Below are 57,671 nucleotides of genomic sequence, written 5' to 3'. Positions count from 1 at the left end.
TTTGCCCAGCACACACTCCGGCAGGTTGTCCGGGTCACCACCGGCGGTGATTCCGCCCGGATCACCCTCTCCAACCGCTTCGGCCGCACCGATCTCCGCATCGCCTCGGCTACGATCGCCCGCACGGATTCCGGGGCTCGCGTACATCAGGACACGCTGCGCCCCCTTCGCTTCCACGGCAACGACACCGCCACCATCGCCCCGGGCACCGACCTGACCAGCGACCCCGCCGAGCTGCATCTAGCTCCTCTCGAATTCGCCACGGTCACTTTGTATCTGGACGAACCCACCGGGCCCGCTACCTTCCACGCCCAGGGCTATGCGACGTCGTACCGCGCGGCGGGCAACCACGCCTCCGACGCCGACGCGACCGCCTTCACCGAGACAACACACTCCTGGTACTACCTGTCGAGCGTGCGGATGAGCGGCGACGCCGCCGCGGAGGCGATCGTCGCGTTCGGTGACTCGATCACCGACGGTTTCGGCTCCGACAACGACGGCAACAACCGCTACCCCGACGCCCTGGCCGACCGCCTCGCCGCCGCCGGCACCCCCCGCCCCGTCCTCAACGCGGGCATCGGCGGCAACACCATCATCAGCGATTCACCCTGGTACGGCGAGAGCGCATTGCGCCGCTTCGATCGCGACGTCCTCACCCAGGACGGTGCCCGCACGGTCGTCATGCTCGGCGGACTGAACGATATCGGCTTCTCGGAAGTCGATCTGCCGACCTACAAGCCCAATCCGGTCGTCACCGTCGAACAGCTGATCGCGGGCTACCGCGACATGATCGCCCGCGCCCACCGAGCCGGGCTGCGCGTGATCGGCGGAACCCTCCTGCCGATGAAGGGAGCCGAGTACTACACCCCCACCTCCGCCGCGAAACTGCGCGCGCTGAACGAATGGATCCGTACCAGCGGCGAATTCGACGCCGTCGCCGACTTCAACACCGCCGTCGCCGACCCGGCCGACCCGGAACGCCTCGACCCCGCCTTCGACTCCGGCGACCACAAGCACCCGAACGCCGCAGGCTACCGAGCGATGGCCGCCGCAATCGACCTGAACACCCTCTAGGTTCGTCTCTCCCGGACGGTCCGGAGCCATCGAGCTCCGGACCGTTTCGTTGTTTCCGGGTGATCTTTGCGGCGTACTCTTGGTTTTACCGTCGTCGGGGTGAGGCTCGGGGGTTGGGATGGCTGAAAGTTCTGCGCTCAGTGTGTATTTGCGCGAGCGGCGGTTGGCGGCGGGGTTGGCGCGGGCTGAGCTGGCGGCTCGTGCGCAGATGGCGCCACTGCTGGTCACGCAGATCGAGACCGGGGCGCTGGTGCCCAATACCGCGATGCTGCAACGGCTTTTCGACAGTCTCGATGTGCCGCCGTGGTACCGGAAGCACATTCTCGTGCTCGGTCTGCCGTCGGTCGATACCGGCGCCGCGCCGACGGCACCGTCGACCGAGGACCTCGCCGACCTCGGCAGTCTCACCCATCCGGCCTGCTACCAGCGCTTCCCCACCATGGACCTGCTCGCCGCGAACGCCGAGTACCAGCGCATCTTCCCCGGCACCGGCGCCGGGGTGAATCTGCTGGAATGGATGTTCCTGAACCCGGCCGCCAAGAAGGCCCTACTCGACTGGACCACCGAAGCTCAGGTGCTCGTGCACGCCTTCCGCATGCTGTCGCCGTTGGCTCCCACCCAGCGTGTCACCGCGATCACGACCGCCTGTGCCGTCTCACCTGATTGGGATGCGGTGTGGGCCAGTGAAATCCGGCCGCAAGATGTCGCCCGGCGGCATGTGCGGGTTCGCGACCGCACCACCGGCGTCGAACGCCGCTACCTGCTGCGCATCTACGACCCGGCTTTCCCCACCCGTCCGTGGTGGCTGTACCGGATGATCCCGTCGCGGTAAACACACAAAACGGCGCCCGTCGAAATCCGACGGGCGCCGCGTTGCACTGCCTCGATGCTCAGCCGGCCGACCCGGAGGCGAAGGCGGCGAGCAGGGGCAAGATCTGGACCAGGGTGTCGAACATGCTTCTCCTTCTAGACGAATAGTCACTTCTTATCAGCGCCGAATTACGCAGCACATAATTCGGATGAACGTGAGAAGAACTCATCTGCACCGACGGCCGGTCCCGTCGGTGCGTTCGCACCCGGTCCAGGGGCTGTTACTCGGCAGGCGTCTCGGCGGTGCCGCTGCTCAGCAGCGCGAGCAGCGCGGCCAGATCCAGGCCTTCGGCAGAACCGGTGGCGGGCTCCTCCGCCACGGTCTCGGCCTCGCCCGAGCCGCTGCTCAGCAGGGCGAGCAGGGCCGCAAGATCCAGGCCCTCGAGCGAGCCGGTCGGCTCCTCCGCGACCGGCTCGGTCTCCGCGGTGCCCGAGGTGAGCCCGCTCAGCAGTTCCGACGACCCGGTGGACGGTTCCTCGGCGGCCGCGACCCCCATGCCCATCATCGACATGCCAGCGGCCGCGACCATCGCCACACCGAATGCACGAATCTTTGCCATTGTGAACCCCTCATCTTTCAGATTTGCGGCGAATTTCCGCCGCACAAGATGTCTAACACCGCGCCAGACCGCTCGGCAGACGTCTGAAAGGGGGGCAAGACAGCAGCCGAGGGTTTGCTCAGGCGCCCGAACCGCTGGTCAGCAGGCGTATCAGACCCGTCATCGCCCATAGCATTGTCGTAACCGGCCACGTCGGCCATTCTTCCGCGATACCGAACACCCGAAACCCCTTGTTACTCAGCAATTCACCGTAAAGTCGACAGCTTAGTGATCACCCGATGCGGAACCGATTCCGGTACTCCGCAGGGGTGGTGTCGAGCCGTCGGCGAAAGGCGCGGGCCAGCGTATCGACGGTGTTGAACCCACAGCCGGCTGCGATGCGCTGCAACGTTTCGTCGGTCGTCTCGAGCCGATGCCGCGCGACCTCCACCCGCGCCGCTTCGATGTAGGCGGCCGGCGTCATCCCCAGCTCGGTCCGAAAAATCCGGGTGAGCTGGCGCTCGCTCACATGCGCTTGTTCGGCCAGCTCGGTCACCGTGAGCGGACGCGCGATATTGCCCGCGATGTAGTGCCGCAGCTCGTCGATGCGGCGAGTGGTGGAGACCGGCTCGAGCGAAACACTGAACTGGCTCTGGCCGCTCGGCCGCTTCAGAAACATCACCAGCTGACGGGCGACGCGCAGCGCGAGTTCCTCACCGAAGTCGTCGGCGACCAGGGCCAGCGTGAGATCGAGGCAGGCGGTGAGCCCCGCACCGGTCCACACATTGTCGTCGCGGATATAGATCGGATCGGCATCGACCAGCACCGCCGGATGCTCGGCGGCGAGTTGGTGCGCGGTCGACCAGTGCGTGGTGGCGCGCTTGCCGTCGAGCAACCCCGCTGCCGCGAGCACATGCGCCCCGACACACACCGAAGCCACCCGGCGAGCACCGGTCGCCATCGTCGAAACAGCCTCTACCACAACGGGTTCCACGATCGCGCGAACTTGTCGCCGTTCATCGGTCTCGACCGCGCCCGGCACGACGATCGTGTCGATCCGCCGCCCGGCCAACCCGTCGAACGTCACGTCGGGCAGCACCCGGACCCCCGCCGAGGTCGTGACCGGATCCAACGTCTCGGCGGCCAGCACCACTTCGTAGCCGGTCGGCTCGTCCATCTCCCGCTGCAGCAGCGAGAACACCTCGGGCGGCCCCGTCACGTCGAGCAGGTCGACCCCATCGAACAGCACCACCACAATAAGCCGTCCCACCATCCACCTCCTGCCGATGTCCGAATCTGCAGGTTACATGACATTGCAGACATCACCGCCCGGCCATAGCGTGGAGCCCATGACCTCCACAACCCTGCGCCAGCTCAGCGGCCTCGACGAAACCCCCGCCGCCCTCGCCACCTCGACCCTGATCCTGGTCGACTACCAGAACACCTACACCCGCGGTGTCATGGAACTGACCGGCTGGGAGCAGGCCATCGACGCCGCCGCCGAGCTGCTCGAGCAGGCCCGGCAAGCAGGCACCACCGTCATCCACGTGATGCACAACGGCGGCGAGGGCAGCCCCTACGACATCACCACCGACATCGGCCGGATCCACCCCAAGCTCACCCCCACCGCCGACGAAGCCGTCGTGGTGAAGTCCTTCCCCAACTCCTTCGTCGACACCGAACTCGGCGACCTGGTCGACGCCGCGGGCAACGAATCCGTCGTCATCGCCGGCTTCATGACCCACATGTGCGTCACCTTCACCACCGAAGGCGCCTTCCTCCGCGGCAACAAACCCACCGTCGTAGCCAACGCCTGCGCCACCCGCCCCCTCGCCGAAGTCACCGCCCCCCAACTCCACGCCGCCGCCCTCGCCACCATCGGCGACATCTACGGAGTGGTAGTCCCGACCCCGGCCGACCTCACCGTCGGATAACCCGCCAGATCGCGCGACGCGAGGTCATGCGCTGACGAGCAGGTCCTCCATCCGCACCTCGGGCGCGGTCCACGAGCTGTGGGTCCACGCGAAGCGCGCCGATTCCTCGGCAAACCCGTGCGCCACAAGCAGTTCGTACCCGGCCTGCTCGTGGGCCGAGCCCGGCCCCGACAGTTCCTCGGGATGGAGAATCTTGCCGATGTCATGTGTTGCCGCGCCGAACAGCACAGCATCGCGGTCGAACAACAGGCCTCGGTAGTGGCTGTCGACCCAGTCGGCCAGCTCCCACGCCACCTCGTGAACTGCTCGCAGGTGAGCGGCCAGACGAGGTGGTGCCGCGAGATTTCGCAGGAGATCTTCCACTCGCGTGGGCAGCGGTCTGGGCCCAGGATCAGTCAGGGCTTGTTGAAGCAGCATGCGGCTCACCGCTGGCCCTTCCGGTAATGATCACGAGATCTTGGGATCTCAGCCCTCGGCAGGTTCGAGCTGAGCCAGTATCTGGCGGACCGCTGCGGCTTCCCTCGGCAGGCGGTTCGCGAGGAGGTTCCAGAGGATGTTGTGGTCGACAGCGTCATAGTTGTGCGCGACCAGATTCCTCGTAGCCTTGACCCCGCGCCAGGCGACCTCCGGATGCTGGGCCATGAATTCTTCCGGCAGCCGCGCCACCGACTCGCCTAATCGGTGCAGAACTGCCTCGGCCGCCAGCCTGGTGATCTCGTCGGAATCGTAAGCGGATTTGCCGCCGCTGACGATTCTGGCCGCCATCTCACTGAAGGTGAGGAAGTCTCGAAGGCTCTTGGCTGTTCGTTCGGCACGGTGGCCGCTCACAGCGGCTTGGCCTCGTCCCGGATCGGGTGCGGACCTGGCGGCAGCCCACCTTCGGATACCAGATCGACATGCAGGCCGGTCAGCTCCTCCAAGTCGAGCATCAGCTCGGCCATATCGACCAGATCCGCGTCGGCATCGAACCGCACCAACAGATCGATGTCACTACCCGAAACATCCTCACCCCGCGACACCGAACCGAACACGCGCACACGATTTGCCTTGTGCCCCAAAGCCAGTGCGATGATCTGATCCCGGTGCTGAGCGATGACTCCGGACGGGCGGGGTTTGGCCGCCTCCCGCAGCCGGCTCAACATCGTCGCCGAAGGGCGCCGCTTCCCGCTCTCATAAGCAGCGATGTTGGATTGAGCGACACCCGACCGCTGCGCCAGCTCAGCCTGGGTCAAGCCGGCGGCACGGCGCAGGTCACGCACAGTTTCCATGCCTCGATGATATCGGATGATATATCGCCGGGCCAGGGTCATATGGATCGCACCGAGGCGCGACCAGACGACTGGTGGAGCAGTGGTGAGCGGTCAAGAAGCGGAGCCGGCGATCAACACCTGCAGCAATGTGCTCGAACCGGTCAGCAATTTCGCCAGCACCCACGTAGGCCACTCCAGACCGCCCAAGCTCGTCACCGAAACCCCTTGTCACCCAATCCCACACACCTTCGCACCGACATTCTAGGGCGCCGCGTCAGGTCGTTACGCCGCCCAGATCGCGGTGAGCGCGGCCGGTTCTCGACCAGATTCGAACTCGTAGAGCTGCCAGCACGCCGAGGTGCCCGACCAGGCTGCGATGCGGGGGTCGGTGATCATGCGCCGACCACCGTCGGACAGGGCGACGGTGGCGGTGTCACCGTCGCGGCGGACTTCGAAGGAGAGCGGGGTCCCGACGGAGGCGCCGGAATGGGGCTCGGTGGCGAGGACGACGCTGTGGCCTGCGGCCGCGTCCCACACCGCGAGTTGCCAATGGGTGCTGTCGATGATGAATTGGACACCGGCATTGGGCATGCCCCGTCGATCGACCAACGAGTCGACCAGCGAGTCCTGCCACATCGTCAGGGCGACCGATCCCCCGCCCTCGACGAATCGCACGGTGGCACCGAGCCGCTGGACGGGCGCGTCCAGGATCGATTCCACGTAGCCGGCGGAGTTGTCGGCCGTGGCGCGCTCGTGTACCAGCTGGCCGGCTTCGACGACCGGCATGGCGCCCTTGGTGATGGCGGCCGCACGAAACGTGCGCCCACCGATCTCCGTGGGCAGCGGGCCGTCGGGAAGTACGGCGAAGTCGACCGTCAGCGGCGCGCCGTGATCGCTCGGCACCGGGCCGAGTCCCCGGGACTGGCCGCCGTCGGTAGCGGGCTGGACGCCCGCGGCGATCCTGCGGTCGGTGGCCTGCACACCGAAGATCACGGCCACCACCGTCGACGCGGCCGCGAGGGCGAGCGTTACGCGGATCAGCACGTATTGCGTGCGGGTTTCCCGGTCAGTCGTTCCAGCAACCACGCCCCGATCTGCGGGCCTGCCACGAGAGTGCCGTGCCCCTCGTCCGGGCGGACGATGAATTCGATTGTGCCGCCGTTGCGGCATGCGGTCCGAACTGCCTGACGTACCCATGAGACATTCACCTTCTGATCAGCCGCACCGGTAATGACCAACATGGGCCCGGATGCCCGGCGCTGTGGCAGTGCGATCGATGCGAAGGCCTGCTTCAACCGAGCCGCGGCCGCATCCGATACCGGTTCGGTGTCACGTGCTGTGAGCGACTCGAGCACCTGCTCACGTTGGTCGGCGTGCGGTCCGGTACACGCCGACCACATCGATTCGCCGTGCTCTAGCGGCCCGTGGAGATAGTCACCGGCGTTCAGTTCCGGCCGGTGATTGGACAGGCCCGCCAACACCATCGGCAACCACATCTGCTGTTCGTGCGACAACCAACCCGACTGCGCCAGCGCGACGATGCCACTGAGGTCGGCCATCGGCGCACTCGATGCCGAGCCACGGAAGTCCAGCCCGTCGCCGTATGTCGCGGCGTACTCGTTCGCCGCCCAGGCCGCGTGGCCACCTTCGGATGCGCCGACCGCATACCAGGTGGCGGAGGCTTCGTGTACCAATGCTCTGGCCGCACGCACGGCGTCGATCATGTTGTAAGCGGCGGTTTTCGGTTCGAGATACGCGTTGGCGCCGCCGCCCGCGCCCCACCCCTGGAAGTCGGTCATCGCCACCACGAATCCCAGTTGCAGCAGCGAGGCAACGGCCAGGTCGTAGCCGAGCAGATCCGTGTGTCCGGAGGTACCGCAGCTCGGATCGAGCCCGGTTGCGCCGTGCCCATAACTCAGTACCGGCCAGCCACCCGCGGGGGCTTCACCGGTCGGGACGAACACGACGCCCGAGACGTCCCGTAAGGAGCCATCCACTCCGGACACACTGCGGTAGGTGACAGTCCAGCCGCGATCGGCGTCGGCGTCGAGTGCCGCGCTCCACTCACGGATCGGGGTTGCGGTGACGATGCCGCCGCGCTCACGCAATACTTCACCGGAGAGCTGTGGAGCCGGAGCGTCCACGAACTCCGTCGCCGGGTTGTCGGTGGCGGCTGTCAGGGTGCATCCGGCTTGCAGCACCGCGGCTGTGCACACGACAACGGCAGCCAGAATCCGTTTCCTCACCGAGTTTCCACCTGATCGGGTCGCACCGCGCAGACTCCGCGATAGACCTGCTCGAGCCGTTCGGCCACACCGGCCATCGACAGCTGCGTGCGGGCCAAACGAGCACCAGCCTCGCCCATTTCACGTCGAAGCCGCGGCTGCTGCAGCAACTTCCGCGTCGCCGTGGTGAGCGCTTCCAGATCGTCCGAACGCACCACGATGCCGCATCCGTTGTCTTCGATCAGCGGCGCGAGCCCGCAGGTGTCGGTGACGACAACCGGCAAGCCGAGCGCCATCGCCTCCAGCACGCTCATCGGGTACGGCTCGTCGACCGATGGCAGCACATACACGCCGGCCCGCGCCATGCGCCCGGCCGTATGCTGCGGTGCCAGCGCGCCCTCCCCGCGCACCGGTGCCCCCAGGTCGTCGATCAGCTTCTCGATCGCGACGGCCGAGCCCTCGTCGGGACCAACCATCCGAAACCGGGCCGGGATGCCTTCGTCGCGCAGACGTGCGGCCATGCGCACGAACAGTTCCGGCCGCTTCCGCGCCTGCAACCGCGCCAGGTAGAGCACCTCGGGTACGTCGTCGGGTCCGGCATCGGGCCGTTCCACCGAGGGAATCGGGACACCGTTGTGCAGTTCCCGCAACGGAAGCTGCCGCCCGGCCACCGCCGTCAAGTCCGCTGCCTCTCGGGCGGTCAGGTGCAGCACCGCCGCGGCAGCACGCAGGGTCGGGACCGTCCAGAAGCGGTCGAGCGGTCGAGCGAGCAGCTTGTCGCTCGGGTCGATCATGCCGTGTGTCTGCAGGACCAGCGGCACGCCCGCCGCGAGCACGATGCGCGCGGCGGGCAGGGTGACGAGATCACGCGCCAGATGCACGTGCACCACATCGAACTCACGCACGTTCCGGCGCAGCCAGGAAATCATCCCGCGGGCCCGGAGCCCCGCGAACCCGGCTCCCGGGATAGCGGTGCCGGCGGGAAAACCGTGCACCTCCAGACCGCCGGGCACCGCATCGGCTCCGGATACCGCCGCCGTCAACTCCACTCGATGACCACGGTCCGTCAGTACCCGCGCCTGGTTGCAGGCCACCCGCACCGGGCCGCCGTACGCGCCGTCGGGCGAGAACAGCGTCACGACATGCAGAACCCGCATCTCACACCGCCATCGCACGCGGCGCGAGCATCGTGGCGTCGGCCGCGACATCAGAGGTGACCAAGGCGGTCGCCCCCACGGTGGCCCGCGCGCCGATCGTGACGCCGCGCAGCACCGTCGCCCGGGTACCGAGCCAAGCACCGTCGTGCACAGCAATCGGCGCGTTGTCGAACTCGAAGGTCGACGAGTGCCGGTCGTGACTGCCGGTACACAGCAGGACACCCTGCGACACACAGACATTCGCGCCGATCGTCACCGGCTCCAGGTTGAGGATCCAGACGTCCTCGCCGATCCAGCTGTCCGCGCCGACCGACAGCTTCCACGGCCAGTGGATCCGCACCCGATGCCGGATGAGCACCCCTGGTTCGATACTCGCCCCGAAGGCACGAAGGACAGCCACACGCAACCGGTTCGGGCACCACCACTTGGCGAGCACACCGGCCACCGCGAGCCACGCGATCTGGACGGCAACAGGGCGGCCCTTGTCGTATCCCGCACCGGTGAACCCGGCCAGCGAACGCGTCACACCAACCCCCGCGCGGTCTCCTCGTGTTCCCGGTACCACGCGACCGTGTCCGCGATGCCCGCGGCCAACTCGACCTGCGGTTCCCAACCGAGCGCGCGCAGCTTCGAGACGTCGAGCAGTTTGCGCGGAGTGCCGTCCGGTTTGGTGGTGTCCCAGTGGGTTCGCCCGGTGAAGCCCACGGCGTCGGCGACGAGCCCGGCGACCTCGGCGATCGAAACATCGCTGCCGGTACCGACATTGACGTGTTCGGCACCGTCGTAGTGGTCGAGCAGGTGCAGACACGCGCGAGCCATGTCGTCCACGTGGAGGAATTCACGCAGCGGTCGGCCACTACCCCAGTTCGTCACCTCTGCAATGCCATCGCGTGCGGCCTCGTTGTAGCGGCGGATCAGCGCGGGCAGCACGTGCGAGGACTGGGCGGAGAAGTTGTCGCCGACACCGTAGAGGTTGGTCGGCATCGCCGAGATCCAGGGCAGTCCGTACTGCCTGCGCACTGCCTGAACCTGGAGAATTCCCGCGATCTTGGCGATGGCGTAGGCATCGTTGGTCGGCTCCAGATGCCCGGTGAGCAGGTATTCCTCTTTGATCGGCTGCGGCGCGTGCTTCGGGTAGATGCACGACGAGCCGAGGAACAGCAGCCGCGGAACCCGCACCGACACAGCGGCATCGAGCACATTGACCTGGATCTGCAGGTTGTCGGACAGGAAGTCCACCGGATAGGTGTTGTTGGCCTGGATACCACCCACCCGCGCCGCGGCCAGCACAACGACATCGGGCCGGGTAGCGCCGACGAACTCGAACACCGCGCCACGATCACGCAGGTCGAGCTCCGCGGAGCTCCGGCCGATCAGGTTGCCGAACCCGGCACGCTCGAACGCCCGCCACACCGCGGAGCCGACCAGCCCGCGATGGCCTGCGATGTAGACCGTCGCATCGCGGTCCAGGGGCTGGACCGCACCGGCATCCACGCTCATCGGGCGGTGCTCCACTCCGCGAGGGCGGGCCGATCGATCCAGGGCTTGCCCGCATGTTCGAGCGCCGCGATGTCGGCGTCGACCATGATCGCCGCGAGCTCCGGGGTGTGCACCCCGGCCTTCCAGCCGAGCAACCGCTCCGCCTTGCTCGCGTCGCCGACCAGCGCATCGACCTCGGTCGGGCGTAGGTAGCGCTCGTCGAACCGGACGTGCTCGGTCCAGTCGAGCCCGGCACGTTCGAAGGCCGCGACCACGAAATCGCGCACCGTGTACGAGCCGCCGGTGGCCAGTACGTAGTCGTCCGGCTCATCGGCTTGCAGCATCCGCCACATACCCTCGACGTACTCGGGGGCGTACCCCCAGTCCCGGATGGAATCCAGATTGCCCAGGTACACATGCTGTTCCAGGCCGGCGGCGATCCGGGCGACCGCACGCGTGATCTTGCGTGTCACGAAGGTCTCCCCGCGACGCGGCGACTCGTGGTTGAACAGGATGCCGTTGACCACGTACATGCCGTACGCCTCGCGGTAGTTGCGGGCGATCCAGTAGGAGTAGATCTTCGCCGCGCCATACGGGGAACGCGGATAGAACGGGGTCTCCTCGTTCTGCGGTGGTGGTGTCGCGCCGAACAACTCCGAGGTGGACGCCTGGTAGTAGCGGCAGTCCGCACCGACCATCCGGACCGCCTCGAGCAACCGCACAGTGCCGAGTCCGGTGGTGTTGCCGGTGTGTTCGGGCTCGTCGAAGCTGACGCGCACGTGCGATTGCGCCGCCAGGTTGTACACCTCGTCGGGCTGGATCTGGCGCAAGAGCGTCACCAGGCGTGCACCGTCGGACAGATCGCCGTAGTGCAGGAACAGCCGGGCCTGCGGGTCGTGCGGGTCCTGGTACAGATGATCGATGCGCGCGGTGTTGAACGTGGAGGCGCGCCGGATCAAGCCGTGCACCTCGTAACCCTTGCTGAGCAGCAGCTCCGCCAGATACGAACCGTCCTGACCGGTGATGCCTGTTATCAGTGCTCGCTTACCGGACTGCGTCACGGTGGCTGCCCCTCCTACCCTTGCTGTGCCTGGCCTTGGTCTCGACCAGGTCGGTGAGCCACTGTTCGAACTGATCAATGGCATGTGTTTGCGACAGCGTGCGTGCACAGAACTGCCTGCCCGCGGCGCCGAGCGCGGCGGCCCGTTCACGATCGCGGCCCAGTTCGAGGGCTGTGCGCACCAGCTGTGCCGGATCATCCGGTGCGACAACGAGACCGCCGCCGGACGCGCGGATCTCCGCGGCGGTGATGCTGTCGGCGTCGGTTGCCGCGATGACGGGGTTACCGGTGGTGAAGTACGAGGTGAGCTTGCTCGGCACGGCCATCTCACCGACGCCGGGGCGCTCGTTCACCAGCAGCACATCCGCGGCGGCCAGCGCCTGCTGGTAGTCACCGTCGGGCAGCGAGTCGAGAAACCGCAGGGTGTCGATCCCGCGGCCCGCGGCCTCCAACTGGGGACGCTGGTTACCGCCGCCGACCAGGACGAATCGCACCGGTTCTCCGTGTCGCTGCGCATGACCGGCGGCCGCGATCACATGCTCCAAACCTTGTTTGGCGCCCATGTTTCCGGTGTGCAGCACGATCACCGTCTCGTCGTCCCAGCCCAGCTTGCGTCGCGCCGCCGCACGATCGATCACCGGCGCCGGACGTAGGTGAGTCCAGTTGCGTATCACCGTGATCCGCTCCGCCGGAACCCGAAGCTCCGACGTCATGGTGGATTTGAAGCGGTCGTGGATGGCCACGACACCGTCGGCGGCCCGCAACAAGCCCGATTCGAATGCGGCGGCCAGCTGGGCGGGCCTGCCACTCATCGCACCCGTCTCCACCACGCCCCGGCTGTAGAGATCCTGCACCCAGACACCGACTGCGGGGCAAGAGTTACTGCGACCCAATCGAAGACGGAGGAGCCCCGCAGCGGTCGACAACATCGCCGGGCTGACGAACACAACGGCATCGACATCGTCGGACGGCAAGGCGGCGGCTTGCCTCGCACCGAAGCTCGCCTCCATCCGAACCCGCCCCAACCCGCTGGGCGGATCCGGTACGAAGTGCCGAAGCCGTCGCACCGCAACACCATCGATTTCGGTGCGCAACGCCGCCGGATCGTCGAAACCCGGCTGCAGTCGCCACTGCGGATAGTGCGGCAGCCCGGTCAACACCCGAACCCGGTGTCCGCGCGCACGCAAGCCTGCGGCGACGCCGGTGGTGTAGGGCGCGATTCCGGTGCTCTCCGGCGCATAGTTCAGACCGGCGATCACGATCGAGAGCGGACTGGTCACGGGGCGACTCCCATCGTGGCGGTGTACTGCAGGTCCTGAACCGGTGGATGTGCCCGCACCGGCCACGGTGAGCTCGCCACCAGTACGACGTCACCCGCGCGCTCCAGGTAGGCGCTGACGGTGACGTCGGACTCGCCGCCGGGCAACGACACCGCGCAGATGCCGAGACCGGCGGGCAGCGTGCAGCGGGCGACCTGGCTGCCCGCGCGCACGGCAACCGTGCCCGGCTCGCGCAGCAGGACGAGCGCTTCGGCTTCGTCCCGCGCCGGGGTGCTGCCCGGCCGGAGGGTCATCAGCACGGTCTGCGGGTACGTCGGCCGCGTCGCGACCAGTTGCTGTCGATGGGTCAGGTACAGCTCGTCGCGCTCGATCGCGGGCGGACGGCCGGACTTGAACCAGCGCAGGAAGTACGACGACAGCCCGAGCAGCGCGCCGCCGTGGTACATCGATGGCGCGAACGATGTGCCTTCGCTGTGGTCGTTCCAGGTGACCAGCTGCACCCAGTCCGCGCCGCCCGCGATCGCGATGGTCCACGTATTGCGCAGGTTCTCGGTATTGCCTGCCTCGTCGAAAATGCCGTTGCGCGGACGGTAGTCCTGCATCGACACCGGCTGCATCCACCGGGCGCCACGGCTGTGCGCGTCGGCGATGGTGTCCAGCGGGAACCCCGACACGGGATTGAACGCCGGATTCCGGCCGCCCCAGATCGACATCGCGTAGCTGATCGGGGCATAGTCGGCGGCGTAGGTGTCGTACACGGTGAACACCGGCGCCAGCGCGACCTCGATGCCGTGCGCGCTCGACATGACCGCGACGAGCTCCGACCACCAAGCGGCCGGGCGTTTCTCGGCCATGTACGGCGACACCACCAGCGGCCCCGTCGAGAGCCGGTAGGCGGCGGGCTCGGCCGCCCAGCCGGCGAGCTCGGCAGCCAGCTGCGCCACGCTCCAGGTGCCCGGCGTCCCGGACATGTCGGGCATCAGCATGATCTTGAACTTCGGGTCCACCGCATGCGCCGCCCGCAGCAACCGGGTGGGCACATCGGCATGCCAGAGGCCGCCGTCAGCGGCCGAGGTCAGCAGGTTCACCGTGAACCCGTCGATGCCGGCCGCAATGGCCTGTCGGACTTCGGTTTCCAGATCAGCCGAGCGCCAGTCCGCGTGGTCCGACACCGGGCGCGGCACGGGCCGGTCGCGCAGCAGACCGCCGTAGGCGGCATTGGCACCACCACTGCCGCCGGGGTTCAAGTATTCCGTGGAGTAGTAGTCGCGCTCGGCGGGCAGGTTGTCGATCGAGATGGGGTAGGGCGGAAAGTAGTGGGCGAAAACGAGTTTGGCGTCGGGCCCCTGGTCTCCGAGCGGATTCGCCGGGGCTGTCGGGGCGGCGGTGCATGCCACCAGTAAGCCAACGACGGCCCCGGCCGAGCAGAACGCGATCACCGTCGATCGAACGCGGCGACCGAGCGACGCCGCAAGCACGTGCCGCCGGACGGAGTCAGCCATGAGTGCGCCCTCCGGCTCGCGGTAGCTGCTGGGTCGCGAACTCCGGCCCCTCGGCATCGATGTGAAAGTTGCGGGGTTCGGTCCGGCGCACAGCGGGCGCCGCTCGATGGCTACCGGTGCCTGCCTCGCGCGGCGGTTCGGTCCGTCGGGGTGCGGGCTCGGGCACGTCGGTTGCTGGGGCTGCCCGACGAGCGTGTCTGCTCAGCGCCCATTGCGCGAGTCCACCCAGCATCGCGCCGAGCACCAGCCCACCGCCGAGGTACATCGGCGCACCAGGACTCGACGGTGCCACAGGTGCGGTAGCGGTGCGAACCACGCTGATCTTGGCCACCGACTGATTGCCCACCGCCGGCGTCTCGAGCCTGGCGACGTAGGCGGCGAAGTTGGCCGCGTACGCGTTCGCGATATCGGCGGCACGCTGCGCCGCGGGATCGGTCGCGTTCACCTCGAGCAGCACGGTCTTGGGCAGCTGCCGGGCCGACACCTGGGCGATGAGTTCGGCAGGCGTCAGCTCCAGCGACAGGTCGTCGATCACCTTGGTCGCGAGATCATCGCTGGTGAACAGGTGCGCGTAACTGACTGCGCGCTGCTGGCCGAACAGGTCTCCGGCGTACGCACCCGCGGAGTCGGCACTCACCGGCGATCCGATGAACAGCGTCGTCGTCGCGGTGAAGACCGTTGGGCTGGAAACCAGCATCCCCACTGCGGCCGTGCACCCGAGCACCACCCCGGCCACGCTGGGCCACCATCGTAGAAGCGTCACCGAAACGACCTCTCTCTCACCGTTTTTCCCGGGCCGCGGTCGCTTCGCGCACTGCCCGGCCGCTGCGGAACGAGCACTGCGCCGGTGACCCCGGCCAGCAGCCCCAGGCCGGCCGCGAGCGCCAGGTTGTTCCACACATCGGGTTCGGACGGATGCTCCGGTAGGTCTGCGGTCTGCGTGATCACCGGCTCCACCGTGGGAATCCGCGACCCGCTCGGGGTTTCCAGCGCCAGGATCTGCGCGGCGAGCTCGGCGGCGACACCATCGGCGAGTCGTTGCGCTTCCGGGGCCGACACATCGGCCACCGACACATCGATCAGCACCGTGTCGGGGATCAGATGCGCGGTGACCGCCCCGGCCAGCGCTTCGGGGGACCGGTCCGCGCCCAGCTTCGTAACGACCCGGCGAGCCAGATCGACATCACCGGCCATGCGCACATAGCTGCGGGCCCGTGAACGCGCGAAGTCGTCACCTCGAAACGGGCTGGCTTCGGCACTGTTGCGCGTAGCGCCGTTCCAGCTCGGCGTCGCCAGGAAGATGCGAGCGGTGGAGACGAACCGAGGTGTGGTCTGCAATGTCACGCCGACGCCCATCAGGATGGCCAGCAGCAACAACGTGGTCACCAGCTGCCACCGCATTCGCAGCAGCGTGAAGAACGACGGATTCATGCGGGCTCCCGGGCGGTGACGATCTCGCCGAGACCGTTGCGAACCAGCGACTTCGCGACTCGGCCCGCCAGGAACTGATGGCCGAGCGGGTTCGGGTGCACTTTGTCCTCGATCTGCATCGCCGCGATGTCGATGTCGGCGCCGGAGTACCACCCCTCGGCCACCGGGTCCAACAGGGTGGCGTCGGCGGCCTCGCAGGCATCGGCGAAGCCTGCCCGCAGTGTCGTGTAGTTCGCGTACGGTGTTGCCGACATGTAGGCGGGCATGATCACCACCACCTGCGCGGTCGGCCACAACCGCCCGACCTCGGACAAGGCATCGGTCAACGCTTCGAGCACGGATCTCGGCTCGTAGCCCAGGTCGTTGCGGCCGGCATCGAGGAAGACCACGTCGACGGTGAAGATCCGGGCATCGGCAGGCAGCCTGTCCACCAGCCGCCCCGGCGGCGGAGCCGGATAGAACTTCGCGCCGTCGTTGAGATAGCCGGTCGCGCCGAACGCGTCGACGTTGCAAGCCCAGCCCTGTGTGCGCGCCAGGATGCAGGCATAGCTGTTCGTACCGCCGCCGACGCCCGCACCAGCGGTGAAGCTGTCGCCGACGAACAACGCCGAAAGCCGTTGCTGCACACCAGGTGCTGAGGGCTGCAGTGTCGGCGCGGCGATCACACCGACCGGCACCGACATGTGCCGTTCGAGGAGGAACCCGCCGGCCAGCACAGCAGCGATGGCGAGCCCGAGAACCATTCGGCTAGCCGACGAACGCATCCGCGCGCTCCTTCCGCCAGTCGAGGACGAACACGCTGCACACGAGGATGACCAGCAGGCTCGACATCGCCTGCAGTAGCGAGCCGCGCAGCAGGATGATCAGGTAGAAGGGCAGGATGCAGGCCAGCACGCCGGGTGAGCGGGTGCGCCGCAGCGTCGCGTCGATACGCGCGTCGGCACGCCGGGCCAGCGCACCCAGCGCCCCCATCCCGAGAACCAGCGCGGGCCAGGTGCCGTTGATGTAGAGCTCACCCCACAGCGGGGCGGAGAGATTCTTGAACGTGTACCCGCGGAAGTCGGCCAGCAGGATGCCGGTGTCGGTCGGCTTGTCCGCCCACAACTTTCGCGGCACCCAGAACAGCACGACGCCCGCGGCCTGCTGCCCGTAGGTCGAGCCCTCACGCTGCACGTACAGCGCGGTGTTGTTGATCTGGGCGAACGAGTCGTAGTCGGGGGAAACCAGCGAGTCGAGTGGGCCTGCGGTCTTCAGCTCACCGCTCGCGCTGTACCGGAACAGGTCGAGCATCGGGAACAGCACCACGAGGGCAGCCACGGCCGACACCGCTACCAGCCGAAATCGCGTGGGCGTCGCGAACAACCCGAACAGTGCAGCCACGGCAAGCGCTGCCGTGCCCGCGGTATAGCGCGCGTTCGCGATCGGATTGAGCACCACGGCGAGGACGATGCCGTCGAGGATCAGGACACCGAGCACGAACCTGTCCGGTGCGCGCTGGTAGACCTTGACCAGGGCGACGAAGGCCACCAGTACCGGCATCTGCGCGCCGGCGACCATCACCGCGGCGATCGGTTCCTGCCAGCGTGCCGCGACCGCCTGCACCAGGTCGTCCCGGCTGGAGAACAGCGTCGGAAGCCCTACTGCGGCAACGTAATAGGTGGCGCTCAGCAGTCCGGCACCGCCGAGCAGCAATGCCCGGCGCCGATCGACTTCGCGTGCGACGGGCGCGGCCGCGTCCGCGGTATCGCGCCGTCCCACCACAACCAGACCGGCGAGGAAAGCGACGATCCCGACCGCGACGATCGTCATCGCCGTGGCATTGAGCGTCGGGTCGGCGCCCTTGGTGGTGTCGGGCACCTGCTCGGTCCGCATCTGAACCAGCGGTGCCAAACCCAGGAACACGTAGGTGAACACCCAGAACGACATCTCGACCAGGCGCCGCCGTCCGGACGCGATGAGCAGGGCGTAACGCAGTCCGGCGACCGTGGTCACCGACAACGCCCACACCCAGACCGATTCACGTGGTGCCGGTGTTACCCGGATCAGCAAAGCGGGCACGATCACGATCATCGCGACTGCGGTCCACACAGCACCGAGGCCGGACCACCAATCAGTTCGGGCAGTAACCACCCTGCCCCGGAAATCATTCTTGAAGCCATAGGCGGGCCATGCCGTACTCGGCGACATGTCTACTGCTCTCCCGCCACTGACAAAACTCAACTCAGCAGCGAGCGTAGCCCAAGCGTGATTTGCCGCCAAAACGACTGCGGCCGAATCAAAGTCGCCTTGCCGACTCTCAAATCGATTATTTCACAATGAATCTGACATTCCCGGCGATCCGTCATCGCAAGGTAGGCTCGGGCGACGCGATTCCTGGGGAAACGGGTTGCCGGAAAATGTTCGATCGCAATTGTGGGGGTATTACCCGTGCCTAAACCTTCCGTTCTCGCACAGGCGGTGCTGTGGCTGCTTCCCGCAGGCAGCGCGAAGAATGCACTGCTGCGGCGGTTCGGCCACCACATCGGCAGCGATGTCCGATTCGGCCCGGCGCTGGTGCTGAACTGCCGACGGTTCGCGATCGCCGACGGGGTGACCGTCGGCGCAGGCAACGTCTTCCGGGGCATGAACGAGGTCCGGCTCGGTCGCGACGTGATGATCGGGTCCTGGAACTGGGTCAGCGCGCATCCTGGCTACCAGGGCTACAGCGACCGCGCGGGTCGGCTGATCGTGGGTGACGGCACCTTCATCACCTCTCGCCACTACCTCGACTGCTCCGGCACGATCGAGATCGGCGAGTGGAGCGCGATCGCCGGGCAGCGGTCCACCCTGCAAACCCACGAACTCGACGTGGTGACGAACGAAACGACGGTTGGCCAGGTGCGTATCGGCGATCGTGCGCTCGTCGCCACCGGCTGCCTCATGCTGCGCGGCACGTCGCTGCCCGACCGCTCGGTGCTCGCAGCCGGATCGACCATGGCCAGGCAGAAGCCGGATACCGTGCTCGAACAGGGGCTTTGGGGAGGCTCGCCCGCTCGGTTCATCAAGCCGATCCAGGGCGAATGGTTCGACCGCACCAGCATCCACACCGATGTCGTCCCGTTCGACGCGCTCTGACGTCGAGGCGGCCGCGTGAAACGCCCGGCCTTACGGATGTTGGCGGGCACCGCCGACCAGATCCTGTCGAGTGTCAGCAATGCCCTGATCGTGTTCGCCGTGGCCCGCACCGGCAGTGTGGCCGACTTCGGGATGGCCGGTGTGCTGTTCGCCGTCACCACCGCCACCCTCGCCATCACCCGCGCCGCCATCGGCACCCCGGTCCTGCTGCTGGCAGGCAGGCATGCCAGCTATGTCCTGCGGCATACCCGAACCTCGGCGGGAGCTGCCCTGCTGTTCGGCCTGGTCATGGGCCTGATCATGGCTGCGGGCTCGCTACTGCTGCCGAACCCTGCCATCGGATTCGGGTTCGCGGTCGCGATCCCGTTCCTGCTGACCCAGGATTCGCTGCGCTTCTCGGCCATCGCCCTCGGCCGGACGGAGGCGGCGTTCTGGTCCGACCTGGTGTGGGCACTGGCCTCGGCGGCGCTGCTCGCCACCGCGCTGCTCGATCGGACTCTGCTCCCGGTGGAAGCCGTGGTCTTCACCTGGGCCGCCTCGGCCGGGGCCGCGTTGCTGGTCCTGCTGGTGTGGCTGCGGGTGCTCCCGACGTGGCGGGGCCTGGCCTGGTGGTCACGCAAGGAGCGCCCGACCAGGCTGAACTTCGGCCTGGAAAGCAGCATCGACCAGCTCAGCGTGATCCTGGTGGTGGTGCTCTCGGCAACGATGGTCGGCCCGGACGCCGCGGCCGCGCTGCGCGGCGCGGTCACCATCCTCGGCCCGTTCGCCATCCTGGCCACCGCGCTCAACCTGATCATCCTGCCCGAGGCCGGACGGGCACAGCTCACGACTCCACAGCTGTGGCGTGGACTGCGCAAGGTCGCCCTCCCGGTTTCCCTGGCAGCGATCGCCATCGGTGCGGTGGCACCGTTCGTTCCGCACTCACTCGGCGCTCTCGTCCTCGGCGAGAGCTGGGTGCCTGCCGCGCAGGTCCTGCCCCTGATCGGCATCGAGTACGCCGCCCTCATCTGGGTCGCTGTGGTGCACAACCTTTTTCGTTACCACCGTGCGTCGGGGCAACTGCTGCGCGCTCGCGTCATCCAGACCGGCATCGCCATTTCGGTGTGCCTCGGCACCGCCCTGCTGGTCGGCTCGGCGCTCGCTGTCGCACTCGGCATGGCGATCTCGGCCTGCGCCACGGCCGTGACGCTCATGGTCTGGGCGATGCGCGGACTCATCTCACGCGACTCACCGTCGGACACCGGCGCAGTTCCGGTTGCCACGCTCCCGCCGGGTGTCGATCCCGAGCTCACGCAGCCGATTCCACGGTTCTTCGAATACCAGCTCGCCGGTGGTTTCCAGCTGACAGGCGGCACTTCACTCTTCGACTCCCCGACCACAAAACTTCCGGTCTTCGGAGCGACCAGTGCACCCGGGCCCGAGTTCGACCCGGCGACGACCCGGCTGCCCGTCTACGATTCGGCCCGACGGCCCGAGCAGCGATGAGTCTCAGTAGGCCCCGTCGGCCGCGCTGACGGCGGAGATCGTCCTGGCGATGATGATGAGATCAGCCACCATCGACCAGTTCTCGACGTAGTACATGTCCAACCGCACCGCCTCGGCCCACGGCAGGTCCGAGCGGCCACTCACCTGCCACAAGCCCGTGACACCCGGCCGGACCAGCAACTTTCGCTGCAGTCCGACGTCGTAGCGCTCGACCTCTTCGGCCAGTGGTGGCCGAGGCCCGACCACACTCATCTCGCCGCGCAGCACATTCAGGAACTGCGGCAGCTCATCCAGGCTGTAGCGGCGCAGGAACCGCCCGACCCGGGTGATCCGTGGGTCGTTGCGCATCTTGAACAGCGGCCCCGCACCCTCGTTCTCTGCGGCCAGCTCGACCTTCATCCGATCCGCGCCGGTGACCATGGTCCGGAACTTGATCATCTTGAACGGCTTGCCGTGCAGACCGATTCGCTCGGCACGGTAGAACACCGGACCGCCGTCGAATTTGATCGCCAGCGCGATGACCAGCATGACCGGCGCGACGATGAGCAGGCACAACGCGGCGAAGATCCAGTCGAAGGCGATCTTGCCGAAGGTGGTTGCCTGGTCGAAGTTCGGCTGGTCGATGTGCACCAGCGGCAGGTTCCCGATGGGGCGCAACTGCGTACGCTGATCGGCCACATCGGCGATGCCGGGCATGATCACGAGCTGCACCCCCAAGGGCAGCAGCTCCCACGCCAGTTCCCGGATTCCCTGCGATCCCAGCTGCTCGACCGCGGCGACGGCCACCGTATCCGCGCCGCAGTCGGTGATCACCTCACCGATCGGCGACCGCCCCAGGAACACCGGTACGCCCAGGTCACCGTACTCACCCGAATTCTCCTGGTTGCCCGGCAGATACATGCCGACGATGCGGTAGCCGGCCTGGGGATCCCGGCCGAACGCCTGCATCATGTCCCGTGCCGAGCGCGGGTCGCCCACCACCAGCACATTCGTGAGATACCGGCCGACGCTGCGCTCGCGCGCGGCGATCGCCCGCCACACCCTGCGGTTGATCATCAGGCCGACCAGTCCCACCGGTAGCGCGACACCGAGAAACCCGCGGGCGAAATCGATCCGCAGCAGCAGGGACAGAATCGCGATACCGCCGAACAACCGGAAGGCGATCAGCGCCAGCCGTTCGTATTCCGCCCAGCCGTGTCCGATCAATCTGGTGGACCAGGCATCGCCCCACACGAGCGCACCCACCCACGCCGTGGCGAGCAAAAGCGCCACCACCGTGTAACCACCGAGAGTTTGCACCCATTCGGGCTGATTCGTATCGCTGACCCCACCGAAACGCGCGAACCGTGCCATCAGCACAGCGCTGAAAATTACCAGTGAGTCGGAAATTACGAGTCGGAGCCGATATTCGGTCTCCCAGGCATGCCTACCCAATCGTGCGGTCGCGGCTTCGGCCAACTCTGACCAAGCCCACCGCACAGCATGCTTGTCGGCCATTGTTTTGTTCCCCCGTAGTAGAACTTTCGAGCCATGACCTGGTGTGCCTGTGAACTGATCTCGGGCTGGAAATCAATTGAGGTGGGAACCAAGTCGAGAATTTGGAAGGTCATTTCACCCGCTCGGGATCTGCCGGACCTACGCGACGGCACATAGGCCGCACACCGTGTGGTGTGCCGCCGTTCAATTCAACCTCAGGAGCCGTGAGCGCCGACGGGCGAGATGGTGCCGTCTCGTGTGGTTGCCACACCCGAGCCCCACGTCACCTGACCGGCCGCGTCGACCATCCCGAACGCGACCTTGCGGAACTGCCTCATCTAGTGAAACCCCTTGTTGGATAAGTAATCTCCCGGCCACGCTGCCGGTGCACTGTTTCTAACACGACGCCACGACATGGCTGAACCGGAAGTAACTGGAGATAAGCCGCGCCCGTTCGCCGGTTGGTAACCACCGCCACCGCTCTTCTGCGGGCTTTTCATATCGATGCATCGATCAGTCACCCCCGACGGTGCCGAATCACCAGATCGCATCCGAATAACCGCTGACCAGTCGACAAGCAACGACCCGTTTCGATCCGGCACCCCGCGCACCGATCACCGGCCGCCCACACGAACATGCGCCGAACCTCTGCTAATACCCAGCGAACAGAAGAATAGGCCATGATCGTTATCACATCATTGCGGAGTAACGAATGTGGTGTTGGGATCGATTGGCGGACAACTACTTACGCGTTACAACGACATGGGCACGCGACAGGGAGACGGCACAGAACACGTGCCGCCTCACCGCGGTAGCCACCGACCCCCGCTGACGGGCCCACCTCGCTTCGAGGGGTCCATCGACAGCGAGGACCAGTGGTTACGCAGCCACACAAGGGGTCATCGAGTCAGGACATCACCGATCGCGGCCAGCACCTTCCCGGTAAGGATGTCGTCGTGTCCGACCGGGAGACTGGTGTTTTCGATTCGCCCATCGATGTACGGCTTCCATGCCTCCGCGGTCCGTCCGGCTGCCTGATTCCGGTGGTCTGCCGCTGCGTGGAAGAACTGCATCGTCCCTCGGAAGGTTCCCGGCGTGTAGTCGACTTCCAGCGCGGCGGTCCGCATGGCCGTCGAGAACATCCGGTTCACCAGCTCGATGGACAGGCCGTCGACTTCAGTGGATAGCGCGGCGTGCAGTGTCAGCAGAGCCTGCTCGGAGAGCTCGAAGGGCTCGTCAGATGTGGGAAGTGCGTCCTCAGGGATACCGAGGCTGACGAATGCGGCGCGGACCGAGGCCGACAGTTCGTCTTCATCCGCGCTCGGATAGCCGTCGAGGATCGCCAGGAGCTCCACCGACTCCCCTTCGGATTGCAGGATCGCCGCCATCGCGTGGGCCAGCTTGCCACCGAGTGACCACCCGAGAAGCCGATAGGGCCCCGTCGGCCGCACGGTGCGCAATTCGTCGACGTATCGCTGTGCCAGCTCGGAGAAGGTCGCGGGAAGGAACCCAGCTTCGGTGAGAGCGGGTGATTGCACACCGTAAACGGGCTGATCCTGCGGCAATTCACGGGCGAGGCCCGCATAGCACCAGGCCAGGCCCGCCAGCGGATGAATACAGAACAACGGCACACGGCTTCCCGTGCTCTTGATCGGCAAGATGACACGCAGGGTATCGGCCGGTGAATCACCCTCGGCAGGAAGTGATTCGATGCGTCGAGCGATGCCGCTCACGGTGGCCTCGCCGAAGAAGTCGGCGACTGTCAGCGGTACCTGTGTCTTGTCGCGTAGCAGACTCACCACTTGAGTAGCCAGGAGCGAATTCCCGCCGAGTGCGAAGAAGTCGTCGTCCGCGCCGATCTCGCTCACCCCGAGTGTTTCCTCGAAGACGTTCGCCACGACTGTCTCGGTCGGTGTCGAGACCGCGCGGCTGATCCGAGACCGCAGCACCGGTGCCGGCAGCGCAGCCCGATCGAGCTTCCCGACCGGGGTGATCGGAACCTCGTCCAGGATGGTGATCGAGGACGGCACCATGTACGACGGCAGCCTGTCGGCCAGGGAGTTCAGCAGGTGGTCGACATCGGGCAACCGACCGGGAGCGGGCAGTACATACGAAACGAGGAGGGTGTTTCCACCGTTCCCGGAATGTCCGACCGTGACAGCGAAGTCGATGTCGTCGTGGCCTGCCAGCACTGCGTCGATCTCGCCGAGTTCGATACGGAAGCCGCGGATCTTCACCTGGAAGTCCGACCGGCCCACGTATTCGAGTTCTCTGGTCGCTCCGTCACAGCGCCAGCGCACGACATCTCCGGTTCGATACATCCGGGTGCCCGGGACTCCCCATGGTGCAGCGACGAATCTCTGTGCACTAAGCGCCGGCCGATCGTGATAGCCGCGAGCCAGCGCCGCGCCGGCGAGGTACAGCTCGCCCGCTACCCCGTCCGGTACCGGGTTGAGCCGCCCGTCGAGCACGTGGGCCGACACTCCCGGTATCGGCGCGCCGATGACAACCGGGCTGCCCGCTGTCAGTGTCGCGTAATTGGTGGAGATCGTGACTTCGGTCGGCCCGTACCCGTTGAGGTACCGCCGCCCCGGCTGCCATTTGGCAACCAGTTCGGCGGAGGCGGCCTCGCCACCGGTCGACACCACCGCGAGGTGCTCTAGTCCGGCCGGGTCCACGGTGCCGAGCTGCGCGGGGGTGATGATGGTGTGGGTGATCGCCTCGTCGCGGAGCAGGTCGTACAGTTCCGCGCCGCCGATCGTTTCACGCGGCGCGATCACCAGAGTCGCTCCGCCGTGGAAGGCGGTCAACCACTCTTCGATCGATTGGTCGAAACTCGGTGAGCAGATGTGCAGCATGCGGTCGTGCGGGCCGATGCCGAACAACGCCACGTTGTGGTCTGCCAGCGCGGCGATACCCGTGTGGGTTACCGCTACCCCCTTGGGTGCGCCCGTCGATCCCGACGTATAGATCAGATACGCCAGATCCTGGGGCAGCAGGCGCCTGGTCCGTGCGGTGTCGGTGACCATCTGTGTGGATTTGCTTGCGCACTGCTGTTCGATGTCCACGTCATCGAGTACCAGCCACGGAACGTCACCTGGAAGTACCTCCACGAAGTCCGACGTGGTGATGCCGAGGGTGACGCCGGCATCGTCGAGCATGTAGCGCACGCGGTCGACAGGGTAGGCGGGATCGACCGGGACGAAAGCCGCGCCGGTCTGGGTGACCGCCCAGACAGCCAGAATGCTCCATGCCGATCTCGGTAGCGCAACGGCCACCAGTGCCCCTGGCCCTGCCCCACGATCGATCAGAACACGCGCCAGACGCGCCGACGACGCCGCCAGCTCGTCATAGTTGATGGACCGCCCCCGATAGCGCAGCGCGATCCGGTCAGCGCCGAGGCGGGCACTACGGGCCAGTAGATCAGGCAGCAGGTTCCCGGCTGCGACGCCGACGGCTGGTCGAGTGAGGAGCCGAAGTTCGGCCTCGTCGAGCAGGACGAGATCGCCGACCGGTGCCTGCGGCCGGGCAACCGCGTCGGTGAGGAGCCGCGCGAATCGGTCGGCGAATCCGCTGACCGTCGGCTCGTCGAAAAGGTCGCGCGAATAGGAGAATTCGACGAACATCCCGGCATCACCGGTTTCACTGATCGTCACCGACAAGTCGAACTGTTCTGTCACCACGTCGAACTCGACCGGCTCGACCCGCAGTCCCGGCAGCTCGAAGGACGCCTCCGGCAGATTGCGGAACGACAACATGACCTGGAACAGGGGGTGCCGGGCCGTCGATCGTTGCGGGTTCAGCGCCTCGACCAGCCGCTCGAACGGAAGGTCAGCATGGGCGAATGCCTGAAGATCCACGTCCCTGGTCTGCGTGAGCAGGTCGGTGAAACTGTCGCCCATATCGACCCGGGTGCGCAGCACCAGCGTGTTCACGAACATCCCGATGGCGTCGTCGAGCTCTGCCTCACCGCGCCCGGCAACCGGGGTGCCGACCGCGATGTCGTCGGTACCCGACAACCGCGCCAACAGGACGGTCAAGGTTGCCTGCATGACCATGAACAACGTGACATTGTGCGCCCGGGCGAGTCCTCTTGCGGCGTCCGTTGTTTCGGCGTCGATGCGGAACCGCACCTGTCCACCGGCACCGGATTGCACGGGCGGTCGCGGGCGGTCGCTCGGCAGATTGAGCTCGTCGGGCAAGCCCGCCAACGCCTGCTGCCAGAAGCCCGTCTGAGTCGTGAGAACACTGTCCGGATCGTGTTCGTCACCGAGCACCTCGCGCTGCCACAAACTGAAGTCGGCGTATTGCACGTCCAACGCTGCCCAGCCCGGCTCGGCGCCGGCGACGCGGGCGGCGTAAGCGGTCATGACATCGCGGGTGAGTGGGCCCATCGACCAGCCGTCAGCACTGATGTGGTGGGCAACGAAACACACGACGTATTCAGGAGTTTCGGCGTCGAAGACACGGAACAAGCGTGCCCGCAGTGGTAGTTCGGCCGTCACATCGAATCCACCGGAGAAGAATTCCGTGACGCGTTCCAGGAGATCATCGCCGGCTACCGATTGCGGCGCCAGGTCCGGAACAGCCTGGTCCGCAGCGAGAATCAGCTGGACAGGGCCTTCGTCGACCCGAGGGTAGACGGTGCGCAGGATCTCGTGGCGGGCGACCAGATCAGCCACCGCACGCTGCAGCGCATCGATATCGAGCTCGCCGGACAGTCGTACGGCGACCGGGATGTTGTACGCCGCCGACGCAGTGTCGAACTGGTTCATGAACCACATTCGCTGCTGGGCGAGCGACAACGGAATCGAAGACGACCGGGGATAAGGTTTCAGCGCGGCGCGCGCCGTCGTCATCGGCCGATGTTCGAGTCTGGTAGCAAGCCCGGAGACGGTACTGGCCTCGAACAGCATGCGGACGGGCACTCTGGTGTCGAAGGCAGTGCCGAGCCGAGCCGCCACCTGGGTGGCCATCAGCGAGTTTCCACCGAGGTCGAAGAAGTCGTCGCGAGCTCCGACCCGGTGAACGCCGAGAACTTCGGCGAACACACTCGCCACGATTTCCTCGATCGGCGTCGAGGGCATCTGATGTGAGGCGGCTTCGAAAACCGGTTCCGGCAGCGCTTTCCGATCGAGCTTGCCGTTGGCGTTACGCGGAAGTGTGTCCAACTCGACGAACGCGGCGGGAACCATGTAGGACGGCAGACTCGCGCCGAGCTGCGCTTTGATCTCCGGCACAGTGATATTCGAGCCGGTCAAGTACGCCACCAGCCGATCGCCTACGCGCGGATCACTCTTGGCTACCACGGCGGCGCCGGTGATTCCCGGAATCGCGAGCAGCGCCGCCTCGATCTCACCCAGCTCGATACGGAAGCCGCGGATCTTCACCTGGAAGTCGGTGCGCCCGAGGTATTCGAGTACGCCGGTGTCGGTCCACGCCGCCAGGTCACCGGTGCGATACATGCGCGAGCCCGCCGGACCATAGGGATCGGCCACGAACCTGTCGGCGGTGAGATCCGGGCGGCCGAGGTAACCGCGCGCGAGCTGGGCGCCGGTGAGATACAGCTCGCCCGCCACACCGTCGGGAACGAGGTGCAGACGCGAGTCCAGCACATAGACACCGCTGTTCCATTCGGGTGTGCCGATCGGCACGGTGTCGATGTCGTCCTCGGTCACCGTGTGCGCGGTGATGGAAACAGCCGCTTCTGTGGGTCCGTACAGGTTGTACAGCCCTACGTCGGGCAGCCTTTCACGCAGCCGCTGCGCGAGTGCGGCAGGTAGCGCCTCTCCGATCGCCAACACGCGACGCAGGCCGACGAGCCCCGGCAGGGCGCGTGGCGACGCGAGCAGCGCGTCCACCATCGATGGCACCGCGTGCAGCGTGGTGACCCGTTCGCCGGCCATCAACTCGCCGAGGTAGGCAGGATCCCGATGTCCGTCCGGATCAGCGACGACAAGGCGCGCTCCCACTACGGCCGCCGACCAGAATTCCCAGACGGACAGGTCGAAGGTCGATGCGGTTTTCAGCAACACCGCGTCGTCGGCTGCGATGCCGAATTGCGCTGTCTTCCAGATCAATTGGTTCGTGATGGCGGTATGGGTAACCGTCACACCCTTCGGGCGACCGGTCGAGCCGGAGGTGAAGATCACGTAGGCGGCATTGTCCGGACGCAGCGGGGCCAGGCGATCCGCGTCGATCAGCGGTGCGGGCGAGGCGGCGGCCGACGCCAACTCGGACAAGCGGACGGTCGGCGCGATGGTTGTGTCGAAACCGGACTCGGCGACGACGCAGATCGGAGCGGCTGCGGACAGGATGTACTCGGTTCGTTCCGTGGGCTGGTCCGGATCGACAGGAACGTACACACCGCCTGCCATCGACACCGCGTACATCGCCACAACCAGGTCTACCGATCGGCGCATGGCAAGGCCGACCCGCTGCTCAGGGCCGACCCCCATTCCGATCAGATAGCGAGCCCATCGGTCGACTTGATCGGCGAGCTCACCGTAGGTCAGTGTGCGGCCCTGACCGACGACGGCCACCGCAGTGGGGTTCGCGACTGCCGCGGCCGACAGCAGCGCGGGCAGGGTCGTCGCCTGCACGGGGTGGGCGGTCGCGTTGCGCACCTCGACGATGTGTTCGTGTTCCGCTGCGGCGAGCAACCCGATGTCACCCACCGGAGTCGTAGCGTCCTTCGCCACTGCGGCGAGGAACCGCTCGAATCGGGCGATGAATCCGGTGACCGTGCTTTCGTCGAACAGATCGGTGGCGTAGGTGATGAACCCACCGATCCCCGTCGGAGCGCCGTCCTCGTCGTAGGCGTCGGACACGATGAGATGCAGATCGAACTGCGACACGTCGATGTCGGACGCGACGCCCGCCACGCTGAGGCCGGGCAGCTCGAGCGCGTTACGCGCCATGTTCTGGAAGGAGAGTCCGACCTGGAACAGCGGGTGATGTGCTGTCGTACGCGGTGGACTGAGGACCTCGACCAATCGCTCGAAGGGAATGTCGGCGTGGGAGAACGCCGCAAGATCCGTTTCCCGCTGCCGGGCCAGTAGATCCGCGAACGGCTCGCCGCCGTCGACGCGGGTGCGGAACACGACGGTGTTGACGAACATGCCGATCAGGTCGTCGAGTTCACGCTCGCCGCGGCCGGCGACCGGCGTGCCGACGGCGATGTCGTTCGACCCGGACAATCTGGCGAGCAGAACCGCGAACGCGGTGTGCACAACCATGAACATCGTGGCGTTGTGTTCCCGGGCCAGCCGCAGCAGCCCGGCGTGGATATCGGCCCCGATGTCGACGTTCACCCGCGCGCCCGCCAAGGAGGCGACCGCCGGACGCGGCCGATCGGTGGGAAGCTCGATGAGATCCGGCAGTCCCGCCAACTCGCCGCGCCAGTACTCGACCTGGCGGGCGGCGAGCGATTGCGGATCCGCTTCATCACCGAGAACCGCACGCTGCCACAGCGCGTAGTCCGCATACTGCACTCGTAGGGGCGACCACCCCGGCTCGCCGCCGGTCGCTCGGGCGGCATATGCCGTCATGATGTCGCGAACCAGGGGCCCCATGGACGAACCGTCGGCGGCGATATGGTGCGCGACAACCGCGAGAACGTGCTCTTGCGGCTGCGTACCGGCCACTTCGAGCAGCCGAACCCGGATCGGGACATCGCGGGTGACATCAAAGGGTGTCATCGCGAGTTCGTGTACTACAGCAGCGATGTCGGCGCCGTCCACACGGATCGGAGCCAACCCGACCCGTACGAGCGGCAGCACGACCTGGATCGGACCGTCGGCGGTGTCGGGATACACAGTCCGCAACACCTCGTGGCGAGCAACCACATCATCGAAGGCGGTACTCAGCGCCGACACATCGAGTGCACCTGTCAACCGCAGCGCGAACGGCAGGTTATACGCCGCCGCACCAGCACTCACCGCACCGTCGCCGAGGTCCTCGAACCGGTTGAGGAACCACATCCGCTGCTGGGCGAGTGACAGCGGCAACCGGTCCGGCCTGGCGATCGCACCCAGCTCGATCCCGTCTCCCCCGCGTGACAGCGACTCGACAGCATGAGCCAGTGCGCTCACCGTCGGCGCCTCGAACAGCATCCGCACCGACACACGCTCGCCCAGCGCGGTACCGAGCCGGGCGACCAGACGAGTGGCGATCAGCGAATTGCCGCCGAGTGCGAAGAAGTCGTCATCCGCGCCGATCCGTTCGATACCGAGCACCTCACCGAAGATGCCGGCCACGATCTGCTCGATGGGCGACGTGGGCGCGCGGAACTCCCCGGCGGTGAAGACAGGTTCCGGCAGTGCTCTACGGTCGAGCTTTCCACTCGTGTTCAGCGGGAACGCTGCCAGCGGCACGACGACCGACGGGGTCATATAAGCCGGAAGCGTCTCGGCAAGAGCGAGACGGACGGCATCGGGTTCGATGGTGCTGCCCGGGGACGGCACGGCGTAGGCAACCAGCTGGTCACCCAGTTCGGAACCGACGACCACCGCCACGGCCTGACTCACCGACGGCTGCGCGAGCAAGGCGGTTTCGATCTCGCCGAGTTCGATTCGCTGGCCACGGAACTTCACCTGGAAGTCGGTGCGGCCCAGGTAGTCCAGATGTGCGGGACGGTCACCGACGCCGCGGCGCCACAACACCAGATCGCCAGTCCGATACATCCGGGAACCGGCCCCGAAGGGGTCGGCGACGAATCGATCCGCCGTCAGGTCAGGGCGGCGCACATAGCCGCGTGCGAGCTGGTCTCCGGCGAGATACAACTCACCCGGCACACCGGGGGGAACCGGCTGGAGTCGTGAATCCAGCACGTACACACCGACATTCCATTGCGGCAAGCCGATGGGCACGGAGAGGCGGTCGTCTTCTTCTGCCTGCCAATACGTTACGGATACAGCCGCTTCGGTTGGCCCGTAGAGATTGTGTACCCGTGCGCTCGATACGAGCGCGAAGGCTGCAACAGTTTCCGGCGGCAGCGCCTCACCGATGACGAAGACCTCGCGAAGACTTCCGAGCAGTTCCGCGGAAGTATGGGCGGCGAACACCGTGAGCATGGAGGGCACGAAGTCGGTGACAGTAACACCGTGTCGCGCAATGCTTTCGGCGACATAGGCCGGGTCACGGTGTCCGTCGTGGGTGGCTACGACCAGTTGCGCGCCGCGCCGCAGCGGCATGAAGTATCCCCAGAGCGACACGTCGAAGGTGGTGGCGGTCTTCTGGAAATACACATCGTGCGGGCTGAGTGGGTACTCCGAGAGCATCCACTCCGTCTGGTTGTTGATCGCCGCGTGCGAAACCGCGACGCCCTTGGGCCTTCCGGTGGAGCCGGAGGTGAAAATGACGTACGCGGGGTTCTCCGGACGCACCGGCCGGAGTAGTTCCCCCGCATCCAGCGGCGTATGTGGGTACCTGCCCATGTCGGCGATGTCCAGGTGAACGAGATCGGTCCCGGCGGGGGCCACAATCGCATCGGCCGTGGTCGTCACTACGCACCGCGGGCGCGCGGTGTCGAGGATGTGGCCGATCCGTTCGGCCGGATGGTCCGGATCGAGCGGCACATACGCGCCACCCGCCGTGACGATGGCGTACATCCCGACCACTAGTTCCAGCGAGCGTCGCACTGCCAGACCGACCAGCGACTCCGCGCCGACACCGTGGTCGATCAGCAACCGCGCCAGCTGATTGACCCGAGCATCGAACTCCCGGTAGGTCAGCTCCTGACCCTCGAAGTGCACCGCCACGCGGTCAGGGAATTCGGCCACGGCACGGCGATAGCCGTCCAGCAACAACTCCGGCGCCACCTGGTGGCGGGTGTCGTTCCATTCGTGCAGGATTTCCCGGCGCTCGTCCTCACCCAGCAGGTCCACGGCACCGATCTCGGTGGTGGGCGCCGCCGACACGGCGTCGAGCAGACGGACGAACCGCTCGGCCATCGAGGCCACGGTTCCCTCGTCGAAGAGATCTGTCGCGTAGGTGAAGGTGGCGGTCGCTCCGCCGCTGCCCATCGGCACGACGGACAGCTGCAGATCGAACTTGGCTGTCGCCCCATCGAGTTCCACAGCGTCGACGTTCAGCCCAGGCAATTCGACCTGTGGCGTCTCGAAGTTGTTGAAGAACAGCGCGACCTGGAACAACGGGTGATGGGCCTGGGTCCGCACCGGGTCGAGAACTTCGACCAGCCGCTCGAAGGGCATTTCACTGTGTGAGAAGGCCGCCAGGTCAGCCGCTCTCACTGTTTCCAACAGGTCGATGAACGTCGCTGCCGAGTTCACCGTCGTGCGAAGCGCAAGGGTGTTGACGAACATCCCGACCAGGTCATCGAGTTCGCGTTCGCCGCGACCGGCGACCGGCGTACCGATCACGATGTCGTCGGTTCCGCTCAACCGCGCCAGCAACGCGGCGAACACACTGTGGACCACCATGAAGGGCGAGGCGTTGCTCGACTGTGCGAGTTCCTCGATGCGGGCGTTGACTTCCGGGCTGATATCGAACGCGAATTGCGCTCCCCGACCGGAAGCGACGGCGGGACGCGGCCGATCCGAGGGGAGCTCGAGCAGGCTCGGCGCGCCCCCCAGGGCCGCACGCCAGAACTCCAACTGGGCGAAGGCGATCGACGTCGGGTCCTGTTCGTTCCCGAGCACCGACCGCTGCCATAACGCGTAGTCGGCGTACTGCACCGGCAACGGCGCGAACCGAGGCGCATTTCCCTCGCGGCGTGCCACGAACGCGGTCAGCAGATCACGGACGAACGGCCCGATCGATGTGCCGTCGGCCGCGATGTGATGGACGACGACGGCGACGACATGGCTCTCGGGCCCGAGCTCGGCGAGTTCGATGCGCAACGGCACTTCGGCGGCGACATCGAACCCGACGGAGACGAGTCCGGTCAGCCACCCGGGGACTTCGCTCTCGCGCAGGGACCGCACCGGCAGCGCAGGCCGGGCCTGCTCGATCGGGAGAACCACCTGGTAGCCGGTACCGTCCACCGCCGGGTACACCGTGCGCAGTGTCTCGTGCCGTTCGGCCAGGTCACCGAACGCCGCACGCAACACCGGCACGTCGAGCGGGCCGGTCAGCCGGAGTGCGAAGGCGATGTTGTTCGCGGCCGAGGTGGCGTCGAACTGACTCAGGAACCACATGCGCTGCTGTGCCAGCGACAGCGGAATGCGGTCCGGGCGAGGCTGCGCGATCAGTGCGGTGCGGACGTCCTGATCGGCCAGCGGCTCCAGCCCTCCGGCCAATTCGGCCACGGTGGCGGCTGTGAACACCAAGGAGGCAGGCGCCCGGGCGCCGATCGCCGCGCCTAGGCGCGCGACGACGCGCGTGGCGATCAGGGAGTTGCCGCCGAGGTCGAAGAAGTTGTCGTCGGCGCCGACAAGGGCCGCCGGTTCGAGCAGTTCGGTGAACACCTCGGCGACGAGTTCCTCGAAGCGTCCCGCAGGAGCGCGGTATTCGCGCTTACGCAGCTGCGGTGCCGGCAAGGCACGGCGATCCAACTTACCTACCGGGGTCAGCGGAATCTCGTCGAGAACGGTGATCGAGGTCGGAACCATATGCGCGGGAAGACTGCGCTCGGCCGCCGCAGTCAGCGCGGTGAGATCGATCTGCGCACCCGGGGCGGGATGCACGTAGGCCGCGAGAATCGTCGCGCCGTTGTCGAGCGTGTGACCGACGGTGACAGCGAAATCGACGGCATCGGCGGCGGCGAGCACCGCGTCGATCTCCCCGAGTTCGATGCGGAAGCCGCGGACCTTCACCTGGTGATCGTTACGGCCGGCGTACCCGACCTCGCCACCGGCGGTCATGCGCACCAGGTCACCGGTGCGGTACATCCGAGAGCCGTTGCCGCCGAAGGGGTTCGCGACGAATCGCGTCGCTGTCAGTCCCGGTCGGCCATGGTAGCCGCGCGCGACCTGTTCGCCTGCGATGTACAGCTCACCGAGTGACCGGTCGGGCATCGCCGACATTCGGTCGTCCAGGACGTATTCGGCGACCCCGGCCATCGGTGCGCCGATCGCAATCGGCCCACCGACGACCAGCGGGGCGCTGATGTTGGTGAGAATGGTTGTTTCGGTCGGACCGTAGACATTGAGGAACCGCCGTCCGCCCTGGGCCCAGCGATGGACCAGCTCCGGCGGGCAGGCTTCGCCGCCGGCGGCGAGAAGTCGCAGACTGTCGAGCCCCTCGGGATCAATGGAGGCCAGTGCGGCAGGAGTGATGAAGCCGTGCGTGACCCGTTCCCGACGCAGCACAGCGGCCAGCTCGTCGCCACCGAGCACATCCGGCGCCACGATCACCATGGTCGCCCCGGACCCCAGCGCGAGCAGTAGCTCGAGGACGGAGGCATCGAACGACGGCGACGCGAAATGCAGCGTGCGCGCGTCGGCATCTACGTCGAACTGTCGCCGTTGCTCCTCGCAGAACGGCTCGAGTCCGGCTTGGCTCACCACCACGCCTTTGGGCACACCTGTCGACCCGGAGGTGTAGATGACGTAGGCGATATGTTCTGCCCGCAGTGGTAGCACTCGGTCCGCATTGATGATGGGCTCAACGGAGTAGCCCCTGACCTCCGCCGCATCCTCCAGCGCTCCCAGGTCGAGCCACTCCACACCGCCGGGCAACTTCCCGTGCTCGCGAGTGACCGTAATACCCAGCGCCACACCGGAATCCGAGACCATGTGCGTGATGCGATCAGCCGGGTACCTCGGATCGATCGGGACGAACCCGGCACCGGTCTTGGCGATCGCCCACACCGCGAGAACCGATTCGATCGATCGGGTGATTCCCATCGCGACCAGGCTCTCGGGGCCGACACCGAGATCTATCAGGTACCTGGCGATCCGGGTGGAACGCTGATCGAGCTCGCGGTAGCTCAGCGATCCGAGCGTGCCCGTGCCATCGGCGAAAACAAGCGCCACCCCATCCGGGTTCTGCTCGACTGCCGCCGACATGAGCCGCGGCAATGTGAAGGCTCCTGCCCGCCGAGCTCGCGCAGGCCGCTGCCGCCGCCCCGCTCCCGCCTCGCCGCCGACAAACCCGCTCATGGAACCCGCATCCGCCGGACGCATAACCCTCTAACCTGCCCTGACGCCGCGCACACAGGGCGGTGCACACACGGCCACCTAACGGACTCCGCCCCGGCGGTACCCTACCATTCGAAAACTAAACCTCTACTTGAAAGCTTCTGTGACAGTGGGCAAGTCGGCCCATCACTCCTGCTCGAGGCCGGATTGAAGCCGCCAACAGACGGTCGCCCAACGCAGAAGAGGCCCAACCCACAAGGGGTTGGGCCTCTTCTGTTCTGTCGAGCGTGGATTCTCAGCCGATGCACGCCACATGAAGCCGAATTCGGCTCCGCTCTCGGGCTATACGCGGGCACACTCCGTTCGAGCGCTGTGCGAGAGCAGTTCAGGTGACCCGCACGAAAGTGCTTGTCCCGCCACTGATCGTCGCCTGCCACGAGGTGAGCTGGACGGTGTGGAGAGTTTCCACGGTGACCAAGTCTCCAACCTGTAGCGCCACCGATGCGCTGACCAGCAGGGTGCCACCGGTGCCGGAGACTGCGGCACCGGTCGCCACCACAGTGCCGTTGACCAACAACCGCGCTTGGAATGACGCGGTCGTACCCGCGCCTGCCACGACGACGGCGGCCGACAACTGGGCGGAAGCAGTCGCGCTCTGCACCTGCAGCGCGTTGCCGGAGACGACCGAGGACGGATAACCGACGGTGTCGGCAGTCCATGCGGGCACCGTCGTCCACTGGTTGTACGACCCCATCGCGGAACTGCCGTTCTTGGTCATCGCGACGGGGGCGAACACGTCACCGCCGACGAACATGTGCGGCATCAGCTGTTCTCCTCGTTCGCCGGGGCCGCAGGCGGTTCCGGATGCACCGCCTCAGGCTCGGGTGTCGTCCCCGAATCAGAACCTCCCTCAGGCGCGGGCTCCGGCTGAGGCTCAGGCTGAGGCCCTGGCTCCGGCTCCGGCTCCGGCTGGGGCTCAGGATCTCCCTCGACATCACGCGCAGCCCCGGGGTACCCCGCCTCGGGCAATGCCCATTCCGGTGTCCCGCCCTCGGGAACTTCCTGCTGAACAGGGGTCGCTTCCCAGGTCATCACCGGGCCACCGATCTGCAGTACAGGCATCAGATCGTCACACCCTGAAGGCTCGCTTGCAGACCGCGGCCGGCCGGGCTGTCCGCTGTCGTCACGAAGACCGTCAGCCGGTCACCTGCGACGAAGTTCCAGGCACCCGAAACCGTCGTGTCCAGTGCGTGATTCGCTGCGGTGATCGTCGCGGCGGTGCCGGTCACCGTCGTCCCGTTCTTGCGAAGCTCGACAACCAGGTTGCCGGTACCCGCCGTTTCACCGCGGTAGGTGATCTTGGAGACGGTGATCGGCCGCTCGATTCGCACCCCTTCAGGCACGGTGGTGCCCGCACCTGCGGCACGGACGCCGGTGTGGGATTTGAAGGCGATGTCATAAGCCTGACCGGCCGCCGTCGGGGGGCGAGCATTCGAAAGGCGAGGATCGGTAGTCCCGACGGCGGCGATGACGGCACGCGCTTCTTCCTCGGTGTTCGCGCCGAGGAACGCATCACAGATCGGGGTCAGACCGGTGATGTCGGTGACGTGGTGCGTGTGCGCGGTCGGCGTGCGTGCGTTGTGCAGACGCGGGTCGTCACCGGCGACGGCGGTGGTCGCGGTGTCACCGATGGTGGGCGGGAACGTGGCGGGCTTGCCCGTGATCCCGGACCACTGCGTCGTGCCCGCAGGACCACGAACCGTGACACCCTGGCCGTTCGGCGTCCAACCGCTCACCTCGTCGTAGATGTAGAGCAAACCGTCGGCTTTGACAACGAACTGGCTACCGTCGGCGACAGTTGTCGGCAGCTCGGCATAGGTGTTCACCTGGCCGTCGATCTGGATTCCCGCGCCGCGGGGACCCATGATCACGGCGTTGCCGGCCGAGGCAGGAACCGGCGAGACGAGTGTGAGGTCCACCAGACCGGTGGAGCCGACGTCCGGGTTCTCCGGGTCCGCCCCGGAAACATACTTCGGCACGTGGAAGCTGAAGGGTTCCAGCGAAATTCGCTCACCGTCGTAGGCGAGGTCGAACGAGACGCGCCACGTCCAGTCCGAAGGATTGGTCGCCGAGCCGGGCGCGACGAGCCGCACCCCGCGCTTGCCGCGCCAGGTGAGATAGCCGAATTCGTCGAGCTGGCATTCGTAGTGCTTGGGCAGCTGAACATAGGTCGCGGGACCGGCCTGCGCACCGGCGACGAGCACCTTGGGGGCGTCGGCGGTAAAGGTGATCGTTCCGGTCAGGGGTGGAAATTCGGGGAGGTCGCCCAGGTCGGGCCCGTCGATGACGTTGGCGAGGAATCGCCCGACAACTTTTCCGTATTCGAGTGGGGGCAGATCAGCCATGGATCAATGCCTTTCGAGAGAAGTGGGTCACGCGGCGATCGGCACGGCGCGGACCTGCAGGTGGGAGTAGTTGCTGTAGACGGTGTAGCTGCCGTCGCCGGCGACACGTTCGACAACGACGTAGAGGGTGACCGTCTGATTCGCAGGGACGATTCCGAAAGTGGCGCCAGGGTGCATCGGGTAGTCGAAACCCGGTGACACCGGCACGTAGGCAAGGCGGGTGACCCAGTGTCCCCATCCCATACCCACGACGTCGCCTTCCCAGGAACCGATACGAACGGTCACGTCACAACGGTTCGGGGAAGCGGATTGCAATACGACAGCACCTTCCACCTGCGGCCGCCACGCCATCGGCTGGGCGGGCACGGTGATCGTTGCCAGAACCTTCTTCTGCTCCTTCAGATTCTTCCCGCTGAAGAACTGTTTCTCCCCGATCACCCAGGGACCCTGCGGAGCCGGAGTCGGAGCCGGGCGAAACTTCTGCACACCCGCATCCCATGCGAGCACGTGATTCTGGTTGAGCGGCCGGTCGTCGTCGATCAGTACGTCGGCAGCGTCCTGAATACGTCCGGCCGCACCCGGATCACCCTGTGCACCCCTGGCACCACGCGGGAAGGTGATCTCGAGCTGCTGATCGGGAGCCGAGCCGATGATCTGCGCTGCGGCGGCCGAGCCTTCCGCTCCGGCAACAGCTCTGCCGGACAGGGCATTCGGGCGACCGCGGCGGCCCCTGGCCCGGAACGCATCGTCGAACGCGATGAATTCCATTCCGGTCCAGTAGTAGACCGCGTTCTCCGCGATCACTCGCCAAGCCTTGCGCGCATCTTCGGTGCCGAGGCCCATCGCCTCGAGTGCTGCGCTGTCGGCTACATCGCCCTGCCAATGCCACGGCCACGCTGCCTCGCCCTCGGGTCCGGCGGGACCAGCGGGACCTTCACGCAGCTCGATCAGAACCTCGCGGTCCACCAATTCGACCGGATTCACGGTGTAGGGCAGTCCGACCGAATCCGCGACGCCGCGCATGGTGATCATGACGTCTTCGTCGTAGACGTAGGTATTGTCGCCGTTGCTCACACTGCCCCCACGGGTCGGGCCATGCACACGATCTGCGAGCCGGCCATGGTGTAGTCGTAATTGGCGGTGCCGGCATTGCGGCTCAGCACCACGTACAGGGTGACGCCCTGCCCAGCGGGCACAACGCCGATCGGATTGTCGGGGGTCATACTTCGCACCCCGAAGAAGGGCTGCAGCCGTGCACGGGTCGTGGCGCCTGTCACGTGGCCTGAACCGACTGCCACGCGCTGCCCTGTGGCCGAGCCGATCCGCACCTCCACGTCGATCCTGGTCGTGAACTGGTCGCTGTTCTCGACCGATCGAACCAGAACGCCACCGCTGATCATCGGGCGCCAAGCGGTGTCCTGGGCGGGAATATTCAGCTGAGCGACAGTTTTCGTAGCCGCCGTGATCCCGCTCTGCGATGGCGCGAAGCCCGCGCCGCCGTCCCAGGCGCGGTCGTTGACGATCGACCACGGACCACGCAACCCTGGGTAAGACGCAGGTTTCCACTTCTCGAGAACCGCATCCCACACTGGGACCGCACCGTCCGGATGCTCGCCATCCAGGTAGTCCGGTGCTTGACGAACCGGGCCGGGACCACCCTGCGGCCCCTTCTTTCCTTGCATGCCTCTCGGCACCACAAGGTGAAGGATCAGATTCGGCGGCGTACCCGCGACCGTCACCTCCAGGCCGGAGTTCGCCGGGCCGGTGGTGACAGAGCCGATGGAAACCGAGCAAGGTTCTCCATCAGGCCCGAGAGCCCCGAAAGCATCGGCGAAGGTGTCGAAACCGGTGCCGTTCCAATACGCGAGAGCACCGGTGGACAACACCCGCCAAGCCTTGCCTGCCTGAGCAGTCCCGAGCTTGGTGGCCAGCGCGGTCAGCGCGGCCTGATCAGCGATATCGCCTTCCCAGCGGAACGATCGAGCCGCTTCACCAGCCGGCCCGCTCGGGCCTGGCACGCCTGTCATCAACTCCAGCGCGCCACCGCGGGGGCTGCCCTGCATCGCTTGGACGACACCGGGCTGCCCGATACCTTCGTCGATTCCGCGGATCACAGCGGAACCGAAATATTCTCCTACAGTTGTCATTTCCACTCACTCTGTGGGTTCTGCGTAGACGACGAGCGAACAGCGACCCGGTGAAAATCCGATGTTGCCGGTGCCGGTTCCGATACGCTCCACCGCCGCGACGAGGGTGGCCGGCTGCCCGGCCGGCACAGTGGCGTAGTCCGACGACGGCGACAGCGAGCGGGTGGTCGTTCCATCTCGATAACAGGGAGCCGCGGGCAGATACATCCAGCCACCGCTACCCGCCGCCGTGCATGCGACCAACGCGCCCTGCGAGTTACTCAGTCGCACGGTGAATTCCGCTGTCTGAGAGCCGTTGTTGACCGAGTAGACATAGGCCTGGCCATAGACCCGTGGCCGCCAGGCGAAGGGCTGCGCCGGAATGACGAAGCTCGCTACGTCGATCCGGCTGGTCGCCTCGACCGTTTCGGCCAGAAAGTCGTCTTGATACCAGCCCCACGGACCGGTACCCAGCGGTGCGGATGCGGAGCGGAAGCGACGACTGGCCCGGTCATAAGCGAACACCCCGCCGTGGCTCGGCCCGCTTGTCGTCTCGTAGTCCGGGGAACCGGTAATCGGCCCGGATTCTCCGGGAGGACCTACCTCACCTGGAAATCCCGCGGCGGCGGTAACTCGCAGCTCCTGGTCGGCACCGGTTCCGATGAACTCGACCGCGGGAACAATCAGTTCCTCGCGGTGGAGGGTTTCGACCACGGAAATGGTGTTCGCCGGAGCGGGCATACCGGTTGGACCGACCGCATCCACCGAATGCCGCCAGCCCGCTTCGGTCCACACATCCATACCGTTGTCGTCCAGTCGATGCCACCACTTTCCGCGGTCTTCCGGACCCAGTCCGGTCGGACGCGCGGCGGCATCTGCGATGGTCCCCATCTTTCGAAAGGTGCTGCGTGGCTTACCACGCGGACCCTCCGGACCGGCCGGTCCCGCAGGTAGTGGCAGGCCGTAGACATCGTCGGGGACCTGGACCTGAGCTTCGAGGATCGGGAGCCCGTCGATATCGGGAGATCGTTCGGCGGTGATATGGGCGGGAAAACTGATGTCCGCCATAGTTGTTTCCTCCTCTGGGTGAGGGATGTCAGATGATGAGCAGGTCCAGGTCGGCACCGACGTCGGTGGACAGATCCTTGATGGCGGACGCGACTCGACCGAGGCGCTGCCAGGCCTTTACGACCGAGTCCTCTTCGTCGGAGCCGTCACCCACGGTGATCTGCCACGTAGCGGCTGTTTCCCGGTCGTCGGTGAAGGTGAGTTCGGTGACGAAGTCGGTGAAGATCTTCTGGCCCATGGCAAAACCGATCTGGTCACCGAGTCCGAAATCGCGTCCGATCAAGTAGGGCGCGTTGTCCTGAATCGTCACCTTGTGGCTGGTGTAGCCCCTGGACAGATGCAGACCCTGTCGCGCGGCGACGAAGCCGTCGAGCGTGAAGGCCTTGTCGCTGCCGGTGATGTACACCTCGCGGAAGGCATACGGACCGGCCTTGCTCACCCGCTCCATGTCGCGGTAGACCATCCACGCCAGGAACACATCATCGAGCTGGCCGCGATACAGCCAGTCCATGCCGATCAGCGACAGCAGCGCCTTGATCGCCATCTCGATGCCCGCGTTGACCCAGCCGGGCGAACGGCCACCGACGATGATGTCGGTGGCAGTGGGCTTGTGCAGCGCAACTTCAGACGCACCGATTCCGGAGTATTCACCTTCGAAGTACCACACCCACGGCAGATTCCGCATGGTGCCGAACTTGCCCGGCGTCCCGTAGACCGCCTCGTACTCCGTGGTCGAGTCGAACTTCGGGTACCGCATCGGCGTGGTGCCGTCGTCGGCGAATTCCTCGAACCACGAGATGATGCCGTCGAGCAACGAGCCGGTCGGGCCGGTCACGCCCGACTTGTCGACGGTCTCGAGGACAACAGTCGGTTTGTCGAGGAAGAACCACTCTGGTGCCGGCTGTTCGTCCTCGCCCGGCAGGAAGAATCGGGCAGTAAGCATGACACCCGAATCCTCGAGCATCGGCTGGAACAGCTTGTCGGCCATGTCGAATCGCGCCGAGGCCGCGCTCCACCGACTGGTGTCGGTGCGGGGATCGACAGGTACGACCGCGATAGGAAAAGTCGTATTTCCCTGCAGCCGCATCAGATTCATCATCAGGTACGTTGTGACCAGGGTTCGCACCGGGCCGAACAGGATGTGGTGGCGGGGGAACTGGGCCAGCACCGGCGCGAACGGACTCGCCCAGCAGCAGATGGTCGAGACATGGTTCCAGGCATGAATCGCCTCGATGTCCACCGTCTCGACACCGTTCTCATCCCGGACCACCGAGGCCTTGGTGATGTACCCGTCCCACCGAAAACCCCTGGTGTTCACGGTGATCGGCAAAGTGGTGTCGGCATGATTGCCGAACAGGTGGTCGAAGTGCACCATGTCGCGCGGACAGATCATCTTCAACCCGCCGGCGGCGTTCCGCGGAAAACTCACCTGCAACGACAGGTAGCTCCGCTCCTCCCCCACCTCCTGCATGTCCTTGTCCCAGTACCGGACCAGAACCTCTTGATCCCGAGCATCTTCCTGCTCGACCCGAAACATCTCATCCATCCGCCGCGATTCCGCATGCGGGTCCCAAACACCCATCCTCCACCACCTTTCCTTGATTTTGGGCATAAAAAAACCCAACCCGAATCGGGTTGGGTCTCAGCTCGCCGCCTGCACTATTCCAATATCTGCCGCACATGCTCTGCGTAGGCAGCGCTCGCCGACGGAGCCCACCACCACCAATGCGACTCAGGGATACCGATCGGAATAGCACTCTTCGGGAGCGGCGCAACCTCGTCCGCGTGATCGCGCAGCACATCATCGATCTCGGCGACCAATTCGATGTCACCCTCATCCATAGAATCACGCGTTTGCGGATAATTATCGAGTAGGAATTGTATCGCGGACCTACGGACGCTCACATCACGCCACCCATCAATCACCACCGACGTCGCCCGATAATGGCAGTTCATCAGATAGTACGCCATTGTTCGACTGTTCGAATTCACAAGAGAGGAAATGTTGCTCCTCCAGTCGGCTACCGAATCGGACAACTCGCATCCACGGCTCCGAATAATGCACTCCCACTGCACGAGGCCGTCCATGGCCTTCTCGAAATAATCGACCCGAGAATCATGATCCTTCGAGCCACTTCGATCCATCTCGAGAGCGGACTCCAAATCGGAAACGACTGCACTCGTACTATCTGGGAGCGGCGCGTCTCGGCTCACTTCTCTACCGCCTTCGGTACGACGACTTTTGGATCACCATAGCTTGCGATCACTACTTTTCCGTCCGGCATGACCTTCACAATAGCCTCCAACGTCTTCGCACCACCTTCCCAGACGACCGTGCGATGGAACACAATGGTTTTTACCCCGCCCGGGTCACGCCTTTCCTTTACACTGTAGCCGTTCTTCACCGTCTCTGCGGCGCTCGCATGATACCCTGCGAGCGTGGATAGCCCTGAGCTTTCCGGGGCGGGTAGTTCACGTTGGTGCTTAATCGCATGATATGCCGCTCCGACCGAATCTCCGAAGCCGAGACGATCGAGTGACTGTACCGCCGCTATCAAGGGCGCGCGTTCGAGACCCGGGTCAACTGATCTAGCTTGCCACCCACTGGATTCTACCCATCTAACATCATTTACGAGAGCAAGCGAGACCGAATTAAAATCGAATACTCTGGCGGCGTACGCAGGATTGGACTCACCGGGCCTCTTACGCGAGTAGTCTACTGTCTTGCTGTGCTCATCGAACATTGCTTTCACGTACTCATAGTGATTTGCGAAGCTTCGGGGATTCGAAGAACCCGCATGGTCCAGCGCGAATCTCATAGTGACTGGAATGAGGGCTGCCGCCTTACTGGGGAAGCTAGTATTTGCGAGGACACTAAAGGCGCGAATGCGCGCAGGGTCGTTCAAAGCTGTATTCCCGAAAACTTGCCTACCATCTATTCGGTAAGTCCTGAGAAGCTCATCAGCCTTCTTAGAGTTCTTAAGCTCCTTGGCAGAGAGAGTGGGAAATTCGGGCGATTCTCCGAGTCGGACGTATTCGCCTTCGAGCGGCGCGCCCCAAGGTGTACCCTCGCCACCAGGGTTCGGAAGTCGGATGCCCCGCGTAGGAAGGTGAGCGACGACATCTGGCATGTCGACCAAAGTCAGTCCGTCGGGTAGATCTGCGGGCGCCCTACCCTTGAGGATCTCGGGTACCTCCACGGCACCATTGCGCGGTGTCTCGCCGGAGCCGGCAGCAGAACGTCCTAGTGCACGCGCACCGAACCAGGTGGCTCCGATAGCCAAAACAGAGTTCGGGTCGCGCCAGTCCGGAAGACCGACCACCTGACCGGCATGATTGAGGGTGCCAAGATAGTTATCGTTGTCGTACTCCCGCTTCGCCGCCTTCACCTGATCGGCAACGGCTTGTCCGATGTTGTCGCTTGTCGGTAGATTCGGTTCCTTACCGAACATCCCGCCTACACTATTGATAACGGACCCGAGATCAGTCATGGCAAAAAATCCCACACCGATATCCTTGAAAACACGGAGTGTGCCGCCGACGCTGAGCTTGTCGAGCCAACCCAGGTCGGGTCCGGTCGGATCGGGAATGTCAGTAGCTTGGACGGTGTGCTGCACACCGTCCACTCCGATAGAACTGACTGACACGACGTTGCCGTCGCGGTCTTTTACTAGTGCGATACGCGTCTCATCACCGCCCGGCAACTGACTTATCATTCTCGTCAGCTTTTCGGTGGCCACCCGGGACGGGTCAGTCATGAATTCCGTACTAGAGGTGCCGCCTGTCTTCGCTATCGCAGCGCTATAGGCTCGGGTGGCGTCCACAGAGGAGAGCTGTGCGGCCATGCCCTTGGACATTGTTGTCACCGTCACCGGATTGCCATCGCCCGCCGCCCAACCCGTCAGCAACATGCCCTTCGGGTCGAGGGTCAAGCGCGCCACCAGATGGCCGGACCCGTCGATAGTTTCGATTTTCGTATTAGGGCCGTCTGGCATCAAGAAAGTGCGCTTGCTGGTCTTCTCTTCATGGTGGCTTACGACCGGTTTGTTGTTGTCATCGATGTTATAGTTCCACAACCGCTTCTGATTGTCATACTTCCAACCTCGACCACTATTATCTATCTGGCCGGAGAAGGTGCTCTCTACTCCGCCACCGGATTTCGACGTGGTTATGCTGAATGTCTTGTTGCCGTAGTTGTCGACGTGAGTATTGTCGTAAGTTCCCTTTTCGTTCAGCGAGGCGTAGTCCGTTCCCACCCGGTTGCCCTCAGCGTCGTAGCTTGGTGTTCCAACGTGCTTCCAGTCGGCCGTCGCACCGAACTCCGAATGAGGAGCTGCCGACGTGTCGCTACCAGGGAGAAAATTCTGCCCATAAGCGTTTGCTTCAGCGGATGGTTTGTTGACGTAATATTCGCCGCCGAATTCGTTTCGGCCCCATTTCTGATATCCGCCTTGTCCGTTTGCGACGATTCTAGCCGAACTTTTGGTGCCATCCCCCCGATCTTCGACGACATCAACTGATTGGTTGCCATTACCTATGGGGATGGTATAAGTCCTGGTGCCGCCACCCTCCATGGGCACTGTCCAGGTATCGCCCTCCACTCTTCCGGTAGTGTCAGGCATTCCGAAGGGGTCGGAAACAGGCGAAATCAGCGCAGCAGGTGCGGTTGGCGGAACAGGTGACGTTGATGGTGAGGAGCCCGCGGGCTCCTGTGGTGTGGGCACCGCGCCTGGACTGGGCGGAATGTTGGCGGGCGTTGAAGGCACCGGTTGCGGTGTGGCCGCTCCGGACGGTACCGGTTCGTCCAGGAGGTCCAGTGGTGTACCTGTACCTGGGGAGATCTCAGGGTAATTTCCTGTCAGTCCAGGAATCGCGGGAAGACTGGGGTCTTTGAGCGGATCGCTGATCTCCTGAGCAGTCGAAATATGTGCGCTTATATCGGCTTCCAACTTTCGCAACCGAAGTATGCGGTCGTACGCTCTCGCCGCCGACGCCACCGTCAAGCCGTTCTGGCTGTATACGAGTGGATCGCGGGTTGATAAGTCCCACGGAGTCAACGACGCCCGCCACTTTTGAACAGCCGACGAATCAATCGCCCCTGGTGGCGTTGGAATCGCCATCGCGGTACCTCCCTCGCACGCAAGAGAGCCCAATCCGGTTGGCGGATCAGGCTCTCTTGCAGTAGTTTCAGTTTTCGGTACGGATCAGAACGGCCGGGACGACCTCGGCGTCACGACCCCGATGACGCTCGACTCCGTATTTCCTCCGTCGACCTTCACCACGATGTCCGTACTGGTCCACGGATCCAGTGATGCCAGCCAACGTCGGCCGGCCAGCTGACCCCACACGTTGACGCCGACGGAGTCGCTCCCGGAGTACAACCGGGCTGTGCGGTGTCGGGGGTGCGTATCGATTCGAAGCGTCTGCCCCTCGACCAAGCGCGGGGTCTGCACCATTCGGGGCTGATCTCCGCCGACCGGGTCCAGAATCGACCAACGACCTGGGCCGTTCATCGTGTACCGCGGCCAGGCTGGCTGATCAGCGGCGTTGCGAATTCGCAGGATGCCCTCGCCCAGGCCGGACGCGTTGGTCCACACCGCGGTCTCGTCGAAGTGCCGCTCGAGCGGATCCATCGCCGTGGCCGAAATCTTGTACATGGCGAAGCCATTGCGTGCCGGGTCGATGTCGCCCGAAGGTTCGGGCGCGCCATCGAGCTGGAACTGCTGGAAGCGCCAGCCCTGGTGCCGCGTGAAGTAGCCGACGGTGACCGGCTTGTCTGTCGACCAGCCACGGAACCAGGCATCGTGGACCGCGAGGAATTCGCGGACGGGATTCGATTCGCGAGCGCCTACTGCGGTCGAGATGATCGCGAGGAAGTCCCATTCCTTCTTCCAGCGCACCGAGCGGGCGAAGGTGGCACCGTCCTGACGGGCGCCTTCTGTCGTGAGCAATTGGACCGGGGCGAACATGAATCCGGTTTGCGCGGAAAGTCTTACGCCTTCGCGCCCCGCGTTTGGGCCGGCCAGGTGCCAGACCCGCCCGTTGACATCCCACACCACGATCTTGGTGTCTTGGCTGTTGAGCAATTGGTGAGTCATCGCCCGATCCCTCCTCCGCGCTGCTGCACGAACGTAAGACGGCGCTGGACGCGGGCGATGGAGATCGCGACGCTCTTGGGGTCCATGCCATTGAAGTTGTAGATGTCGCCGCGGGCGGTGTGGCCGCCAGGCCCGTCGGCAAGGTCCGTCAGACCGAAACCGGTACCGACAAGTTCCTTGGCCGTACTCGCCATCCATTCGACAGGCTTGGCGACAAGGTCGACTGCCTTGCCCGCAACGACCGACCCGGCGAGCGAACCGAGCACCGACCCGATCGCGGCGCCGGCCGGACCGGCGATCGCCGTACCCAGACCCGCACCGAGGAAGCTGCCGACCTGCCCCGCCGCGTCTTGGGCAAGACTCTTGGCTGCGCCGGTGACGCCCTTGACCAAGCCACCCGACGAGGAACCGGACAGAAACCCGGAAATGCCTGCGGTCAGGCTGTCACCTTCGCTGAAGTCGAAGGCCTTTTGCTGCTCGAACGGCAGGATGAATTCGTCTTCAGGGTTGATACCGAGCTGCTTGGCGAGCTCGCCTTCGGCCGCGAGGGCCTCCGAGACGGACGGAATGCCGAGGGCCCCGACCAAAGCTCCGACCGTAGATCCGGCATCACGCAGAGCAGCCGTGTCGCTGAGGCCGAGTGACTTACCGAAGTTGCTCGCCAGCTCGCCGCCGACGATCGAACCACGATCAATGTAGTCGGCGCCGCCGAAAGTGCTCTTGTGCACGGGTTCGGCCAAGCTGGTCCCCCGGAGGCCCTCGCTGAGGCTCGGGGTTCGAGGTGTGGTGGATGCCCCACTCGCGGTGGTGCCCCCGGTGCCGCCCAGAACGGTCACGCCATTCGAGCCGTTGCCACTCACGACGATGCTGTTGCCACCACCGGTCGATCCGCCGTCACCGCTCGGGATGGTCACCGTCGCCGGAGAGGCGCCGCCTGGTGCCACCACTCCGCCCGCCCCACCGTCGAGCGGCATCTCCGTCGGCATGGGGTCGATCTGGGTCTTCAACGACATCGAGGCGGCGAACCCGCCTCCGAAACGCGACCCGATCGACTCGCCGAGCGACTTACCGATATCCGGCGCCAGCTCACCGGCCGGGCCCAATGCGGGGGCGATAGCGCGACCGAGTGCCAAGCCCACTTGGCCGCCGGCTTCTGTCGCCGAGGACATGATCCCCGCCGTCAGAGCCTCGGACAGCGAAGCCAACGGCGCCACCGATCCGGTAGCTGCGGCGGTCGACGGCTCTGCGAATGCAGGCGCGATATTCATGACGCCCTGCGGCTGAACGTTCAGCTCGGCCGACAGGGGCGGCGCATCATTCAGACCTGGTGAATACTGCTGGCCCAGATCGACTTTCACCGGGTCGTTGGTGCGGCGGGTGAGCGGCCCACTCCCTCCGAAAACCGGGGCGAGAGCGCCACCCAGCGCAGCACCGACAGCACCAGCTGCGTCGATCGCAGCACCGCCGACACCGCCGAGGACATCCGCGATCAGACCTGTTCCGAGTAGATCACGCCAGCGGTTCGGGTCACCCATCGGAGAGCTGCCGACGACACCGCCGTCAGCGAAGCCCGGAAGCATTCCGGCCAGGTAACCGGCGGACGGAACCCAACCCGCATTGATCGCTTCCAGCAACGGCAGCGCATTGGAAGTCGCGGCCGCATTGACCACGAATTCACCGTTCGACAACCGCGCGAGAATGGAGTCGCTTGTGCCGGTGCCGGGTCCGCGCACAGTGCCACCGCCGGCGTAGCCGGCAGGCACTTCTACGACATCGTCGACACCCGACTCGGCCTTCGCCGGATTCAGCAGTGTCGTCTTGGAGGAGAACTTGATCAGCCGAGTCTTGGTCTCGGCATCGTCACCGCCGGGGCGGAGCAGATCCATCGCCTGCCCCGCGACCCGTTCGGCGATAGCGCCCGGCTGGGTGCCGAGAACGTCGGAGAGGACGCTGTCGAGAACTCCGAACAGACCGGAGCCGATCAGAGCGTTCGGTGGGATTCGGCCATCCGAATCAAGGGTGATCGGATCTTCGTCGGGCAGGGTGATCGTCGCAGTTCCCGAGCCGGAGCCGCCTTCCCAGACGGCTCCGCTCGGCAGAGTGATCCGCTTTCCCGGAGCCGGTTGGCCGCTCGTGGTCATCGCAAGAACGTCCGGCAATGTCATCGCCGTTGGGCGTTTCTTCTTCACAATTGGTATCCACTTTCTGCGTTCGACCGCTCCGGCGCTGCGGCCACCTACTCGGTCCAGCCGAGGAACTCGTTCATCTGCTCGAGTTGTGTTGCCGTGCCGAGACGTTCACGATCCGACTTCACACCGGGCCGCTGAATCGGCTCCGGGCGGTTGCGTCCGCGCCTGCCGTCGTCGGTGCGCGCCCATACCAGCCACCGAAGGCTGTCGGACACGTCGGCCAGCAGGTGTTCGGCGACTTGCCATCGGCTCGATTCCGGATACATCGTCCGCAGCAGTGCGGACTCGATCGGCAGGTGCTTCACGATGGCCCGCAGATCAGCCCACCCGAGAACGTCCGTACCGAGCATCCGCAGCCGCAAGCCGAGCGCGATCAGGTCGTATTCGATTGCCTCGCTGTGCTCTTCGAGAAGAGCATCGAGGCTTAGGATTCCCCCAGGCTCAGCCCCGAGTGCGCGCGCCAGGCTTCGAGCAGCTGGTGGTATGCATCGGGATCCATCTCATCGAGCACCGCGAGCGCTTCCGGGGTCAAGCTCAACTCGAGCAGGGTGTACATCGCGTCGACGTCACCGAGCCGGCGGATCCGGCGCACGAGGCCCGGCTTCAGGTAGGAAAGCGACGGCAGCACGATCTCGGCGCCGTCGACGACGTAGGTGAAGTCGTCCTTCACGGTGCTCGGCTGAGCAATCTTGATGGGGGCAGCAGGAGAAGTCATGGGTAGCAGACCCTTTCGTTGTTGCAGAGTTTCGACAGGTGTTTGAAGAAGGGGCCCAGCGGCGGCGGGCGGGCCTGCGCATAGGTGTATTGACCCGCCGCCGTTGGGGGTCTAGAGGGGATCAGGCAGTCTTGATGCCGTCGTCCAGGTAGCGGTAGGCCTTGACGCCGGAGTCGTCCTTGAAGGCCTCGACGTTGATGGTGAAACCGGCCAGCTCGTTGGACACGAACTTCTTCTCGGTGATCGAGGAGATCTTGGCGTTCGGCAGCACGATGCGCAGCTTCTTGTCCTCGGTCTTCATATCGAAGATCCACGAGCGACGCGGCAGCACCATGCCGGTTTCCTTGACGTTGATCAGCTTGCCGGAGGTGGTGGTGGCCGCGGTGGCGGTCACGTTGTTCTCACCGAAGATCTCGCCGAGCACGTCCTGGTCCCACACCGCGTACAGGGTGAGGCCGAAGCGAACCGAGTGCTCGGTCTGCAGCTGGGCGATGATATCGGCGTTCCAGTCCTTGACCGTCTCCACCTTGCGCTCGCCGAGCGACTCGATGCCGTCCTCGGAAACGTAGCCCAGCGCCTTGAAGGCGGGAGCGATGGTGCCGGCCGCGGTGGTCGGCAGGGTGGTGTTGAGCGGCGCCACCAGGACACCGCCGGAAACGGCCAGGTTCGGGGTACCGGCGCCGATGTAGTTGCTGGAAGGCAGAGCCATTGTGTTTACTCCCTTGGGATTGTTGCGCAGGCCCTCGGGATTGGTACTTCAGTTGTTCGACTCCGTAGGGAGTCAGGCGAGGACGGTGCCTCGCACAATCAGGTCGGCGACAAGTGTGTACCGCGGAGCGGCGGTCGCCGGATCGGTGTCGTTCTCCATGCCGGCGTCCTCTACCTGATCGCACCAGACGGTGCCCAGGTAGCCGGGGGCGGCCGCACTCAAGATCGAACGCACCAGGGCGGCAAGGGTTGCCGCTCCGCCTGCGTCGTCGGTGCATTCGAGAACGACGCGAGGACGGTCGAGGATCAGGTGGGCGCTTCGGCGACCCTCCCGATCTTCGACGTCGACTCGGGCTTTTCGGTCGTTTCTGGTTACTCGGACCATGCGGGTCGGATGCGGATCCTGCACCCGACTGACCACAGTCGCCGTATCAGACATCGCGGCAAGTTCTGTCGCAAGATACGCGACCAAAGTTTGTTCGATATCAGGAAATGTTACTCTTTCATTCATGACATGTCCTTGAGCAGAGATTAATCGAGAGCAGAATTTGGGTACGAACGCCCCGACCAATCGACGATCGGGACAGTCATTTATCACGCAAGAAATGCCGCGATCAGGAGCGCCTACCATCACACTCGGGGCGGTAAATAGACGGGCAACACAACAGTATTGCAATCGACACTCAGCACGAAATTTTTGCGCGTAATTCGGAAGAACAACAGCAGGTCACCCCGAGGAGAAGCGTCTATTGCAATCACGTTTACATTTGCCCGATGCTGATCGCTCTACATTCTATGCCGATCACGACGATACGCCGTGATCAGTTCATCAAGAGCAATGCGAGGGGCCGACGATCATCTCAACACCACGGCAACAAACTTGATCCTCGATATCGACTCGGGCACTTCGGCCCTTCGCGCCACTCCGACGATGCGAATGAATGAGGGGGCATAATATCGATGTTATCATCCCCGATGCGACTTATGCAGCCAGGCCCATAAGCGGCCCAATCAGCTCTCACAGAAGTGACATTAAAGGCTACATACTTATGGATCAGGTCATCAGATCCTTTGCCCGAGGCCATCCGATGATACATGCGGCCAACCTAAAGCCTTGCGCACAGCCGTGATCTGAGCCAAGTTCACATCACTCGGGCTGTCTCCTATCCGAATCATAATTCCGCTTGAATACTTTTCAGCCACGACACCCTCGGGCCATTCGACTGACGCAGAGACAGGCACAACCGCGGTGTCCAAATAGGTGCACCACCCGAGCGATGTGGTCCATTCCATACGGGACCGCCAGGGGTTCGGACCAAATTTGAGACTCGGCTTCTGACTCGTATTATGTTGTGGGTTGATCCACGCACAGGAGATCGGTCTCCAAACGTCAACCAGTACCTTGGTAATATCCGACATCTGATCCTGGCGAATCAGATCGGAAGGTGGCTCATGATCTTCGAAAGCACCAGAACCACCGGGGCGTATTAGCACCCCCGAACTACGCCCGATCCTCGAATCGATCCGTACTGAAAGCTTCCAGGCAGGATCGGCTGAGCAGTTCACTACTGTAACATCGGTCACCCCTGCCTTGGTTCTGCGTTCGAACATCGCTTTAGCATCGACGAAGTCGGTACCCCGCAGGGGTACCGAGCTCTCGGATCCGTCAAATTCAACCCACGTAGCAAAATCTTCCCATTCGCAATTGAAAACACCCAATATGAGTGATAACCGCTTCCACATTTCCACAAAGTCTTCAACGACACGCATTCTTGGCGCCGAGGCAATGGAAGCGGGAAGCGTCGCTGCACAGATGAGATTCATCAGCCATCAATCTTTCTTTCGTCGTTATCCTGCCTCCGATCCTACACCCAGCCATTCCGTTCTAGGAACTCTCCGAATGTTGCATCATGATTCGGATGCTGGACCCCGACACTTTCTAGAGCAGCCTTATATTCGGCCGCAGACATTATGGCAAACTGCCCATTAGATATTTCAAAATAGAACTCCTCCTCATAGGCTTGCCTAACCAACTCATTCTCGGTCACAATGATCGCGCTGTACCCTGGACCCATCACATCCATGGTCAAATCGAACTTTTTCCTGAAACCTTTAGCATCCGCGTCGAGGATGAACCGCTTCTTAAACTCATCCTTTGGCCCACCGGTGACCGCATCAGGTTCAATCTTCCAAAATGCCTTGAAGTCGACGAATGCGAACAATTCAGCGATGTATTCATCGATCTTTACATAGTTGCTTTTCATGTCTGGCGCTGGGACGAATATCGACGTGTAGGGGAATAGGGCATGAAACAGCTCCCAGGCGCGTCTATGATCGACAAGTCCAGTAGTCTGAACAATGACGTCGCCCTCTTTGTCGAAGTCGCGCACTGGGTAACGCTCGGATCCGTCGCCAAAGCGGCCAGTTAACGGTAATTCGCGGCCGGCAGGAGCATACCGCTCTTGCGACACAGTTCCCTCGCTATCGATGATCCATCGCCAATCGGGCGCGTCTTCTGGCTCCACCTCCTCATCTACCTTGGCGCTATCAAGCCCAGGATCTTGGGCCGTAGGGCTTTCAGTAACGGGACCCGCCGTCGTTTGATCCGCCGCAGAGGCAGGTATTTGTGTGGCAGGTGCGACCGGTTCAGGCTGTAGTGGTTTTGGACTGGTCTGCGTCGGATCGGGTAGTGCCGTTGGGTCGTCGACACCATCGGATTCAGTATCAAAAGGATCGAGAGCAGGCGGCACATGCGGCTCCCAGGGGGTGACCCTCTCGGTGGGGTCTACCACGGGACCGGTTATTTCCGGGAGTTCGGTAGATGGGAAGGGCGGCCCCAGGATGGCCTCTTCCGAAGGCACGGGGATAGCGGTTATCTCGGGGATGACCGGAGGAAGATGCGGTGCTGGAGTCGACGCGGGAAGCGGCGGCGCCGGTGGGGGCGTAGGGACTGAGCCTGGCTGCGCTCCTTTTGACGGTTCCTCTCCTTCAGGCGGATCCTGCGAAAGTAGCCAGATCGTCCCGGCCGTGGCTGCCGCGCCGACGCCGACGGCGAGCACCACCGGCCACGAAATTACTGCGGCAAATGTTCCGGCAGTGATAAGGAGGCCGGTTTCCGTGAATGCCAGCGTGCTGAGCGCAGCACCAGTGCCAACCGCTGTGGCGCCCGTGACCAATGCGCCGGTCGTACTCAATGGCGGGCCCTGCCTGAGCGCAAGGTTCTCTGGGCCGCTCGCGAGGATCCCTGTACCTGAGGGCATCCCGTCGTATCCACCCGTCGCCCCCTCGGGGCCGGATGAGGATTCCGGTACCGACGTCAGCGCGGTAGTCAGGGTTGCCGAGCCGATCAACGATTTGGTCACCGTCGTGTCTGGCAGCCCCGGCGTTTGGAGGCGCGTCTGCATCGCGGGGACTCCGTCAGCCAGAGTCGGTCGTTGTTCGATGGTGCTGCCGGGAAATAGGATCGTGGCCATCGTCGGATCGAGGGCGCCTCCCGGTTGCCCGGTCTGGTTGTCGAGTACAGCCGCAAGCGGTCGCCCGCCCATGACCATTGGGTCGAGCATCGGCAAGCGCGTCGTGAGATCGGGCTCGGCTTGTTCGTTGGGCTTGCCTGTTTCCGATGGGTCAGCTTGAGCAGGGGACGGGGCACCCATCGACGGGACCGGTGATGGAGTTGGCGGCGGGACCACACCCGGCTGGCCCCGCGACGGAGGCGACGTGACACCCGGTTGCTCGGGCATCGCGGTCTCAGGTTCCGGCGGGACCACGCCTGGTTGCCCCCGGGACGGGGTTGCACCCTGCTGCTCAGGTGCTTTCGTGTCAGTCGGCGGCGTAGTCACGCCCGGCTGCTCAGGCACCTTCTTGTCAGTGGGGGGAGGCGGGTTTGCATGCACGCCGGGCTGTCTAGGCACGTTGTCGTTGACGAACCGAAGGTTCACTGTGTCGTTGACTGCTTGTGCTTCCAGTTGACGCTGCGCAAGGACCCGGTTGTATGCCCGCGCGGCTCCAGCTGGGGTCATACCTTCAAAGTTGAGGACCCGAGACTGATCGCCCTGCGCTCCTGCTGATTCGGCACCGACTGGTGTGAGTGATGCGCGCCACGCCGCACCAGCACTTCCCCAATCGGACGCGACGCTCACCGCGACCCCGCCGACGCATCATCGATGCGGCGGCGCAGCTCGGCGACCATCGCCGCATACGCCTCCGACTTCGTCTTCCCCTCGACCGCGATCCCGCGGGGATGCGTGGCGTGCCAAGCGCTTCCCTCGATCTGCTTCACCGAGATCTGGTCGAAATCGTAGAACTCTTCGACGTCAGGAGTCGGCCAATTGCCTTCGGCGTCGGGGGTGATGTGGGTACCGGTGTCGAAGGCGCCGGGGACGCCGGCGGGGGTGGGGACCCACCGGATCTCCTCGAGTTCGGGGTGCATGCGCACGCCGCGTTTGACCAGGTACTCGGCGACCCGGGTGGCCTGTTTGATCGAGGTGACGGTGGGTTCGGCGAGTTTGCGGCCGACCGCGCTCTTCCATTCAGGGAGGTGAATGACCGAGAGTTCCTCTGCCAGCAGGCGGACCTGCGGGTCGAGTTCGTCGGTGTGGTCCGGCTCCGCGAGCTTGCCGGACAGGGTTTGCTGCAGCAGCGCCAAGAACTCGGGAGTGACCAGTTGACCGGACTCGGTTTGTACGTATTCGGGGGACGACGTTTCGGTGGTGCTGAAGTCGACCGAGCCGATGATTTCCTTGCCGGACATGTGGTGTGCCTCCCGAGCTTGGGCATGAGAAAAGCCCGGGCCGACGGGCCGGGCTTGGGTGGTGTGGGTGGTGTTTCAGTTAGAGGCCGAGCAGCGGCAGGACTACCGGGGCGAGGAGTAGTGCGAGCTCGAGCAGTTCGAGTACGACAGGAAGCATGGGAATCACCTCCTCCCATCGACGTGATGGTCTGGCGCGTCAGGCAGGGGGTGTCTCGAGGGCTTTCAGGCGCTCGAGAACGTCGGCCAGGGCGTCGACGACGGTCATGCCGTCGAGCTGTTCCCAGCCGCCGAACATGCCCGCGTCGCGCTGCTGGCTACCGCACAGCTGTTCGCGGATGTCTTTGACATCGGAGCCGATCGGGCCGCAGAAGGCGGTGATGAAATCCTGGATTCGGTTGACTTCGGCTGCGCTCATCGGAGCGTCCTCTCCGTCGATGAAAGCCTGTACGTCACGGCGGAATTCGTCCATGTCGATACCGGCGGGGTCGATTTTTCCTTCGTGCGAGTACTCGCGGTGGGCCACGCAGTCCTCGGCGTCGCGGCCGATGCGGGCCAGGATGGCCGCGCAGCCGCGCTTGTAGGCGTCGAGTTGTGCTGGGGTCCAGTCGGTTCCGTCGCCGCGGGAGACGGCTTCGATGCCGATCACGTGGTAGTTGGCGTTGTTCGTGGGCCAGCCGGGCCAGGAGCCGCGGCCGGCGTGCCAGCAGACGCCTGCGGCGATCACGCGGAAGGTGCCGTCGCGTTCGAGGACCAGCTGGGCGAGCGGACCGGGGAGGTCGGCGCGGCCGTCCTGGACGATGCGCCAGTCGTTCTTGCCGCCACCGGCGGTGTGATGGCACAGCACGCCGCGCAGGTCACGGAAGTCGCCGTGGCCGCGGTCGCGCCAGCCTTCGTGTTCGATCACGGTGAGCCCGGCGGCGCGCAGCACATCGGCAAGCCATACCGGGTCTCCTGTCCAGCTCATGGGCTATCTCCTTGCGTGAGTGGAAGTTCGGTGGTCCCGCCCTCTGGGGTGAGGGAAGTGTCGAGGGCGGGACCTGCGCGCCTGACGCAGCGACGGCGTCTCTACCGCGTTCCACCTGCGGGAGACGGGCGCATCAGGGGCGCGGCATGCGGCGGGCTCGAAACCCGCACCGTATCGAGTGTTCTCCGGGGGCCGACCGCATGCAGTTCGGGAACGGCAGTACTGCCGTCAGATCTCTTCTTGAAGGGTGGGCGGGATGGTGTATCGCGCCACGGGTGGTTCCTGGCCGGGGACGTGCAGGCGCAGGAAGCCGAGGAGTTCGTCGATGTGACGTTGCAGCGCGCGGATCAAGCGGATGGCATCGCGGAATCGCTGCTGGTCGTCGACGGCCTGTTCCTCCAGGGCGACAACACGTTCGCGCAGTTTCGCCACCTCGCGGGCCTGCCACGCGGTGACCGCGCCGATGACGGTCGCCACGGCGACACCCGTCGCCTGCACGAATTCAGGACTCAGCCACGACGCCATGTGAATCACCCGCCGATCCCGACACCGGGGTCACCGCGGGCCTGATCACCGCCCCGGCGATCACCGGTGTGGCCAGGCCGTACAGAGTGAGCAGGGTTTCCACCCAGGCGGCGTCGACCTCCCGACCGATGAGATACGCGATCACACCTGTACCGGCGACGAGGACGGACCGGACCAGCGCAGGCTCTGGGGCCTTGCTGATTCGCATGTTGGGTTCCTTTCCACAGGTGTTCAGATGCGCCCTTCGGCGACATCGAGATTCAGTGCCTGCGCCAGGGCGCGAGCATGACCGCAGCGGACGTAGTCGTCGGTGTGGCGACCGTCGAAGAGATAGCCGCGGGCATAGGCGATCGCGCCGCCCCACTGCCGCCAGTTCGCGGGTGACCACCAGCGCTGCAATTGGTTTCGCGTCGCGGTGTGCAGCATCTGCTGCCCCCAGGTGAGGGCGGCGTCGGCACCGGAGAAGCTGAAGAAGGCGCTGAGGTCGGCGATGGTGCGCAGCGGGTTCCCGGCGGGCAGCGCGGTGATCGGATCGCCGGGTGCGGCAGCCCAATAGGTAGGGATCCCGTCGATCTCACGTTCGCCGACAACACCGTGGCCGCCGGGGTCGATGTCGCCGAGATAGCGGCCCGCCGGCCGGCGAGGATCGGCGATCAACGCACAGGCGACCACTTCGCGGCCCGGGTGCTCGCCTCGTCCGATCTCGGCCGCGAGATCACCTGCTACTGCCGCACCCTGTGAGTAGCCCGCCAGGACAACAGGATTCGGCGATCGATCGATTGCGGCCAGCAGAGCACGTTTGCCCTCCGCCACGCTGGCGGTGTAGCTCAGCTTCGACCCGTAGTCCGCAGGATAGGGAACCATGCGCGCGGTGAACATCGCTTTGTTGAGCGCCTCGATGAACGCACCGGTCACACCGTCACCGGCGGGGTTCCAAGTGCCTCCGACCACGAGTACGTCGATCCTGCGGGGCTGGCCTTTCGGCGACCACAACGACATTGGTCTTCCTTCCTGAAGTGGATGGGTCCCGCTCCGGACGGCAAACGTCCGGAGCGGGACCAATTCGCCCCTGCGCTGCGTCGGCGCCTGCGACCGCGAGTTGGCGCGGGAGACGGGCGCGTCAGGGGCGGGCATGCGGCGGGTTCTCACCCCCGCATGGGTCATGGCGAAAGCCGCACGAATGCAAGAACCCCCGGTCCGTGTG

Annotated in this window: 47 protein-coding genes and 1 tRNA gene (1 of these 48 running past the window's edge); 6 read left to right on the top strand and 42 right to left on the bottom strand. The window is 65.1% G+C overall.

Features of this window, described 5'->3' with window-relative positions; translation table 11 throughout:
- Positions 1–1,074, top strand: the 3' portion of a protein-coding gene (locus tag NCO8_RS27280; protein WP_157105144.1) for an SGNH/GDSL hydrolase family protein. It extends 168 nt beyond the left edge of the window; the window shows 1,074 of its 1,242 coding nt (coding positions 169–1,242); its start codon lies beyond the left edge, outside the window; the stop codon is at positions 1,072–1,074.
- 118 nt (positions 1,075–1,192) lie between these two features.
- Complete coding sequence (locus NCO8_RS27275; RefSeq protein WP_067643721.1) at positions 1,193–1,906, top strand: MmyB family transcriptional regulator; 714 nt, start codon at positions 1,193–1,195, stop codon at positions 1,904–1,906.
- Positions 1,907–2,165: 259 nt separating this feature from the next.
- Here the strand turns inward: NCO8_RS27275 and NCO8_RS27270 are convergent, their stop codons facing one another.
- Complete coding sequence (locus NCO8_RS27270) at positions 2,166–2,504, bottom strand: hypothetical protein (protein ID WP_157105143.1); 339 nt, start codon at positions 2,502–2,504, stop codon at positions 2,166–2,168.
- 271 nt (positions 2,505–2,775) lie between these two features.
- Positions 2,776–3,753, bottom strand: a complete 978-nt coding sequence (locus NCO8_RS27265; RefSeq protein WP_245655520.1) for a GlxA family transcriptional regulator — start codon at positions 3,751–3,753, stop codon at positions 2,776–2,778.
- 79 nt (positions 3,754–3,832) lie between these two features.
- Here NCO8_RS27265 and NCO8_RS27260 point away from each other — a divergent pair, with 79 nt between their 5' ends.
- Complete coding sequence (locus NCO8_RS27260; RefSeq protein ID WP_067643711.1) at positions 3,833–4,417, top strand: cysteine hydrolase family protein; 585 nt, start codon at positions 3,833–3,835, stop codon at positions 4,415–4,417.
- A 24-nt stretch (positions 4,418–4,441) separates the two neighbouring features.
- Here the strand turns inward: NCO8_RS27260 and NCO8_RS27255 are convergent, their stop codons facing one another.
- The 12 genes from NCO8_RS27255 to NCO8_RS31680 form a co-directional block, all read right to left on the bottom strand.
- On the bottom strand, positions 4,442–4,834 hold the full coding sequence (locus tag NCO8_RS27255) for an HD domain-containing protein (protein WP_084457520.1): 393 nt from the start codon (positions 4,832–4,834) through the stop codon (positions 4,442–4,444).
- Positions 4,835–4,882: 48 nt separating this feature from the next.
- A complete protein-coding gene (locus tag NCO8_RS27250; RefSeq protein ID WP_067643705.1) occupies positions 4,883–5,182 on the bottom strand; it encodes a HepT-like ribonuclease domain-containing protein in 300 nt (99 codons plus the stop codon).
- 59 nt (positions 5,183–5,241) lie between these two features.
- Complete coding sequence (locus tag NCO8_RS27245; protein WP_067643701.1) at positions 5,242–5,685, bottom strand: XRE family transcriptional regulator; 444 nt, start codon at positions 5,683–5,685, stop codon at positions 5,242–5,244.
- Positions 5,686–5,949: 264 nt separating this feature from the next.
- The gene (locus NCO8_RS27240; protein ID WP_067643698.1) at positions 5,950–6,711 is read right to left on the bottom strand and encodes a hypothetical protein; all 762 of its coding nucleotides are present in this window, start codon (positions 6,709–6,711) and stop codon (positions 5,950–5,952) included.
- Entirely contained in the window at positions 6,705–7,913 is a 1,209-nt protein-coding gene (locus NCO8_RS27235) for a lipase family protein (RefSeq protein ID WP_167353345.1), read from the bottom strand. The genes NCO8_RS27240 and NCO8_RS27235 overlap by 7 nt, the downstream gene beginning before the upstream one ends.
- Positions 7,910–9,049 carry a glycosyltransferase gene (locus NCO8_RS27230; protein WP_067643694.1) on the bottom strand — a complete coding sequence of 380 codons (1,140 nt, stop codon included), beginning with the start codon at positions 9,047–9,049 and terminating at the stop codon, positions 7,910–7,912. The genes NCO8_RS27235 and NCO8_RS27230 overlap by 4 nt, the downstream gene beginning before the upstream one ends.
- Before the next feature lies 1 nt (position 9,050).
- On the bottom strand, positions 9,051–9,575 hold the full coding sequence (locus tag NCO8_RS27225) for an LbetaH domain-containing protein (RefSeq protein WP_067643691.1): 525 nt from the start codon (positions 9,573–9,575) through the stop codon (positions 9,051–9,053).
- A complete protein-coding gene (locus NCO8_RS27220; protein ID WP_067643875.1) occupies positions 9,572–10,549 on the bottom strand; it encodes a GDP-L-fucose synthase family protein in 978 nt (325 codons plus the stop codon). Before NCO8_RS27220 ends, NCO8_RS27225 begins: the two co-directional genes overlap by 4 nt.
- A complete protein-coding gene (gene gmd / locus NCO8_RS27215; RefSeq protein WP_067643687.1) occupies positions 10,546–11,589 on the bottom strand; it encodes a GDP-mannose 4,6-dehydratase in 1,044 nt (347 codons plus the stop codon). Before gmd ends, NCO8_RS27220 begins: the two co-directional genes overlap by 4 nt.
- A complete protein-coding gene (locus NCO8_RS27210) occupies positions 11,573–12,868 on the bottom strand; it encodes a glycosyltransferase (protein ID WP_067643683.1) in 1,296 nt (431 codons plus the stop codon). Before NCO8_RS27210 ends, gmd begins: the two co-directional genes overlap by 17 nt.
- Positions 12,865–13,167 (bottom strand): hypothetical protein, encoded by a 303-nt coding sequence (locus NCO8_RS31685; RefSeq protein ID WP_157105141.1) that lies wholly within the window; start codon positions 13,165–13,167, stop codon positions 12,865–12,867. Before NCO8_RS31685 ends, NCO8_RS27210 begins: the two co-directional genes overlap by 4 nt.
- 76 nt (positions 13,168–13,243) lie before the next feature.
- Positions 13,244–13,377, bottom strand: a tRNA-Arg gene (locus NCO8_RS31680).
- Between the two features lie 238 nt (positions 13,378–13,615).
- Here NCO8_RS31680 and NCO8_RS31940 point away from each other — a divergent pair.
- Entirely contained in the window at positions 13,616–13,762 is a 147-nt protein-coding gene (locus NCO8_RS31940) for a hypothetical protein (RefSeq protein WP_167353344.1), read from the top strand.
- A 600-nt stretch (positions 13,763–14,362) separates the two neighbouring features.
- Here NCO8_RS31940 and NCO8_RS27200 read toward each other — a convergent pair.
- Genes NCO8_RS27200 through NCO8_RS27185 form a run of 4 tightly spaced genes read right to left on the bottom strand, consistent with a single transcriptional unit; the run spans position 14,363 to position 17,859 of the window.
- Entirely contained in the window at positions 14,363–15,133 is a 771-nt protein-coding gene (locus NCO8_RS27200) for a YveK family protein (protein WP_167353343.1), read from the bottom strand.
- Positions 15,130–15,801, bottom strand: a complete 672-nt coding sequence (locus NCO8_RS31935) for a YveK family protein (RefSeq protein WP_067643673.1) — start codon at positions 15,799–15,801, stop codon at positions 15,130–15,132. The genes NCO8_RS27200 and NCO8_RS31935 overlap by 4 nt, the downstream gene beginning before the upstream one ends.
- Positions 15,798–16,565 carry an SGNH/GDSL hydrolase family protein gene (locus tag NCO8_RS27190; protein WP_084457515.1) on the bottom strand — a complete coding sequence of 256 codons (768 nt, stop codon included), beginning with the start codon at positions 16,563–16,565 and terminating at the stop codon, positions 15,798–15,800. The genes NCO8_RS31935 and NCO8_RS27190 overlap by 4 nt, the downstream gene beginning before the upstream one ends.
- Entirely contained in the window at positions 16,549–17,859 is a 1,311-nt protein-coding gene (locus NCO8_RS27185; RefSeq protein WP_157105140.1) for an oligosaccharide repeat unit polymerase, read from the bottom strand. Before NCO8_RS27185 ends, NCO8_RS27190 begins: the two co-directional genes overlap by 17 nt.
- Before the next feature lie 369 nt (positions 17,860–18,228).
- Here NCO8_RS27185 and NCO8_RS27180 point away from each other — a divergent pair, with 369 nt between their 5' ends.
- A complete protein-coding gene (locus NCO8_RS27180) occupies positions 18,229–18,915 on the top strand; it encodes an acyltransferase (RefSeq protein WP_067643664.1) in 687 nt (228 codons plus the stop codon).
- A gap of 15 nt (positions 18,916–18,930) precedes the next feature.
- Positions 18,931–20,400 (top strand): MATE family efflux transporter, encoded by a 1,470-nt coding sequence (locus tag NCO8_RS27175; protein WP_157105139.1) that lies wholly within the window; start codon positions 18,931–18,933, stop codon positions 20,398–20,400.
- Between the two features lie 3 nt (positions 20,401–20,403).
- On the opposite strand, the gene NCO8_RS27170 is transcribed toward NCO8_RS27175, so the two are convergent.
- The 24 genes from NCO8_RS27170 to NCO8_RS27075 form a co-directional block, all read right to left on the bottom strand.
- Positions 20,404–21,897 (bottom strand): sugar transferase, encoded by a 1,494-nt coding sequence (locus tag NCO8_RS27170; protein ID WP_084457514.1) that lies wholly within the window; start codon positions 21,895–21,897, stop codon positions 20,404–20,406.
- A 194-nt stretch (positions 21,898–22,091) separates the two neighbouring features.
- The gene (locus NCO8_RS32805) at positions 22,092–22,214 is read right to left on the bottom strand and encodes a hypothetical protein (RefSeq protein WP_281201992.1); all 123 of its coding nucleotides are present in this window, start codon (positions 22,212–22,214) and stop codon (positions 22,092–22,094) included.
- A gap of 561 nt (positions 22,215–22,775) precedes the next feature.
- Positions 22,776–34,847 (bottom strand): non-ribosomal peptide synthetase, encoded by a 12,072-nt coding sequence (locus NCO8_RS27165; RefSeq protein WP_067643656.1) that lies wholly within the window; start codon positions 34,845–34,847, stop codon positions 22,776–22,778.
- A 457-nt stretch (positions 34,848–35,304) separates the two neighbouring features.
- Positions 35,305–35,742, bottom strand: a complete 438-nt coding sequence (locus tag NCO8_RS27160) for a hypothetical protein (RefSeq protein WP_067643654.1) — start codon at positions 35,740–35,742, stop codon at positions 35,305–35,307.
- Positions 35,743–36,040: 298 nt separating this feature from the next.
- Entirely contained in the window at positions 36,041–37,324 is a 1,284-nt protein-coding gene (locus NCO8_RS27155; RefSeq protein ID WP_067643652.1) for a hypothetical protein, read from the bottom strand.
- A gap of 27 nt (positions 37,325–37,351) precedes the next feature.
- Positions 37,352–38,398, bottom strand: coding sequence for a hypothetical protein (locus NCO8_RS27150; RefSeq protein ID WP_067643649.1), 1,047 nt, complete (start codon positions 38,396–38,398; stop codon positions 37,352–37,354).
- On the bottom strand, positions 38,395–39,477 hold the full coding sequence (locus NCO8_RS27145) for a hypothetical protein (RefSeq protein WP_167353342.1): 1,083 nt from the start codon (positions 39,475–39,477) through the stop codon (positions 38,395–38,397). The genes NCO8_RS27150 and NCO8_RS27145 overlap by 4 nt, the downstream gene beginning before the upstream one ends.
- The gene (locus tag NCO8_RS27140; RefSeq protein WP_157105137.1) at positions 39,478–40,575 is read right to left on the bottom strand and encodes a hypothetical protein; all 1,098 of its coding nucleotides are present in this window, start codon (positions 40,573–40,575) and stop codon (positions 39,478–39,480) included. It lies immediately after the preceding gene.
- The gene (locus NCO8_RS27135; protein ID WP_084457512.1) at positions 40,547–42,064 is read right to left on the bottom strand and encodes a Gp37-like protein; all 1,518 of its coding nucleotides are present in this window, start codon (positions 42,062–42,064) and stop codon (positions 40,547–40,549) included. Before NCO8_RS27135 ends, NCO8_RS27140 begins: the two co-directional genes overlap by 29 nt.
- A gap of 113 nt (positions 42,065–42,177) precedes the next feature.
- On the bottom strand, positions 42,178–42,489 hold the full coding sequence (locus NCO8_RS31675; RefSeq protein WP_157105136.1) for a hypothetical protein: 312 nt from the start codon (positions 42,487–42,489) through the stop codon (positions 42,178–42,180).
- 239 nt (positions 42,490–42,728) lie between these two features.
- Positions 42,729–45,119, bottom strand: coding sequence for a hypothetical protein (locus tag NCO8_RS31670; RefSeq protein ID WP_157105135.1), 2,391 nt, complete (start codon positions 45,117–45,119; stop codon positions 42,729–42,731).
- A 603-nt stretch (positions 45,120–45,722) separates the two neighbouring features.
- Positions 45,723–46,616 carry a phage tail protein gene (locus tag NCO8_RS27125; protein ID WP_067643635.1) on the bottom strand — a complete coding sequence of 298 codons (894 nt, stop codon included), beginning with the start codon at positions 46,614–46,616 and terminating at the stop codon, positions 45,723–45,725.
- Positions 46,613–48,757, bottom strand: a complete 2,145-nt coding sequence (locus NCO8_RS27120; protein ID WP_067643632.1) for a hypothetical protein — start codon at positions 48,755–48,757, stop codon at positions 46,613–46,615. The genes NCO8_RS27125 and NCO8_RS27120 overlap by 4 nt, the downstream gene beginning before the upstream one ends.
- A 95-nt stretch (positions 48,758–48,852) precedes the next feature.
- Positions 48,853–49,155 carry a DUF5361 domain-containing protein gene (locus NCO8_RS27115; RefSeq protein WP_067643627.1) on the bottom strand — a complete coding sequence of 101 codons (303 nt, stop codon included), beginning with the start codon at positions 49,153–49,155 and terminating at the stop codon, positions 48,853–48,855.
- Between the two features lie 74 nt (positions 49,156–49,229).
- The gene (locus tag NCO8_RS27110) at positions 49,230–49,520 is read right to left on the bottom strand and encodes a hypothetical protein (protein ID WP_067643624.1); all 291 of its coding nucleotides are present in this window, start codon (positions 49,518–49,520) and stop codon (positions 49,230–49,232) included.
- A gap of 121 nt (positions 49,521–49,641) precedes the next feature.
- Positions 49,642–50,229: a phage tail tube protein gene (locus NCO8_RS27105; protein ID WP_067643619.1), complete on the bottom strand. Its 588-nt coding sequence runs from the start codon at positions 50,227–50,229 to the stop codon at positions 49,642–49,644.
- 72 nt (positions 50,230–50,301) lie between these two features.
- Positions 50,302–50,739 (bottom strand): hypothetical protein, encoded by a 438-nt coding sequence (locus tag NCO8_RS31665; protein ID WP_157105134.1) that lies wholly within the window; start codon positions 50,737–50,739, stop codon positions 50,302–50,304.
- Between the two features lie 551 nt (positions 50,740–51,290).
- Positions 51,291–52,052: a hypothetical protein gene (locus tag NCO8_RS31660; RefSeq protein WP_157105133.1), complete on the bottom strand. Its 762-nt coding sequence runs from the start codon at positions 52,050–52,052 to the stop codon at positions 51,291–51,293.
- 41 nt (positions 52,053–52,093) lie between these two features.
- The gene (locus tag NCO8_RS31655) at positions 52,094–53,881 is read right to left on the bottom strand and encodes a hypothetical protein (RefSeq protein ID WP_157105132.1); all 1,788 of its coding nucleotides are present in this window, start codon (positions 53,879–53,881) and stop codon (positions 52,094–52,096) included.
- Between the two features lie 482 nt (positions 53,882–54,363).
- The gene (locus NCO8_RS27090) at positions 54,364–54,978 is read right to left on the bottom strand and encodes a hypothetical protein (RefSeq protein ID WP_067643609.1); all 615 of its coding nucleotides are present in this window, start codon (positions 54,976–54,978) and stop codon (positions 54,364–54,366) included.
- Between the two features lie 196 nt (positions 54,979–55,174).
- Complete coding sequence (locus NCO8_RS27085) at positions 55,175–55,942, bottom strand: peptidoglycan recognition protein family protein (RefSeq protein WP_084457511.1); 768 nt, start codon at positions 55,940–55,942, stop codon at positions 55,175–55,177.
- Between the two features lie 228 nt (positions 55,943–56,170).
- Complete coding sequence (locus tag NCO8_RS27080; protein ID WP_067643604.1) at positions 56,171–56,467, bottom strand: hypothetical protein; 297 nt, start codon at positions 56,465–56,467, stop codon at positions 56,171–56,173.
- Positions 56,445–56,675: a hypothetical protein gene (locus tag NCO8_RS31650; protein WP_157105131.1), complete on the bottom strand. Its 231-nt coding sequence runs from the start codon at positions 56,673–56,675 to the stop codon at positions 56,445–56,447. Before NCO8_RS31650 ends, NCO8_RS27080 begins: the two co-directional genes overlap by 23 nt.
- 23 nt (positions 56,676–56,698) lie before the next feature.
- Positions 56,699–57,418: an alpha/beta fold hydrolase gene (locus NCO8_RS27075; protein ID WP_167353341.1), complete on the bottom strand. Its 720-nt coding sequence runs from the start codon at positions 57,416–57,418 to the stop codon at positions 56,699–56,701.
- Positions 57,419–57,671 lie beyond the last annotated feature (253 nt).

Origin of the sequence: Nocardia coubleae NBRC 108252 (assembly GCF_001612805.1) — a bacterium.
In the GTDB taxonomy this organism is placed as follows: domain Bacteria; phylum Actinomycetota; class Actinomycetes; order Mycobacteriales; family Mycobacteriaceae; genus Nocardia; species Nocardia coubleae.
Note: the sequence above shows the minus strand (reverse complement) of the source record. Positions and strands in the feature narration are given on the sequence as shown.

Excerpts from the sequence above, each read along its gene's own strand:
- NCO8_RS27275 (WP_067643721.1), top strand. The coding sequence starts at position 1,193 with ATGGCTGAAAGTTCTGCGCTCAGTGTGTATTTGCGCGAGCGGCGGTTG.
- NCO8_RS27270 (WP_157105143.1), bottom strand. The coding sequence starts at position 2,504 with ATGGCAAAGATTCGTGCATTCGGTGTGGCGATGGTCGCGGCCGCTGGC.
- NCO8_RS27260 (WP_067643711.1), top strand. The coding sequence starts at position 3,833 with ATGACCTCCACAACCCTGCGCCAGCTCAGCGGCCTCGACGAAACCCCC.
- NCO8_RS27255 (WP_084457520.1), bottom strand. The coding sequence starts at position 4,834 with ATGCTGCTTCAACAAGCCCTGACTGATCCTGGGCCCAGACCGCTGCCC.
- NCO8_RS27250 (WP_067643705.1), bottom strand. The coding sequence starts at position 5,182 with ATGGCGGCCAGAATCGTCAGCGGCGGCAAATCCGCTTACGATTCCGAC.
- NCO8_RS27245 (WP_067643701.1), bottom strand. The coding sequence starts at position 5,685 with ATGGAAACTGTGCGTGACCTGCGCCGTGCCGCCGGCTTGACCCAGGCT.
- NCO8_RS27230 (WP_067643694.1), bottom strand. The coding sequence starts at position 9,049 with ATGCGGGTTCTGCATGTCGTGACGCTGTTCTCGCCCGACGGCGCGTAC.
- NCO8_RS27220 (WP_067643875.1), bottom strand. The coding sequence starts at position 10,549 with ATGAGCGTGGATGCCGGTGCGGTCCAGCCCCTGGACCGCGATGCGACG.
- NCO8_RS31935 (WP_067643673.1), bottom strand. The coding sequence starts at position 15,801 with ATGAATCCGTCGTTCTTCACGCTGCTGCGAATGCGGTGGCAGCTGGTG.
- NCO8_RS27190 (WP_084457515.1), bottom strand. The coding sequence starts at position 16,565 with ATGCGTTCGTCGGCTAGCCGAATGGTTCTCGGGCTCGCCATCGCTGCT.
- NCO8_RS27170 (WP_084457514.1), bottom strand. The coding sequence starts at position 21,897 with ATGGCCGACAAGCATGCTGTGCGGTGGGCTTGGTCAGAGTTGGCCGAA.
- NCO8_RS32805 (WP_281201992.1), bottom strand. The coding sequence starts at position 22,214 with ATGAGGCAGTTCCGCAAGGTCGCGTTCGGGATGGTCGACGCGGCCGGT.
- NCO8_RS27165 (WP_067643656.1), bottom strand. The coding sequence starts at position 34,847 with ATGTCGGCGGCAGTCGAGCAGAACCCGGATGGGGTGGCGCTTGTTTTC.
- NCO8_RS27160 (WP_067643654.1), bottom strand. The coding sequence starts at position 35,742 with ATGCCGCACATGTTCGTCGGCGGTGACGTGTTCGCCCCCGTCGCGATG.
- NCO8_RS27155 (WP_067643652.1), bottom strand. The coding sequence starts at position 37,324 with ATGGCTGATCTGCCCCCACTCGAATACGGAAAAGTTGTCGGGCGATTC.
- NCO8_RS27135 (WP_084457512.1), bottom strand. The coding sequence starts at position 42,064 with ATGGATGAGATGTTTCGGGTCGAGCAGGAAGATGCTCGGGATCAAGAG.
- NCO8_RS31675 (WP_157105136.1), bottom strand. The coding sequence starts at position 42,489 with ATGGCGTACTATCTGATGAACTGCCATTATCGGGCGACGTCGGTGGTG.
- NCO8_RS27125 (WP_067643635.1), bottom strand. The coding sequence starts at position 46,616 with ATGACTCACCAATTGCTCAACAGCCAAGACACCAAGATCGTGGTGTGG.
- NCO8_RS27120 (WP_067643632.1), bottom strand. The coding sequence starts at position 48,757 with ATGACCACGAGCGGCCAACCGGCTCCGGGAAAGCGGATCACTCTGCCG.
- NCO8_RS27115 (WP_067643627.1), bottom strand. The coding sequence starts at position 49,155 with ATGCTCGGTACGGACGTTCTCGGGTGGGCTGATCTGCGGGCCATCGTG.
- NCO8_RS27110 (WP_067643624.1), bottom strand. The coding sequence starts at position 49,520 with ATGACTTCTCCTGCTGCCCCCATCAAGATTGCTCAGCCGAGCACCGTG.
- NCO8_RS27105 (WP_067643619.1), bottom strand. The coding sequence starts at position 50,229 with ATGGCTCTGCCTTCCAGCAACTACATCGGCGCCGGTACCCCGAACCTG.
- NCO8_RS31665 (WP_157105134.1), bottom strand. The coding sequence starts at position 50,739 with ATGAATGAAAGAGTAACATTTCCTGATATCGAACAAACTTTGGTCGCG.
- NCO8_RS31660 (WP_157105133.1), bottom strand. The coding sequence starts at position 52,052 with ATGAATCTCATCTGTGCAGCGACGCTTCCCGCTTCCATTGCCTCGGCG.
- NCO8_RS31655 (WP_157105132.1), bottom strand. The coding sequence starts at position 53,881 with ATGGGTGCCCCGTCCCCTGCTCAAGCTGACCCATCGGAAACAGGCAAG.
- NCO8_RS27090 (WP_067643609.1), bottom strand. The coding sequence starts at position 54,978 with ATGTCCGGCAAGGAAATCATCGGCTCGGTCGACTTCAGCACCACCGAA.
- NCO8_RS27085 (WP_084457511.1), bottom strand. The coding sequence starts at position 55,942 with ATGAGCTGGACAGGAGACCCGGTATGGCTTGCCGATGTGCTGCGCGCC.
- NCO8_RS27080 (WP_067643604.1), bottom strand. The coding sequence starts at position 56,467 with ATGGCGTCGTGGCTGAGTCCTGAATTCGTGCAGGCGACGGGTGTCGCC.
- NCO8_RS31650 (WP_157105131.1), bottom strand. The coding sequence starts at position 56,675 with ATGCGAATCAGCAAGGCCCCAGAGCCTGCGCTGGTCCGGTCCGTCCTC.